Origin of the sequence: Hwangdonia sp. (assembly GCF_048381975.1) — a bacterium.
Lineage (GTDB): Bacteria > Bacteroidota > Bacteroidia > Flavobacteriales > Flavobacteriaceae > Hwangdonia > Hwangdonia seohaensis.
This window is the reverse complement of the sequence record NZ_JBLWYT010000008.1, coordinates 57,672-115,342: the sequence shown is the minus strand read 5'-3', so window position 1 is coordinate 115,342 and position 57,671 is coordinate 57,672. Positions and strand designations below refer to the sequence as shown.

Here is a 57,671-nt window from a genome sequence, read left to right as displayed (position 1 = left end):
CGACAGCATAAAAGCCGACAACAGGCATTTTGATGTTACCACGCTTATCGAAACCCCATCAAAAAATATGCTTTGGGACGATTGGTCTATGGCGTTTTACAATTTTTCGGGCACTGCCGAACAGAATAATTACAGCAGAATGCTTTTAGAAACCTATTTTGAAAATGCAAACCTGAAAAGCAAATCGTCGGAGGTGTTTTTAACCCTTAAAACGAACATTTTTGAATTGATTAGCAACACCTAAATATAGCTGTGTTTTGAAGACTTTTATTCCTAAATAATGTCCTATCTTTTTTGGCTGTTTGAAAGAGCACTGAATATAGCTTAGCGGTAGAAATGGTTTAGTTCCTGTTGTAAAATTCCAAGTTAAAAACTTTGTGCTTTCTGCAAGGACTCTTCCAGCATACCACATTTTTTATGGTTGGAAGTGCATAATCCAGGTTGTTAAGATTAACGAAATAATTAATAGGAAACTAGAAATAAATGAAATTCAACCAGTGTCGGTTTGTACTGAAGAAACAAAAGTGGACACCACTAACAAAACAAGAATTTTAATATTCAATCTGGTAATAATTTTGAGAAGAAACCGATTTACTATCAGCTTTGATGAAAATGTTTGGGAAATCTATTTTAATAATCTAATCCTAAATCTTTATAAACTGAAGCCGGATAATGCCAATCATTTCTTTTTGTTTTATCAACACTTGAATCATATTGATTTGGCCAATAATCTAAAGCATATTTAATTATCTTCATTCGAAACGAAACGTGCATAGCGTTAGCTCCTTTAAGAATTGGCGGGCAAAGTGTGTTATCTATACTTCTTACTTTATTTAGGTTGACAACAACTATAGGCAAATCAAGATTTTGACATTGTTCAATTTCCCAACGAACGTATCTGAATAAATTTTTAGTACTACTTCCGACCAATACAACAACTTGTTTAGCACTTTTTATTCGTTCCAAGAGGCGTTGTTTTATATAAGTTTCGTTTGCCGCTTGTCCTGTAAGGGGTTTTAAGTCGTGAGCATTGAAAAAATTGAAATCAATATTGTCTAATGCATTCCATCCTTTCATACGAGCGTAAGCCCACATATCATTATCACCATCGAAAATAACATACGTTTTATTTCTGTATCCCATATTTGTTTCGTTTAAATTCTTGGCAACGTTTTAGGATGTAAATCCGTTTTAACACTTCGATAAAAGCAGTACAAGTGATTTATATCTACCGATTGACGAATATAGAATTTTCTTACCAAAATACCAATACGTATTCCTACGTATTTTTACCTAAAACAAGCCCGTAATTTCGCCCTCATCGTTAATATCGATGTTTTCAGACGCCGGATGTGCCGGTAACCCGGGCATGCGCATAATATCGCCCGTAATCGGGATTAAAAAACCGGCACCTGCGGCGATTTCAATTTCCCTAACGGTAATGATAAAATCCTTTGGTCGCCCTAATAACTTGGGGTTGTCGGATAAAGACTTTTGGGTTTTGGCGATACAAATAGGTAAATGGTCTAAGCCTAAATGGGTTATTTTCCTTAAATGGGCTTTGGCTTTTGCGGTGTAATCTACATATTCGGCGCCATAAATTTCGGTGGCTATGGTTTCAATTTTATCGGTAACACTGGATTCCCAATGGTACAAGGGCGTAAAGTTTGAGGTTTTGGCTTCTACCACATCAATAACACATTGTGCCAACTCCAAAGCGCCCCCGCCGCCTTTTGCCCAAACATCGGCCAAGGCCACTTTAATGCCTTTGGTGGCCGCAAAATCTTTTATCAATTGGATTTCGGCATCACTATCCGAGGTAAACTTATTGATGGCAATAACGGGCGATACCTTGAATTTGGAAATGTTTTCGAGGTGTTTTTCCAAGTTGGGCAGTCCGTTTTTAAGCGCATCGAGATCGGGCGTGGTCAACGATTTTAAATCGGCACCGCCATGGTATTTTAATGCGCGAATGGTGGTGGTAAGCACTACGGCCTTGGGTTTAAGTCCGGCACTTTGGCATTTGATATCGAAGAATTTTTCGGCACCTAAATCGAAACCAAAACCGGCTTCGGTTACCGTATAATCGGAATGCGACATACCCATTAACGTGCCAATTACGGTGTTGGTGCCTTGCGCGATATTGGCAAAAGGCCCCCCGTGAATGATGGCTGGATTGCCCTCGATGGTTTGCACCAAATTGGGTTTTATGGCATCTTTTAGTAAGGTGGCCATAGCACCTTCGGCTTTTAAATCTTTGGCATAAATGGGTTCTTTATTAAAGGTAAAGCCTATAAAAATGTTTCCTAAGCGTTTTTTGAGGTCGGTTAAATTTTCAGCTAAACACAGGATGGCCATAATTTCGGAAGCCGCCGTAATATCGAAACCGGTTTCACGAGGTATGCCTGATGCAGTACCGCCCAAACCAACAATGGTGTGCCTTAAGGCGCGGTCGTTCATATCGATAACGCGTTTCCACCCAATGGTTCTGGGGTCTATCAATAACGAGTTTGTTTTGCTTTGAATGTTATTATCGATTAGGGCAGATAGTAAATTGTGGGCTTTTTCGATAGCGGAAAAATCGCCCGTAAAATGCAGATTGATATCCTCCATGGGCAACACCTGTGAGTATCCGCCGCCCGTGGCACCACCTTTGATGCCAAAAATAGGCCCTAAAGAGGGTTCTCTTAAAACCACCGTAGTTTTTTTGTTTAAACGATTTAAACCTTCAGATAAACCAATGGATATGGTTGTTTTTCCTTCGCCCGCCGGTGTGGGCGAAATGGCCGAAACCAGTATTAAATTGCTTTTATCGGCCTGTTGTTTGTTTATGGCTTTTAAGGGTAATTTTGCTTTATACTTGCCATACATTTCAATGTGTTCGGGGTCGACTCCAAATTTTTCGGCAATGGACGTGATGGGTTTAAGGGTGATGGTTTTGGCAATCTGTAAATCGTTCATAAAGCGTAAATTTTAATTATCGAAAATTCTAATATCAAGGTAAAAGTATAATTTTTAGACACTATATTTTGTGATATTTGTCATATAAATATAACCTGAATTATCGATATATCGGTATATAAAAAAAGCTTCAAGTACAATATTGAAGCTTTTCTAGATTTTTACGGAATTTAGTGTTTTATGCTTTGGGGGTTTTCATAGCGTGTAAAAATACTGTTCGCTAGCAATTTCCCCATCCTTTACTTCATAAACACAAAGCTCTTCCATCTGTTGTCTACCACCTTCTTTGAATGTACAATCAAATGTCATTTTTGCTGTAAAAAAGTTTCCAGCAACTACAGGTTCTGAAACTGAACTTGAATGTAAATCGTCAACACTGTCCAGCCACTGTTTGCTTTTGTTCCAAACATTTTGTTTTCCAGTAATAACTTCCCCCGGCATCCCAGGCATTTCTTTGCTCACAACATGGTCGGCGTACAATTCCTCAATACATTCCATGTTTTTACCTTCGCGACACATTTGTACCCACTTGTTCGCTACGTCTTGTGTGTTCATTTTTATATTTTTTTTGGTTCATGTTTTAAAGTTAGTTAAATATTTGAACCCATTTATAAAAAATACATTGTGATGTTATTGGAGCGCTTGTTTGTAAACCCGTAAACAGCGTTCGCGTGCTGCTTTGTGCTCTACGATTTCCTTGGGGTAGGTGAGCTCCTGAAAATCGGGCACCCAGGTTTTAATGTATTCCAAGTTTTTATCAAATTTTTTAATTTGAGTGGTCGGATTAAAAATCCTGAAATATGGGGCTGCATCAACGCCACAACCGGCAACCCATTGCCAGTTGCCAATGTTGCTTGCCATGTCGTAATCGTGTAGTTTTTCGGCAAAATAGGCTTCGCCCCAGCGCCAATCGATTAATAAATGCTTACATAAAAAACTACCTACCAACATACGTACCCGGTTGTGCATAAACCCCGTTTTATTTAATTGCCGCATACCGGCATCTACCAAGGGATAGCCCGTTTTGCCTTCGCACCAGGCTTTAAATTCGTTTTCGTTATTGCGCCACACCATGCGGTCGTATTTGGGTTTGAAACTCTGGGTTTGCGTCTGCGGAAAGTGCCAAAGGATTTGCATGAAAAACTCGCGCCAAATCAATTCTTGCCAAAAAACCTCATGGGGCTCCGCTATGGCTTTTTGCATCATTTTGCGGATGCTTACCGTACCAAACCGCAAATGAGGGCCTAGGCGTGAGGTGCTATCTTGCGCGGGGAAGTTACGTGTGGCCTCGTAGTTTTGTATTAATTTTGGAGTGACTTGATAGGGTTCTATGTGCTGATTTGAAGCTTTAAAAACCATATCGGATAAACTTAAATTTGGCAGTGATTTTTCTTTAATCACATGATCCAATAATTTTTCCGAATCGAAAGGTTTTATGTCGCTATCCGTAAAGGTTGCTTTCCAACGTTTCATATAGGGCGTGTAAACCAGATAGGGTGTGCCATCGCTTTTTACAACATCGTTTTTTTCAAAAACAACCTGATCTTTAAAGGTTTTAAACGCTATGTTGTTATCGTTTAAAAAGTCTTTAATTTTTTTATCGCGAGTTTTGGCGTAAGGTTCGTAATCGTGGTTGGTAAAAACCGTTTTGATGTTGTAATCGGCAATAATTCTTTTAAAAACTTCAATCGGTTTACCGTGATACATTGCTATACCGCTGTCATGCTCATTTTTTAACTTGCTGTTTAAAGTTTGGAGGGTGTTGTGAATAAAGGTAACGCGGGCATCGTTTTCAGGTAATTTTTCTAATATTTCAGAATCGAAAATAAAAATAGGGAGCACTTGGTGTTGCCCTTTTAAAGCTTCAAATAACCCGTGATTGTCGTCAAGCCTTAAGTCGCGGCGAAACCAGAATATGTTTATGGTATCTTTCATTTTAATACGTGCCGAATAATTCTTCTAATTTTTTGGTTCTGTAATTAAAAATTTCTTCCAGTTTAGGCTTAACTAAAAAGGGATGAATCCACTGCCCGATTATCCCGAAAGGCAATTTATAATCGATAATGTCTTCCATTTCTACACCACCGTCAATTTTTTTTATAAAATGTTTGTGATGCCACAGGGCATAAGGACCAAAACGCTGTTCGTCAACAAAATACTGTTTGTTAACGCTATGGGTGATTTCGGTTACCCATTTGGTTTTTATCCCCAATACGGGTGTTACCATATATTGAATAATCTGACCCGCAAACATAGGTCTATCAGCTCCGGATAGGATGTTAAACCCCATATAATCTGGTGTAATCGTTTTTAAGTTTTTAGGGTTCGATAGAAAACCCCAAGCTTCATCAACGGTTATGGGTAAATTCTGTTTTTTGTGGAGTCTGTAAATTTTCATCTTATTAATTGTAAAAGAGAATATAGGCGTTAAGCGATGTGGCTATGCAAAGCCAAATAAGATAGGGGAGTATTAAAGCACTTTTTACTTTCATTTTTTTTCTGAATGAAACTAAAAATAGTGCGACCAAAAATGTTAATGCAAGAATAACTCCTAAGCCCAAACCAACTAAATGTAGATTGAAAAAGATATAATTCCAAATAACATTTAAAACAAACTGTAAACTGAAAAGCAGGAGGACTTTTGGTGTTCCCAACAGTTTGTATAGGTATGCCATATAGATGGAAAAACAAACCATAATGGTGGTCCAAGCAGCCCCAAACACCCAACCTGGTGGTGTCCAAGGCGCCTTGTTTAGGTTAATGTACCAATGGCTTTGTGGACCATTGTCCATAAGCCAGCTCCCAATGGCCAAAGCACCAAAATTGATAATTAAAAAAACGATAATGTATTTAAATAGTTTCATGTTTTAAAATTTCAATTTGTTTGGCAATAGCTTCGGCTTCTTCGTATGTTTTATCGCTTTCCGAACGGTTTATACTGGATAGCCTATGCCATTCTTTCATGAGATTTTCATACTTTTTTTGAAGTTTTTGGACCTCGGTTTTCTTTTTAAATAATCCGAACATAGCTTTATTTTAAGTGTTTTGTGATTTTTAAACTTAGCGGACTTGTGTTTGAAAAATAGTAATCCACTAAATTGCCGTCGCTGTCGATTAAATATTTTTGAAAATTCCACTTTACAGAAGAATTTTTGCGTCCGTTGTTCTCTTTTTGAGTTAGCCAAGTATAAAGCGGGTGCTGGTTATTGCCTTTTACATCAATTTTTTCGGTGATTAAAAACCTAACGCCATAATTTTTTTCGCAAAACGATTTTATGCTTTCGGCATTTCCAGGCTCTTGACTCCCAAACTGGTTACAAGGCACGCCAATAACCTGTAGTTTGTTTTTATAGGCTTCATGCAGCTCCTGTAAGGCTTTGTATTGCGGTGTAAATCCACATTGCGAAGCCACATTTACAAAAAGAATGTGTTTTCCTTTAAATTCTGAAAGTTTTAAAGGTTTGCCTTCAAGTGAATTTATTTCAATATCATAAATAGAATCGATGATCATTTTTTTATCCTTGTTTTCGTTTGAAAAAAAAGTAGCCATAAAAGTTTTTAGTAAATTCATATTTTAAAACTTACAATGCCACAGTCCATTTGGAAAATTTGTCCAGACATTGAGGCAGCTTTATCCGACATTAAAAAGGTTGCCATATCTGCTACCTCCTCAGGGTTTAAAAATTTTTTAAGTGGATGCCTTTCGGTTATGTTTTCAATCATTTTATCATTTCGCAATAGTTTTGAAGCCAATTGCGTGTTGGTAACGGTAGGTGCAATGGCGTTAATGCGTATGGTTGGAGCAAGTTCTGCACCCAACGATTTTACCAAACCTTCAACGCCGGATTTTGAAGTTGCAATACTAGCGTGGAATGGCATGCCAAGTTTAGCGGCCACAGTGCTAAAAAGTAAAATAGAAGGCTTGTGGCCTTTTTTTAGGATGGGTAAATAATGCTGAATAGCTTTTACGGCACCTAAAACGTTAATTTCAAAATCGTTTTTAAAATCGGTGATGCTTAATCTGGAAATGGGTTTCAAATTGATGCTACCTGGGCAATATATAAGTCCGTCGGCATGTTGAATTTCTGGTAAATTTTCTGTGGTAACGTCGCAGGAATAGTGTGTTAAATTAGCATGTTTGAAGCTTGGTGCGGTTCTGCTGATGTTTGCGACTTTGTGGGAATTGACTAATGTATTTATAATGGCATTTCCAATGCCCTTACTACCACCTATAACAATTATTGTTTTCATATATGGTTTCAGGGCATTTTTTGTTTTAAGGCCTGCCCTTTAGTCTTTTTTCTATTTTTTGTTTAATAACCGTTAGGCGTTTCATTAAATCCATTATTTCAGGATCTTTATTTTCTTTATAAATGGCATTTAAACTCAATATTAAATCTTTTACTTCTCTAGACGATTCGATACGCTCACTGGTTGTTTTAAAAGTGTGTTTACGTTGTTCGAACTCTAAAGCTTTATCAATAATCTCCATATTTTTTAATATTTTATCTTGAATTATATTGGTGTGAATCTATGTTAGATATTTCACAATTCGACAATATAATAAAATCTGCGTCATTTATGTTTTATAGAGAGAAATATTATATAAAATTTAATATATTTTGTTTAAAACGGTTTTTAAAATCGCTATTATTTGAAAAATTAAGCTGTTAATGGCGCTCCCTTCAAGCGTTTTTCTACTTTACGTTTAATAGCCGTTAAACGCTTCATTATATCCATAATTTTTTCGTCTTTCTTAATTTTATATACTTGGTTTAAATCCAAAATTAACGCTTTGGCTTCCCTCGAAATTTTTACTCTATCTGATGTTGAAAGCGATCTCATTTTTCGTTGTTCAAACTCTAGTGCTCTATTGATTAATTCCATAATTCTTGTCTTTAAATTGTTTAAATATTGAAAATGGTATGTTTTGTAACATACATTTTAAACTTGATGATACAAATATAAAAAATGTTTAATATGTTATGTTAAAACTTAAACAAAAATATTTATCGAACTATAAGGAAAACTTATTGTGTTTTGGAGAGCTTAGTTATCATGCCTTTAAAAATGAATCCGTGGAACGGCAATACGCTGTACCAATACAGTCGACCCCAGAGCCCACGCGGTCTAAACGTAGCGGTTTGTTTTAAAACACCCTCTTCAATCTTAAATTCCAACCAAGCTTCACCAGGTAATCGCATTTCTGCGTAAAGCAACAGTTTTTGTTGGGTTTTATCGGCAAAAATGACCCGCCAAAAATCCAAAGCATCGCCAGCATTGAGTTCGGTTGGGTTTGTACGGCCTCTACGTAAACCAATACCGCCAACAGCTTTATCGATATAACCACGAATGCGCCATAAAAAAGATCCGTAATACCATCCGTTTTTACCGCCTATGGCCCAAATTTTATCAATGGTTTTATTGGGATTTTGCACAGGTCGTTCTTTATAATCTTTAAAACAGCCGTATTTGGGTACATTAACATATTTATGCAAATTGTTGGGCAATCGGCCACTGCTAACCATGGAATCCTTCCAACTGGAAATGATGCTATTTTGCTCAATTTTTTCGAATGCCAGTGAAACCGCTTGCTTGTAAGTTAACGGGCTAACCTTTAAAATTTCATTAATATTACTGGGTTTGCCAATAATTTGAACACCCATGCTATCAACCAACGATGTGGCTAATTTATACGAGGTTGAAGTGACAAAATACAGCCAATAGGAGGATAGTTTTGGTGTCATTACCGGTACCGTTAAAATATAACGTTTTAGGTTACGAACTTCTGCGAATTGAAGCAATAACTGCTTATATGTTAATACTTCGGGGCCAAAAACATCATAGGTTTTATTGTAAAGTTTGTTATGGCCCGCAGCACCGCTTAAAAAGGTTAGCACATCTCGAACCGCCAAAGGTTGTGTTTTGGTATTTAGCCATTTTGGAGCAATCATAAAAGGAAGTTTCTCAACTAAATCGCGAATGATTTCGAAAGAAGAACTGCCCGAACCAACAATGATACCTGCCTTAAAAATGGTTGTGGCGTAGTGGTTTGATTCGAGAATTTTTTCTACGTTTTGTCTGGAGCGCAAATGTTTGGAGAGTTCTTCTTCATTTGTTATACCACTTAAATAAATCACCTGTTTTACTTTTGTGGTTTCAAGACAGGTTTTAAAGTTTTTTGCGCATTTTTCTTCCAACGATTCAAAGTCTTTGGAAGAATTGGACATCGAATGGATTAAATAATAAGCCACATCGATGTCTTTGGGTATATTTTTAAGTGTTTCGGGCTTTAAAAAATCGGCTTCAATAATTTCTATTTGCGATTCGTTTTTATAGCTTTCATCAGCACGAAGTTTGTCTCTTACACAACAGATTACCTGATGCTTATTTTGAATTAATAAAGGTATTAGCCGTTTGCCAATGTAACCTGTTGCTCCTGTAACGAGAATTTTCATTTGTTTTTATTTTGATGCAAATTCCTCGGGTTAAAATAGAAATCAGCAGAATGGTATTATGGTAACTGGTTGTTCGTTTTTTAAGTTGAATATTAAATTATTGAGGCTAAAAAAACTTGTTTTGATATCAAATGACATGTTTTTTATACAATACCCATTGATTTAGAAACTAAACGTTTCAAATTCAGCAAATGATTGATAGCAAATATATAAAATGTTTAACAAAATACACACAATGTTAAACAGAATATTTTTGTCTTATAAAATAAACCTGTCCGGACATGTAATGCTCTTGCATACTTAAAACTGAGCTAAATGATTAATCGAACATCCCCTAATTCTTCAACGCGGTATGCGAATTGTTCGTCAGGTGATCCTATAAACATAAAATTTATAGGGATGTTCCAACGTTTGGATAGCTCTTGAATTTTTTCCGGACCAAAAATCCCCTTTTCTTCAATTAATTCAATATTTATCAAGGGGTATGCACGATCTAAAACCCGTACATCATTTCTTAGGTTTGGAGCTATATGATTGTCTTCATTCAAAACGGCAACAATTTTTAATCGTTTTGTGTTTTCATTGGCAGAGATATATTGCAATACTTTATTTAAAGTGGCTACATCGTCATGATTTGTAAAAAATACAAATTGTTGATTGTTAATTTTATGAATAGCTTTTTTTATTTTGAAACTCAGGCTTTTGAATATGGCTAGTTTTTCAGACGTTAAGTAATCAATAAATAATAACAGCCCTTTTAACACGGTTGTTCTATAAAGCATAAAACCTACAACCAGTAAGGTAGGAATCAAATAATCTAAAAATATGATTAAATAGTCCGGGTTTAGAATCATATTTCCCAATAACGCAATGGCTACGCCCGCAATGGCTATGACGATTGAAATCCAACCTGCACGTTCCGGCCTTGGCAAGTTGTTTCTGTTTACCTTAAGCAACACATTTCCTATAGCAAATAAAATCATGACACTTAAAAACGCCATAGTATAAACACCGGCCAATGCCTTTAAATCTCCAAGCGTGATAATTAAAATAGAACTGCACAACAAAAAGAAGGTGATATAAATTAAAAAAGAACTTCCTTTTTTGTTCTTTTTCAATAAAAAACTTGGTAAAATCCTATCTAGTGCCATACGTTCTACCAATCCGCCTATACCCACATACGAGGTCAATACAGCGCCGCTTAGTACCAAAGCTGCATCAACGGACACTAAATATAAAAGCCATTGCCCACCTGTTAAGTTGCCCATAAAAGACAATAAGGTTTCTTCATTTGCATTTATCGTAGCTATAGGAATTATTGATAAAGCTAAAAATGCCAACAAAGGGTTAAAAACGGTTATTACAATCCACATATTTCTTAATGTTTTTGGAAACACTCCTTTTTTTTGATCTTCAACATAATTGGCAGAACTTTCAAAACCACTTATGCCTAACATGGCTGCTGCAAAGCCAAAAAACAAAGCCATTGTAATACTGCCTTTTAAAGGCGCTTTAAAGTTTGAATAAAGCACATCAAAGCCATGGTTGATAAGAAAGTATATGCTGAACAAACAAAGTGTAACCAATGAACAGAGGTGAAAAACAAAAATTACTATAGCAACTTTTGATGATTCTCCAATACCTGAAATTGCCAAGGCCATAAATACGGCCAATAAAAGTATGGTGGTATACAATATAGGAATCCCGCCCCATAAACCATGAGTATATTTTACGGCTTCACTAGCCGAAATTACAGCCGTAGCCATGTAGGATAACACAGTTAATGCGGCAGCAAATGAAGCTGTTGATTTTTTTGTAGTATTTAATAAAGCGTTATATGCACCACCATTTAGCGGTAATGCGCCAACAACTTCACCATAAATTTTTCTAAATAAAAAAAGGACGATGGAAACCATAAGTAGCGAAATCCACGCATATTGTCCAGCATAAACAATAGCTAAAGCCGAAACATATAAACAGGATGAACTAATATCATTGCCGCAAATTGCAGTAGCCGCAAGTTGATTAAGCTTTTTTTTCATCTGTTTTTGAGTTTATCTTATACTAAAGGTAATTAGATAATTGCTCTTTTATAAAATTAAAACCAAAAATTTTGAAGTTAATTCAAATAACAAATACCTGTTTTGTAAATATACAAGCAGTATTAATCAAGCAGTAAATGCATGTTGAAATGCTGACATCACCGCGATTAGTTAAGAATACATTCATGTTTTTTTAAGCTTTTGTTAACAATAAAAGCATTTGTATTGCGTAATTTTATAGGATTATAAATGACTACTTAAATAACTAATAAAAACTAAAAATGAAAAAACTACTATTAATTTTAATGGCATTTACCCTGGCTTATTCGGTAAATGCGCAAATTGAAACACCACAACCAAGTCCATCATCAAAGGTGGAACAAATGGTTGGATTAACGACTGTAAACCTAGACTACTCTCGCCCTGGCGTTAAAGGAAGAACCGTTTTTGGAGATTTAGTGCCTTACGGAAAAGTGTGGAGAACGGGTGCCAATGCCAGAACGAAAATAACCTTTAGCGAAGATGTTGCTGTAGATGGGCAAGCACTTAAAGCGGGATCGTATGCGATTTTTACAATTCCTCAAGCAGATTCTTGGGACGTTGTTTTTTATACCGATTATAACGGAGGCGGTGCACCTGCTGAATTAGATGAAAGTAAGGTTGCAGCCAGAGTAAGTGCTGAAGTACACCCCATTCCTTTTAATGTTGAAACCTTTACTATGGATATCAATAACATCACCAATAGTAGTGCAACTTTAGAATTTATTTGGGAAAAAACCTATGTAGCTGTTCCATTTACGGTGCCAACCGATAAAGCTGTTTCTGCGGCTATTGAAAAAACTTTAAACGGCCCGGGTTTTAACGATTATTATGCTGCGGCAACCTATTATTTAAGTGAAGGAAAAGATATTGCTAAGGCCAAAGAGTGGATTGATAAAGCCATGAGTATGACCGATGATCCTCGTTTTTGGCAGCTAAGGCAAAAATCTTTAATTTACGCTAAAGCAGGTGATAGAGCGGGCGCTATCGCAGCGGCTAAAAAATCTTTAGCTGCGGCAGAAAAAGCCGGAAATGCCGATTACGTAAAAATGAATAAAGACTCGCTTGCCGAATGGGGCGCGATGTAAATTAGGCTTCTTAGAGTCTTAGGCTTTCTATAAAAATTAAATAGCGCAACTTTAAACCGTTGCGCTTTTTTTATCGAAATTGTATCGAGTAGTTGGGCGTTTTAGCACGCTTTCCGCTGTATCTTTTTTAGGTCATAGCGATGAGGAACGACGTGGCCATCTGTTAAATTTTTAGCTCATACAAAGTACTTTTCACGTCTTTAAAAAAGGATGTCGCTGCAATCGTTAACGCGTGTGCTTGCCCAGGTTCTTTTTAGTTTTGTTAGTCGTTGTCTTCCAAAAAGAAAATGTCTTCCACGGGTTTTTTAAAAAGCTTTGCTATTTTAAGCGATAACACGGTTGATGGTACATATTTATTCTTTTCCATGGCGTTTATGGTTTGTCTGCTCACGCCAATTTTTTTTGCCAGATCCGCTTGGGTTAAATCGTGTATGGCACGTTGTACTTTTATATTATTCTTCATGGCTCCTCGATTTTAGTTTTAAAAAGTTGAAGCGGATAATAAAAAACAATAAAGGCGTAAACATATTGTAAACCAAGACATGAAAAAAAGTAAGATCATAAATAAAAACAATGGTTAATAACAAAATAAAATAATTAAAAATAATAGCCCATACCAAAGAGTCTTTTCTGAGCTTGTATATAAATTCATCTTCAACCTTTTCTTTTGAAAAACCAATAATCAAACCTCCTATTATAATGGCAACGGAGGCCAATTCACCGGATATGCCAGTTTCAATAATCTTAAAGTATTCCATTTCTGAAGACCCTAAAAAGCCTTCATTAAAAATAGATAATACTTTTGCTTTTAATGGTTCGTATTCGTAATTGGAGAATACAATAATAAGTCCTGAAATAATTCCCCCTATAAAAAGAATCCAACCTAGGGGTTTTAATTTGTTTGGTAATAAATAATTTGTTTTCATAACTGTTCGTTTTAATTTGATTTATATGATTGATAAATCAAAAGTAAAACAAACTTTACATATAGACAAATGAAATTAACTTAAAGTAATAATAACTAGTCTTTTTAGTTGTTAGTAATGAAGATTTATTAGGTTTCTTACGTCATCTAAAGTTTTAATAAGCTGTTTGCTAAAGGCAAAAGTCATGATGTCGCTTTCGGTTTTTTGTGCTCTGAGTAGATTGTTAAAATGTTCAATTTCGTAGTTATAGCCAATGGTTTTGCAATTAAAATCGATAGTTTTTTCTTTGCCGTTTAAATCGGTTATGCTCACTGTAGTTGGACCATGGAACCGGGTATTGATTTTAATCATTCCGTTTTCACAATAAAAATTAGCTTCAGTGGGTGTGTCCTCTAAAAATGAGCTTTTTAAAATGGCCGTAACATTTTTATCGTAATTAAATTCAATGTCGCAACTAGAGTCAACTTCCGTGTCGGCAAATGTAGCTTCAGCTTTTATGTGTTTTGGTTTTCCTAAAGTAGATAGCGCTGCAAAAATAGGGTAGATGCCAATGTCCAATAAACTGCCGCCGCCCAAAGATTTGTCCCAAACACGAGTGGTTTTACTGTGATTGGATTTAAACCCAAAATCGGCTTCCAACTTTAAAACGTCACCATATGTTTTGTTTGCTATTTCCTTTAATACTAATTGATAATGCGGTAAAAAATAAGTCCAAAGCGCCTCCATTAAAAGTACCTTTTTTTCTTTGGCTTTCGCTATCATTTGTTCCACTTCCTCGACATGCATCGCTAAAGGTTTTTCGCATAACACAGCAATGCCGTTTTCTAGACAAAGTAGCGTGTTTTCTTTATGAAAAACGTGTGGTGTTGCTATATAAACAGCATCAATATTTGGGTTTTTTGCCAAAGCTTCGTAGCTGCCATAGGCTATATTCGCTTTGTGTTTTTGAGCAAATTCGGTTGCTTTGTCCAACGATCGTGATGCAACGGCGTAAAGTTTAGCATTTTCAACCGTTAACAAATCCTGGACAAATTTATTGGCGATATTGCCTAAGCCTATAATACCCCAATTTATGGTTTTATTTGGAGTTGATTCTCTCATTGTTCTTTTGTAAAAGTTGGATTGAAAATGCAATTAAAACCACTAAAACACAACCGAATAAGTTGAGCCATAAATAAGGCATCCAATCGAGCCACCATCCAATTATAACGATAGCTTGTGTAATTAATGCGGCCATAAAAACAGCATTGGCTTTAATGAATTTAAAGAAAAACGCCAACAGGAAAATACCCAAAACATTACCGTAAAATATAGACCCGATAATGTTTACGAGCTGTATTAAATTTTCGGCTAGATTTGCAAAACAAGCAATTATTATGGCTATTATTCCCCAAAGTAAGGTGAACAGTTTTGTAACTTTAACCATGTGTTTTTCATCCTTTTCTTCTTTTAGGTTTCTGCCGTATAAATCGATGGACGTAATGGTTGCCAAAGCGTTTATCTCGGATGCGGTCGATGACATGGCAGCAGAAAGTATAACCGCCAACAATAAGCCTATCAAACCTTTAGGCAAGTATTTTAAGATAAAAGTGATGAACATGTAATCCCTGTCGTTGGTTTGGGTGTCTTTTGCAGATTCGTTATACCAAGCCCTTAATTCTTCTTTTTTCTCTTTGTAAGCCTCGCTGCTTTTGTTGTTTTCCAGGGCTAATAATTCGGTATTTAACTTGTCGTATTTATTGGCATAAGCGGTATCAATGGCTCGTTTTATCAAATATTTTGACTCCAAACGATGTGTTTTTTCAATGCTATCCATTACGAATAAATCTTGTCGTAATTCATCATCATCATGTTCTGAAAGCTGAATGCTTAACGCTTTCTTTTCATCGAAAAGTGTATTTTGCCTTTGCTGAAGATTTTGATATTGCTGCGCATATTCCGAAGTTAAAACCTTTTCAGTCGACGAATCAATAAAATTTAATGGCGCAGGGTTAAATTGATAAAACACAAAAACCATAACGCCCACCAACAAAATAAAGAATTGCATCGGCACTTTTAACAGGCCGTTAAAAATCAATCCCATTTGCATTTCTTTCATCGATTTAGCCGAAAGATAGCGTTGCACCTGACTTTGGTCTGTTCCAAAATACGCCAAAGCCAAAAATGTTCCGCCGATTAATCCGGACCAAACGGTGTATCGATTTTCTAAATCGAACGAAAAATCCAAAACGTCCATTCGTCCGCTTGCCCCGGCAATATCGAGTGCTTTGGTGAACGAAACGTCTTCTGGAATTAAGTTTAAAATAATAAACAATGCGGCAAGCATGCCCGCAAAAATGACAAACATTTGCTGCTTTTGGGTAACCGTAACCGCTTTTGTGCCACCGGAAACCGTGTAAATAATAACCAGAACGCCAATGGCGATATTAAGATAGGTGATATTCCAGCCCAAGACCACCGACAAAATAATGGCAGGTGCAAAAATGGTAATTCCTGCAGCTAAACCACGTTGGATTAAAAACAGAATAGCGGTGAGGCTTCGGGTTTTTAAATCGAATCTGTTTTCTAAAAACTCGTAAGCGGTGTATACTTTTAAGCGATGGTACAGCGGAATAAAAACCAAACAAATTATAACCATGGCAATAGGCAAACCGAAGTAAAATTGCACGAAGCCCATACCGTCTGAAAACGCTTGACCCGTTGTAGATAAAAAGGTAATAGCGCTGGCCTGAGTTGCCATTACCGATAAACCAATGGTCCACCATTTTGTTGTACTGCCGCCTTTTATATAATCATGTGCACTTTTTCTGCCCCTTGTTTTCCATGTGCCATAACCTACAATAGTAAATAGTGTAACAGCTAAAACAACCCAATCAATCCAATTTAATGTTTGCATATTAAAACGCTTGCATGATTAAATAAAACACTAAAATGTAAATGGCATTGGCAATTAAAACTATAGAATAAAGCTTGAGCCAAGGTTGTTTTTCCGGTTTGTCTTCTGTCATATTTAATCGTTTAGTTTAGCTTCTAGTTTTAAATCTTCTTTACCGATGGAAAGCATATTGGCGAATAATCGGTAAGCTCCGGAAACCCCTTCTGGGAATTCCCTAAAAAAGCTTAATCCTGTGTATATATAATGGCCTTTTCCGTATTTGGCAACCAATAAGCTGCCATCTTTTGGTGATTCATTTTTATCGTTCATGGAAAGAATTGGCGTAAATTCGTTAGCCCAATCATCAGGAAAATACAAACCGCGCTCTTGGGTCCAGCCTTCAAAATCTTTTTGTGTGATTTTATTGGGATAATTAAGAATAGGGTGCTCGGGATTTAAAAAACGGACTTCGGCATTTTCATTCGTAACGCGGTCCCGTGATAACTTTAAATTGTAAGGCGCTAAATGGTTAACTTTTATTCCGCGACTGGTGTTGTATTGTACAATCATATTGCCACCATTTTTAACAAAATCGAATAGTTGTTGTTGTTTAAATTGTATATCATCAAGTACATTATAAGCCCTGATACCAAACACTATAGCATCAAATCTACTGAGCATTTCGGCATTGATATCCTCTGGTTTTATAGTTAACACATTGTATCCAATTTGCTGTAAACTTTCGGGAACCACATCGCCGGCACCTTGAATATATCCAATATTTTCACCTTTCTTTTTGATATCCAAGCGTACAATTTTGCTTTCGCTGGGTAATAAAACGGTTTGAAAGGGAATATGGTCGTAATCTATTTCAATAAGTTCTTTGGTGTATAAATTATCGTTGATTGTAACTATTGGGCTCATGTAGCCTTCGCTCTCGTTTTTAGGCGGAATAACGGTAAACACAAGAGTTTGTTCTTCGCCTTTATGCTTAATGTTAACTTTTTGATTTTTAGGATAAACACTCCAATCGTTTGGATGACAAACTTCAACAGATCCTTCAAGGTTGTCTCTTCCCGCTTTAACAACCACGGCTATGTCGCGTTGTTTGTCATTGTCTAAAATGATAACTTTTTCGGTGATTTTGGCCGATGCTTCAGGAATGACTTCAAAAGGTTTGTATAATTCGCCTTTTTCCGGTTTTGAGTAACGGTGAACTATGGGTTTTGTGATGGTTAAAGGAACGTTATTGATTAAAAGATTGAAGTCGATATTGTAAAACCGAGGTGTTTCGGGCAGGCCTATTAATTTGCTGTCGTTAACTTTATACATGCCCAAAGTGCCCTTTTCACTTAGCCAATATGGTGTGGTGGGACTTTCATCTTTATCGATTTTTATAACTTCTTTAAAATTGTATTTCACATTGTTTTTTAATGCGATGTTTTTTGAAATATTCAAATCACCTGAATTGTTCAAACTCACCAAATTTATGGAGAGATTACTGCGGTTTAACACCTCAATGTCCACATTTATTTTTTCGTTTGGGGTAGCCCAATTGGTATCGGCAGAAACTTCTAAATACAAACCTGCACACATTTCAATTATGGCTTTTAACTCTTTTGATTTTTGGGTTTTCCAATGGGTGTTTTCAATGTTTTGAAGCATTTTAAAAGCTTCAAGCAATTGCGGAATGTGTTGTGATGGATTGTTAAAATTGAAGCTTTTTTCAACTTCATATAAAATATCACCGATGGCTTTTCCGCCTTTTACACGATTCCATGAGGTATCAATACCAGCAAAAATATTGTCGTCATCGGTTAATGGGTCGCCTTTTAAAAGTTCGATATATTCCTCTTGCGAGCCACGTTGTGATAAGCGTCCGAAACCTTGGCATAAATGTTGGCTACTTGCCAAAGCGGCAACTTCGTTATTTGATAACCCTTTAAGCGGATAATAGGTGCCCACATCAACGCTAATCATATTGCTTTTATCAATTTTATCGAACGCTTCCCTACTGCCATAACGCCACCAGCTTGTGTTGTAAAACAAACGTTTCGGTTGCCAGACGCTAGCGGCTTTTAGTAAATCAGAAAAAGCGGATTTATCGTTTGCGAGATCGAAAGCTTCCAAACTTAATAGGGCAGAACTGGTATGGTGCCCGTGTGTTGTACCCGGAGTCCGGTGGTCGAACCTGTTAATAATGATGTCTGGTTTAAATTGACGAATGGCCAAAACCACATCGCTTAAAACCTCGTTTTTATCCCACATGGATAAAGTTTCTTCCGGGTCTTTGGAGTAGCCAAAATCGTTTGCTCTGGTAAAAAATTGTTCGCCGCCATCAATTCGTCTTGCTGCCAATAATTCCTGGGTTCGTATAACGCCTAAAAGCTCTCTAAGTTCTGGGCCAATAAGGTTTTGCCCGCCATCGCCACGTGTTAACGATAAATAGCCTGTTCGCGCTTTTACATGGTTAGACATGTATGAAATGAGGCGTGTATTTTCATCATCCGGATGTGCCGCTACATATAAAACAGAGCCTAAAAAATTGAGTTTTTGAATAGATTGGTATATCTCTGAAGAGGAAGGGGTTTTGGGTTTTTGAGCATGTAAAAACGTGCAGGAAATAAATATTATAAATATAGAAATTAGGTTTTTTCGCATGATTATTTTGTTAGCTAAAAACCAAATATAACAAAGTATAACAGCCGAAGTGTAGCTTTTAATGTTTCTTTAACTTAAATTTATTACAACCACTTTTTCCGTTTGAAGTAAAAAAGCATCCCGATAAAAAGCACAATCATGACGCCCCACAAAATAAAATAGGCGTATTTGTATTGCAGTTCCGGAATGTACTCGAAATTCATCCCGTAAATTCCGGCAATAAAGGTAAGCGGAATAAAAATGGACGCCATTATGGTAAGCACTTTCATCACTTCGTTCATTTTATTGCTAATGGAAGTCATGTACATATCCATTAAACTCCAAATCATTTCGCGATAAATATCAATGTTTTCAGACACATGAATTAAATGGTCGTAAATATCTCTATAATAGGTGATTGTCTTTTTGTGAATAAGTGGACTTTCATTTTTTTCGATGCGACTTATAACTTCGCGCAGCGGAAAAATAGCCCGACGAACTTTTAGTATTTCACGTTTTAAATCCTGGATTTTTTGACTGATTTCACCGTCGACATCACCAGCAAAAATTGCAGTTTCAAAATCTTCAATTTTATCGCCTAAAATTTCTATAACACTAAAATAATGGTCTACAATAGCATCGATGAGTACGTAAAGTAAATAGTCTGATTTTAAGGTGCGCACACGACCTTTGGCATGTCTTAGGCGGTCTCTTACGGCATCAAAAACATCACCTTCGGATTCTTGGAAGGATAGCACATAGTTTTTTCCTAGAATAAAACTTACTTGCTCTGAAACTATGTGTTGGTTGTCGTCGTAATAAAGCATTTTCAAAACGATAAAAATATAGTCTACATGGTCATCAATTTTTGGTCGTTGGGCTACATTTACGATATCTTCTAAAATCAAAGGGTGAATATTGTAGTGATTACCCAAAGCTTCAATTTCGGTAACATGGTTTAAACCGTTTAAGTTTATCCAAGTTACGGAGTCGGTATCTTTATATTCAAAACTTTCTTGAATGGTAGGCAGTTCTTTTTCAACACAAAAATCTTTCGTGTAATCAAAGGTTTCTATAAAGAGCTTTTTTTTTGAACGCTCGCCAGTATAAATAAGGCTGCCGGGGATTTGGCCTATTTTCTTTTTAGATCGGTATACTCTTTTTTTTGACATTATTAAAAATATACTTTAAATATAGGGATTTTTACACAGCATCCACACCATCATCTTCATCAAGATTGTCAATAGCATCTTTTTGAATAAGCGTTACGGCTTTTTGAAGCATAAGATTATTGGGATAGGTTACCAAATCGCCATCATCCAAACGCAAATGCAGTTGAAACGCTCTGATGTCTTCAATAATGGCTTTAATGGGAAAATCTTTGTCATGAATTTCTATTTTATCGCCAACTTTGTACGGAAAGTTGAAAAACATAATAATACCAGAGGTTACGTTGCTTAATATAGACCATATCGCGAAAAGGGCAATACCAATAATGGCAAATACCGATGAAAAAATAAGTGCTAAATCTTCAAATTTAGCCCCAAAAACAAAAGATTCTATTAGTATGGCCACTAAAATTAGCGCCACCGTAATATATCGGCGTATAAGCCTAATTCGTGCTTCGTTAATACCGTTTTTTCTGGCAACTTTAGTTATGGTGAAATGCGAGATGGCTCTAATAATCAGTAGCGATAAAATAAAAATACCTGTTGTTATTAGTTGGCCTTGCAGTATCTCAGAAATCATTTTTTTGTTTGTTAGGGTTTAATAATTGGCAAATATACATTACAAATTAATACCACTTTAATTTAATTGAAGCGTATCTCTAAGTACTTCATCTTTATTGCTGTTTTTACCCCAATAGGCCGATTTTATGGTGTTTAGTTTTGTGGCTTTTGTTGTTAAGGTTTTTGCGTTTTTACCAAATCCGCTTTTAAAGGTTTCTTCCCAACCTAAAATATCGTGCGGGAAATTTGGATTAAATTGAATGGTTAATGTTCTATCTAATTCAGGGTATTCAATTGAATAGGTGTTGTTTGTTAAACTGACTTGGGCATTGTACGCTTTTAAGTCAACATGTTTTAATCGGCTATATTCAAGCGAGGGTATAATTTGCAAATTGCCAACGGGTAACGATTTTGGATCGATGCGCAACTGCGTCCAAAGTTCGTTTTCTAAAATAGATTTTACAAGTTTGAAATTTTTATCGCCTTCACTTTCAAAATACGAATATGATGCCACTTCAAATTTATCTTTATTGTTTAATTGGGCGTAAACCTGCCCGCACCATTCTTGAATAGAACTGGTTATTTTTATGGCATGTTGGTTATTTGAAACCGGATAAAACGTGCTTTGCATGATGGAATACGGATACAAGCCCGTGTTGAATTTTTTTGTCGCGTTTAACTTTAAAACCGAAATATTATTTGGATTTTGGTTATCGGCTTTTACTTGTTTATTGGGTAAAAAATCTTCGGTAACGTAAATTAAAACCGCTTTTCCTTCGCGTATTTCGCCGTAGCGTGCTTGCTCTAATTTGTACGAGGTAATTTCTGCTTTACCGGCGTACCAATAATCTTTAAACGCTTGCGATGGCCCTTTAGCTGTTGATGTTTTAGCAGAACTATTTGATTCCAAACTAGAAGCTAAATCGTGTGTTTCACTTTTTTTATTGCAAGATGTTATTAACAGAAACAACCCAATAACTGGCCAAATAAGAATTTTGCCTTTAATAATCTTTTTCATCTGATGGAATTTTTTGAAGTCTAAATTTACAAATTTATGAAGCGTCTGCCATATCATTTAACGTTTTATAAACGGCGTGGACCGGCAATCCCATAACATTAAAATACGAGCCTTCAATTTTTGTAACACCTATTTGACCAATCCAATCCTGTATGCCATAAGCACCGGCTTTATCAAAAGGCTTGTAGTTTTTTATGTAGTATAAAATCTCGTTGTCGGTTAGGTTTTTAAACGATACTTTGGTAATGTTGTGTATGGTTTTTTCATAATTTAAACTTGTAAAACAAACCGAAGTAATCACCTCGTGTGTAGCATTGCTCAAAGCTTTTAAAATAGAAAACGCTTCGTCTTCGTTTCGGGGTTTGCCCAAAGCTTCGTTATTATGCCAAACAATGGTATCGCTGGTAATGAGGATGTCGTTAGGCTTTAATTCTTTCTTAAAAGGAAGTGCTTTAAGTTGCGCTAAATAGTTACTGATTTCAAAATGTGTAAGTCGTGGTGGGTATTCTTCTTTTATGGGTTTTAATCGAATCTCGAAATCCAACCCCAAACCTTTAAAAAACGCTTGCCGCCTAGGTGAAGCGGATGCTAAAATGATATGGTGATTTTTTAGTTTTTGGTTTAGCATTCTATAGTATTGAAAAATTTCCTTTTTAGTATAGTCTTTCTAATATTTTTTTGACGATTAAAGTATCATTTTTTTTAGCCAAGAAAAAGTGTGTTGGGTTTAAAGCACCAGTTATAGCCAATATTCCATATTCTGAATTAAACATTATTGGTTCTATTCCATCAATGATTGGTTCTGCCATTCTATAATCATCAAACCATACTTCAGGGTTTTCCAAATATTGCAATGAATTCTCTTTAAATATTTTATATTCTTCGGAATTTAAAAATAGTGATTCTGTTTTTAGTTTATAATAAATTTCAAAATTTCTAGTAGAATCACTTTCACTTTTATACTTATAATGAATTAGTGTATCAGTTATAGTTTTTACAAGCTTAAATTCAGTTCGCATTTTAATTGAATCTAAAGTAGAACTATATAAATATCTTGATTCTATAATAGTGCTTTTCTTCTTTTTAGAATTTGAACAGCTCAATGAAACTAAAAGAACGATTAGTAATGTTAGATTTTTTTTCAAAATATTTTATGCTAATTAAACTTATATAAAAGTAAGGAAAGCATCCCTAACAACATCACCAATTTTAAAAGGTTGCTGATTTTGTGATAGTCTTTTTTGGTTTTTGCGTTAAATGACTTGATGCTGATATAAAACAAAGGGCCAATAATAAACACTAAAAAATACACAACAGCTATTTGGTTTTTGTACAACGAATTGATGGTGTAATACGATACCGCAAATAGCGGAATAAGCGTTAAAACAAAAAGGATGTTGCCCGCGCGTTCTCGCCCGATAACAATTGGTAGCGTGCGCATACCAGCTTTATAATCGCCGTCAATATCTTCAATATCTTTCGCGATTTCACGAATAAGATTTATAGCGAAAGCAAACAACGCATAATCTAAAATGATTTTGAAAAAGGTAAAAAGAGTTTGTCGGTTTTCGGTTGTTATTACCGGCAGTAATTCAAAAATACCCACAACAACTAGGCTTAATGCCACCAATAAGGAAATGATAATGTTTCCAATTAAAAGCGTTTGTTTTAAATAGGACGCATACACATAAAGTAAGGCCGAAATAATAACAAATATTGAAAAAAATGCACTCTTGCCAACAGATTGCGACAGGTAATACCCCAAGCCAACACCAATAACGTTTAAAGCAATAAAAAGATTATAAGCCGTTTTTTCTGAAATGGATTTGCCAACAATCAGCTTATCGGGTTTGTTAACAAAATCGGTTTCAACATCGTAAATGTCGTTAATCACGTTACCCGCGGCGGCAATGCAAATGGTTGCTAACACCAAAATTGAAATTTGCAAGGTGGTTAATCCAAAATCGACGCCAAAAGGTTCTAAAAAAGCGTATTTAATTAATAGCTGCACTAGGGCAATTAGTAATAAGTTTTTCCAACGGATGAGGTTTAAAAGATTCAATATTGATATTATAAATAAGGGTTGGTTCGGTTGTTAATTGAATATAAAAGATACTCGCGAAAGGTAACAATAATGATAAAAAGAACTAAAATGGTTAATACTATTGCCTGAAGGGATTTTCGTTTTTCTTCTTTTCTGATTTTGTTTTTAATGACTTCCCTTTCGGCTTTTGATAGTTTTTTATGAGAAAAATTTAGCTGATAATGATTATGGGTGGCTTCATCAAGTTTTTCTTTTAATGCAGAAAACGCTTTATTCGAGGTTTGATTAAACACACTGCGGCTGTTTCCAAAACCTATATATCCAAAACCTACGCTATGTCTTCTTTTGTTTCTAGCCAATGTTTAATCGTATTTCGCACTAAAATTTCCGTTCCATTTGCCTTGTACTTTTAGCACCTGTTCAATCACATCGCGAACCGCACCTTTGCCACCTTTTTTATGAGAAATGTATTTTGAAATATTTTTTATTTCTGGAACGGCATCTTGCGGACAACAGGGCAAACCGATAATTTTCATAACCGGAAAATCTGGAATATCATCGCCCATATACAACACGTTTTCCGATTTAATACCCTTTTTTTCAAAGTAATCGTTAAGCTGTTCAATTTTATTGTGCGCCCCTAAATAAATGTCTTTTATGCCCAAACCTTTTAAACGAATACGTACCCCTTCATTTGAGCCTCCCGAAATAATGCATACGTTAAACCCAGCATCAACTGCGGTTTTAAGTCCGTAACCATCTTTTATGTTCATTTTTCTAAGCATCTCGCCGGTGGTGGTTACGGTTACAGATCCATCGGTTAAAACCCCATCAACATCAAAAATAAAAGTGGTGATGTGCTCTAAATATTCTTTATAACTTTTTTCTTCCATTATGCGTGTTTTTTTCAAAATTGGTTGCTGAGCCTGTAGAAGTCCCATGTGTGTGCTGTATTGATTTGGTGAGCAGTTTGTAAATGTCTTTATGTTGCTCGTTTTTTAAAATTTTCAAATGTTTTTTTATGGTTTTTTTGTCGTGGCGTTTTGCGGGACCCGTTTGTGCCATGTACGGCGACAATTCCTGAACTTTCTTAGCGGTTTCAAGAATTAACGGTTTTAGCAAATCGAATTCGGCACCTTCACTTTCGGTAATTTCGTGCCCAATTCTATATAATTGATTTGTAAAATTATTGACAAAAACGGCCGCTAAATGCAGCACACGACGTTGGTCGCTGTTTACTTTTTTGGTTGGGCTTCCTATTGAAATGGCCAATGCTTTTAAAATATGATAATCCTTTTTATCGATGGTTTCAATACAAATCGGCACGTTTTTAAAATCCATTTCGGCATCTTTACTAAAGGTTTGCAGCGGATAAAACACACCGCGTTTGTGCTTTTTATCAATATCGTAAACACCAACGCCGCCCGAGGTGTGTGCAACCAATTTGTTTTCAAACGGAAGTTGTTCAGACAATTCTGCAATGGCATCGTCGCTAACGGCTATAATGTAAACATCGGCATCGTTTAAAAGTGCTAAATCATCAATAATTTCAACTTTATTTTTATAGGGCTTAATGGTTTTTAAGCTTCTGTTATACCATTGGTTTACAACAATATTTTCAGCTTTTGCGAAAGCTTTAAATAGGTGAGTGGCTACATTACCGGCGCCAAGAATAACTACTGAAATCATACTGCTAAAATAGAAATATTTAGATATAAACTTTGCGTTCTTTTATATATAATTTGTTTGATTTTTCTAAATGTTTAATCGCTCTAATTACGGTTTCAACCCGTAAACCCGTGAGTTCGGAAATTTGTTGGCGTGTTAGCTTAACCTCGTAAATTTCATTTGAAGACGTGTTTTCCTTAAAGTGGTTAAGCAAAGTTAAAATGCGGTGTTCTGGCGGGTAAACCGAGATTTCCTTCATTATTTTAGCCTTGTAAACCATGCGCTTACAGAGTAGCTTTGTGAATGTTAAATGAATGTCTGGGTGTGTTTTCAACAATTCGAAAAAAGTGGCTTTTGGCAATTTATAAATAACACAGTCTGATACACAAAACGCCGTAGCAGGATATTTGTAGTTGCCAAACAAAGGCGGCTCGCCAAACGAACTGCCATTACTAAAATAACCCTGTACAAATTCTTTACCACCTTCGGTAATATTGTACATTTTTATATCACCTTTTTTAATTTGATAATAAAATCTGGCCGTTTCGCCCTCATTAAAAACAATACTGTTTTTGGTATATGTTTTTTTAAGCGTTTTGTAATTATTAAGAATTTTTAAAGGAATCATATGGTTATGATTTGAATCATAAAAAAACAAAGATATGTTATAGAACTTTGAAGTATTCAAATAAAAAAATATATCATGAATTTTTATAAAAAATCTCTAAACAATTTCAACGAGAATTATATACTCTATATTCCATTAAGCATCATATTTCAAAGTTGTGTGGGCTCAATAGCGGCTATGTATATTTTAATTAATAGTAAGATTTCAGAATTTTATTTATTGGAATTAACCCTGTGCGTTGTTGTTTCAATGACATATAACGCGGCAATTATGGCACATTTAAAACTTAAATGGACATTTAATTTGTTAATTTTATCACTTATTGTTAATATAATTTTAATCGCATTAAACGTAATGCGCTTACAATAAGTTGGTTATGGGTAAAAAAGATATCGAAACTAGGGCCGATGTGTTCTTATTGGTTTCATCATTCTATAAAAAAGTTAGAAAAGATGCTGTTTTAGGACCGTTTTTTAACGACGTGATTAAAGATTGGGACGAACATTTAGATAAACTCACCACCTTTTGGGAGTCGAGTTTATTTATGACCAGAAGGTTGGAAAAGAAATACAAAGGCAATCCTTTGGAAGCCCACGTAAAAGTTGATAGAGCGAATAATAACAGCATTTCAGAACTGCATTTCGGACTTTGGTTAAACTTGTGGTTTCAAACGATTGACGAACTTTTTGAAGGCGATTATGCAGAAAACGCCAAACGTCGCGCCCGAAAAATGGGCACGTTTTTATACTTAAAAATCTTTGAAGCGAGGCAATCTAAGTAATTGGTTTCGGCTCGGTCTAAACAGGAAATGGATTTTAACAAATTCAGGTTTAAACTTTCAAGTTTTAACATATCAAAATCAACTTAAATCATTAAATTTGCACGACCTAAAAAAAGGTAGTTATTATGCAAAATAAACTCGCCAAAATTCTTTTCTCAACTCGACTTACTGCTGTTTTATTTTTAGCCTTTGCGGCTGCCATGGCAATTGGAACATTTTTAGATGCTGGACAAGACACATCGCCAACACCTTACACCCGGAATTTAATTTACAACACCTGGTGGTTTGAAGCCATTATGGTGTTTTTTGTAATTAATTTTACAGGAAATATTTTCCGTTTCAGACTGTATAAAAAAGAAAAATGGGCAACTTTAATATTGCACTTATCATTCATTTTTATATTGTTGGGCGCATTCATTACACGTTACGTGAGTTTTGAAGGTATGATGGCCATTAGGGAAGGCGCCACCGAAAACACTTTTTTATCTCAAAAAACATACATTACTACATACATTGATGGCGATTTTGTGGTTAATGGGCAAAATCAAAGACGCGTTTTGGAATCTGAAGTCGATTTTTCCAAACGAATGGAAAACAAGTTTAGGGTAACTACCGATTACAATAACCAGCCCGTAACTATTGAGTTGGAAAAATTTATCGCTGGTGCTGAAGAGGATATTATTCCTGATGAAAACGGAGAGGAATATTTAAAACTGGTTGAAGCTGGTGGGAACGGTTCCCATAATCACTTTTTAAAAGTTGGGGAAGTTGCAAATGTGCACAACATATTAATTGCCCTTAACAAACCTACCAGTGGTGCTATAAATATAACCTCAACTGAAGATGGTTTAACTATTCAATCACCTTTTGAGGGCAGTTATTTAACCATGGCAACTCAAGCCGAGGGCGAAGTGATAAAAGATAGTATTCAACCTTTAGTGTTGCGGTCGCTTTATAAAATCGGTAACATGCAAATGGTATTTCCAAAACCCGTTATAAAAGGTGTTTTTGATGTGGTTCAAAAATCGGAAATACTTAAAAACGACAGTGATGGTGTGGTGCTAAAAGTTACGGCAAATAACGAAACCAAAACCGTTGGGTTAATAGGTGGAAAGGGTACTAACAGCGCCTTTAAACAAATACAGGTTGGTGGTTTGGATTTTGCTTTTAAATACGGATCGAAAGTATTGGAACTGCCATTTCATATAAAATTAAACGATTTTGAAGCCGAACGTTACCCGGGAACAGATAATGGCTATTCTGCTTTTTCCAGTCAAGTAACGGTTATAGACGAAGGGCAAGACGATTTTGATTATAAAATATATATGAACCATATTTTAGACCATCGCGGGTATCGATTCTTTCAATCTAGTTTTGATCCCGATGAAAAGGGAACAATCTTATCGGTAAACCATGATTATTGGGGAACTTTGCTTACTTACTTTGGTTATTTTATGCTCTATTTTGGTATGTTGGCCATTTTGTTTGTTAAAGGGTCGCGTTTTGGCGATTTAAAAAAGCAACTCAATAAAGTAAAAGCTAAAAAAGCAAAAGCGCTTTCAATAGTATTGTTGTGTTTTGGGTTGAACGCGTTTTCGCAGCAGCACTCTGAAAACGATGGCCACGATCATTCCAAACCTGCAAAAGCCCAAATAGATTCTATTTTAAAAGCGAACATCACACCTAAGGCTCAAGCCGATGAATTTGGGCATTTAGTGATTCAAGACCTTAGCGGACGTATGATGCCCGTTAATACATACGCCTCGGAAATGCTTCGTAAATTAAGTAAAAACGATACTTACGAAGGTTTTGATGCCAACCAAGTATTGTTGTCCATTCAAGAAAGTCCGTTGCTTTGGTACAACGTACCAATCATTTATATAAAACCTAAAAAAGGCGATTCCATTAGGAGTTTATTAGGTATTCAAAAGGAAGAAAAATATGCAACACTAGCCGATTTTTTCACAATGAGAGGCGAGTATAAATTAGCGCCTTATCTTGAAGAAGCCTACAAAGCTCCGGTGCCAAATGGCTATCAAAAAGAATTTAAGGAAACCGACCAACGTGTTAGTTTATTGTATAATGCCGTTGAAGGGATGTCGTTGAAAATATTTCCTATTCCAAATGATTATAATAACAAATGGATTTCGGCTTACGATTACAGAACTGATAAAGAAGTAAAAGATAAAATTGAAGATTCGCTTTACGGAAATTTTATTAAAAACGGCTTTAGAGCCTATTTGTTTACGCTCAATAAATCGAAACAATCCGGTGATTTCTCTGAAGCTTCAAAACTTTTAGAAGCCTTTAAAAAGACACAGCACCAATATGGCGCTGATGTTATGCTGAGCGATAAAAAGATAAACACCGAGGTTTTATACAATAAATACGATATTTTTAAGAAGCTATACAGTTGGTACATGTACGCGGGAACGCTACTGTTTATAGTATTGATTGTTCAAATATTTAAAGAAAAGAGCAAGGGGATAAACATAACCATAAACACCTTAAAATTTGTAATTCTCGGTTTGTTTTTATTGCATACAGCAGGTTTGATTGCGCGTTGGTACATCTCTGGGCATGCGCCGTGGAGTGATGCTTACGAGTCTATGATTTACGTGGCTTGGGCAACCATGTTTTTTGGTTTGGCCTTTGGTAGAAAAAGTGATTTAACCATAGCCGCAACAGCTTTTGTAACAGCTATGATTTTAATGATTGCGCATTGGAATTGGATGGATCCAGCCATTGCCAATTTACAACCGGTTCTTAATAGTTATTGGTTGATGATTCATGTTTCTATTATTGTTGGAAGCTATGGGCCCTTTGCATTGGGGATGATTTTAGGTGTGGTATCATTATTATTGATGATTTTCACCACCAAAGAAAACAAAACCAAAATGGATTTAAACATTAAAGAGCTTACCATAATTAACGAAATGGCTTTAACCGTAGGTTTGGTAATGCTAACTATTGGCAACTTTTTAGGCGGTATGTGGGCTAACGAAAGCTGGGGGCGCTATTGGGGTTGGGACCCAAAGGAAACATGGGCGCTTATTAGCATTATGGTTTATGCTTTTGTAATACACATGCGATTGATTCCTGGGTTGCGCGGACGCTGGTTTTTTAACTTAATGTCTATCGTGGCGTTTTCCAGTATTTTAATGACTTACTTTGGAGTGAATTTCTATTTGGCAGGATTGCATTCTTACGCGAGTGGCGACCAAATAGTAAGTGTTAAGTTTATATTAATAGCTTGTGCTATTGTGGCTGTTTTAGGGTTTTTTGCTTATCGCGGCTATGCGAAGCATTATAAGAAATAAATTCCTGCGAAAGCAGGAATCTGTTTGTTTGAAATGTTTTGGCATCCGTTCAACTTCTTAGTGTAGAATTTTAAGCTTGTTTTTTAAAATTTACAAGTTGATTTTCCTTTTTGTTATGGGTTTCTTTTAAACGCTAAACTTAGCGGATTTGAAAGTTTAATACTGCTAGATTACGGTATATTGCGGATTTGCCCGCGTTAGGGATTGAGGCATTTGTTGGAGCTCGCCGACGCAGGAGGAAGCGACTGCCGAAAGCCCGACCCCTCGGGGTAACGCCCTAATTATTAATTTCCTATTAATCTTAAAACAAAACCGTAGCCAAGTCCGAATAAAATGGCGAGTCCAAAACTTAACAAACTGCCTATGAGTATGTATTCGGTTAGTTTTCGGTCTTTAGCTTTTGATAGATCGCCAAAGCGAAACACCGATTTTGCGGCCAGTAAAAAGCCAATGCCTTCCCAGTGTTGTGTGACGATAAAGGCGAAAACAAACAGGCGTTCCAGCATGCCAATGTATGCACCGGCGTTTTCTAAGGATTCTTCGTTGCTATCTTCTTTTAAATACCATTTTGATATGATGGTTCTCATAATTATGGACGATACCACGGTTACGCCCAACAAACTTGTTATTAGCAATAAAAAGGCGGGATGGTAAAATGCGTCTATGGTAAATTGATAAGGCTCGTAAATGCTAACTACCAAGGCGATTATTATGAAATGGGCGAGTTGGTCTAGGCCAAAAAGCAACCTGTTATTGAGTATTTGTTTTAGGTGAAGCTTTATGACATCGATAAGATAATGTGAGATTAGAATAATTAAAATACCCAACCAATAACTAAAATTGGCTTGCAATACTAAAATTAAAGCGCCCAAATGCACTAAAATATGCCAGTACAGGAATTTGGATTTGTGTTTGTGTGTTTCTTTATGGGTTACCCATTTTTGGGGCTGCAATAAAAAATCGCCTATAAAGTGCGCCAATATTAGTTTTATAAATAGTGCTAACATAAGTGTTGTATTTGGGATTTGTAATAGTGCAATAGCTTAGAGATTTCATCGTAACCTGCGCGTTTAAGGCCTTGGCTAATATTGCCTTGGGTTCTGTCTAAAATTTCTGCCAATTGATTTTGGTTTAAGTCTGGGTTTTCTAAAGTGGTTTTTACAAGAATTGCCGAGGTGCTTGTCCAATTATTTATAATTAATTGCGCAAGCTCTAGCATGATGTTTATGGTGGTGTCAAACTCATCAAAAGGTGATTTTATTGCGAGCGTTGTTTTTTTAAGTGATTCAAAACACTCACCGGAGTTTACAAAAGCACTGCCGTTAGATTCCGTAATTTTATCAGATTTATAGGTTTTGTCACCAATGCCAATGGCTAATCTTACATCAATATTTTCAAATTGTTTTATGGTTGCTTTAATTAAAACACAAGCTTTTAATGCGTTTTTTGGATCGATTTCTAATTGAAAACTGTCGCCCCTGTATATTTCCCATGTTAAAGGCGAATTGCCATAATTATTCAAAATAGTTTTAAGTGCCTGTAACCACAATTTTGGAGAGCTCTTTTTTGAATTTATAATATCGCCTGTTATTATACTTGTCATAGGTTTAGTAAAATATATAATTCAAATGTATACATTTTTATTCAAGAAAACAAAATTATTAGCTATTAAACTAATAATTGAAAATATTAGCCTTAAGACTAATAATATGAAATATCATTTGTTTTGCAGATAATCCAAAACATCTACTTTAAAGAAGGCATTGCTATATGCATACACGAAACAAAAATATGATTTGCTTTTTTTCGAACTCAGTTTAAAACAAATACCTTTGCACAATAATTTTTAAAAAGAATAAAATGAAGTTATTTAAGGAATTTAAAGAGTTTGCCGTAAAGGGGAACATGATGGATATGGCCATAGGTATTATAATTGGTGCCGCTTTTAATAAAGTGGTTGACGTATTGGTGAAAAAGGTGTTTTTGCCACCATTATCCTTATTGACCGATGGTGTAAATTTTCATGAAAAACGCATTATACTTCGAGATGCGGTTGAAAAAGCAGACGGCACGATTCTTAAAAACGAAGTGGCCATAGGTTACGGTGCTTTGGGCGAGGCTTTTATCGATTTTATTATTATAGGATTTACGGTATTTATTGTGGTTAAGTTTATGAATAGATTGCGCAATAAAGCACACGATGCAAAAGATAAAACCGTAACAACGCCCAAAGACATTGAGTTGCTATCAAAACTTACCGATTTAATGGAAGAACAGAATACGTTGTTAAAATCGAAAAAGTAAACATGGCAAAAACAGGACGTGATAAAAACACTAAAAATAAGGCGAAACATTCTAAGTTAATGGCTCAGAAAAAGAATAAGAAGAAAGCCGAAGAAGCTTTGCGAAAAGAGAGATTAAAAGCTATTGTTAAAAAGGCTAATGAAAACCCTAAATAACAACTGTTGTTAAGGTCTTTTTACGAAAAGTCATTTTTACGTTAATTCCAAACCAAAAGCGATACAAACTCTCGATTTGTTAAGCAAGCTAATCTTAAAATACTATATATATGTTTATCTTTGATACTTTATATAGATTAGAGTAATTTTTTAAGAATAAATTTTAAATCAACGTATTATTTAAATTAAAATCCATGAGAACATTTGTATTATTATTTTGGCTTTTCTTAAGCGGCCTCGTAGTTCAAGGGCAAGAATTAATGACTCCAGAGCGCCTGTGGCAGGTAGAACGCCTAAGTGTTTTAGGTTTAAACGGTCAAGGTGATGAATTGTTTTATCGCGTAAGCACCCCAAATATGGCAACCAATGGGTTCGATTATAGCTATTATAAAATAGCCATAAAAGGGGGAGAGGCTGAAAAAATAACTAAAGAAGATGTTGCTGTTGCAGATAAAAACACATCGCCCGATGGTCAATATCACATGTTTGATAAACCGGTTGCAATCGAAGCGATACACAGTAAGGATGTGTATCAATCTTTACCAAAGTCCGATGCCTACATTTTTACCGATTTGGATAACAGACATTGGGATACTTGGAACGACGGAAATTACAATCACGTATTCTACAAAGAAAAAAACGCATCTGATGAGCAGGCTATCGATATTATGCCCAACGAACCTTATTACAGTCCGCAACGTCCTTTTGGAGGCGACGAGGATTATATTTGGGCTCCGGACAGCAAAAGCATTTATTACGTGAGTAAAAAATTAAAAGGAAAAGCCTACGCTACAAGTACGAATACCGATATTTATAAATACGACTTAGCTACGAAAACAACCACCAATATCACGGAAAAAAATCTTGGATACGATGTAAGTCCGAATTTCTCAAGTTTAGGCGCATTAGCGTGGTTGCAAATGAAAACGGAAGGCTACGAAAGCGACAAAAACGATATTGTAGTTTTAGAAAACGGCGTTGAGCAAAACCTAACGGCACAGTGGGATGGCACGGTAAGAAGCTATAAGTGGAGTAACGATGGTAAACACATTTATTTTACCGCTCCGGTAGATGGTACCATCCAATTATTTGTGGTTAATTATCCGGGTAAAAAACGCATCGCACCAACGGTAAAGCAATTGTCTGAAGGTCGTTTTGATGTGACTGGCATTATTTCTGAAACCAAGAACGAACTTTTAGTGACACGCACCGATATGAATCATGCCGCTGAGGTTTTTAGTTTTGATTTGAAGAAGAAAACTTTCAATCAAATTACAAATGTTAATACCGATTTTTACAGTAAAATCGATATGCCAAAAATCGAAAAGCGCTATGTCACCACAACCGATAATAAGCAAATGTTGGTTTGGGTTATTTTACCTTCAAATTTTGATGCTTCAAAAAAATACCCAACTTTATTATATGCACAAGGTGGTCCACAATCGCCTTTGTCGCAGTTCTATTCTTACCGTTGGAATTTTCAACTTATGGCTTCACAAGGCTATATTATTGTTGCTCCAAACCGCCGGGGCATGCCAGGGCATGGCGTAGAGTGGAATGCAGCAATTAGCAAAGATTGGGGCGGACAGGTAATTGACGATTATTTAAGTGCCATTGATGATCTTGCCAAGGAACCTTATATTGATAACGACAGACTAGGCGCCATTGGCGCCAGTTTTGGTGGGTATTCTGTGTTTTATTTAGCCGGCATGCACAACAAACGCTTTAAAACCTTTATTTCGCACGATGGGGTTTTCGATAACCGAACCATGTACGGCACAACCGAGGAACTGTTTTTTGTAAATCACGATTGGGGAGGCAGTTATTGGGACAAAGACAATGCAGTAGCCCAAAAGGCTTATAATGAATTTAATCCCATTAATATGGTCTCAAAATGGGACACACCTATATTGATTATTCAAGGAGGTAAAGATTACCGCGTGCCTATCGAGCAAGGTTTAGCCGCATTTCAAGCGGCACAATTGATGGATATAAAAAGTAAATTACTTTATTTTCCTGATGAAAATCACTGGATTCTTAATCCACAGAATGCCATTGTTTGGCAAACAGAATTCTTTAAGTGGTTGAAGGAAACATTATAAATTTAAAAGAGGCCGTCTAAAAAGTCTTTTGAATTAAATTTGTCAGGTTGAGCTTGTCGAAACCGATCTTGATTATCAAAAAGTAAAATATTTCGATAAGTTCAATATGACATAGAATTTGACATTTTAGATAGCCTCATGTTTTTAACACCAAAGTGATTTTTTGCTCGACAGAAATTAAAATATACTTTTTATTTCTGAAAACCGAATCTCGTTGAAATCGCTAATCACCTTATTAGCGGTTGAATAATCTTGATTTTTAGAATGTTTACTGTCATATCCAACACAAAAAATATGGGCAGCATTGGCGGCTTTTATCCCATTGGTAGAATCTTCGATAACCATACAATTCTCGCGTTCAAAACCCGAAGCTTTAGCGGCATTAATAAAAATTTCAGGGTGTGGTTTTGAGGCTTTTAAATCGGCACCACTAAGTTTATCTATAAAATAAGGATCCAGGTTAAACCGTGTAAAAATCCTATTGATATTAGGCATCGATGCCGAAGAGGCCAATACTAATTTTAAGCCATTTTCATGGTAATCTTTAATCAATTCCAAAACACCTTCAATCAATTGAAAGCTATCATCATTATCAAATAAGTATTTAAAGTGCCTTCGTTTGATGGCAACTAATTCTTCCGGACTTTCATTAAGATTAAAAGTATCGCGCAACGTTTGGCAAATAGGTAAGGTGGCTTGACCGGTAAACGATTGGTAAAGCGTATCAGATACCTCAATATTTACATCATTAAACATGTTTTGATAGGCCTTGTGGTGCAAGGGCTCGCTATCAACAATTACACCGTCCATATCAAAAATAACAGCTTTTAACATATCGAAAAAATTTTGGCGAAGATATGCCATATAGCACAAATTCCCTAGGTGCATTTTGTAGTTTTAAATTAATTTATAATATTTGCGGTCTTATGATTGCATAATTTGACTTCCGATCTGTACCGAGATTCACTCGAACCAAAAAATCACTAAGCGCAAATAGCTGTGTTTAGTTAAGTCTATATTTTATATTTTTTCAAAATGCAATCCAATAAAATTTCACTAAAACAATTCATCCAATATTTTAAAATAGCCGTTACGGGCAAAGACCAGGAATTTACTTCTGGCAGTATACGTAAGGCGGTTTTTATGCTGTCTATTCCCATGATTTTGGAAATGCTCATGGAATCCATTTTTGCGATAGTCGATATTATGTACGTATCGCAAGTAAGTGTAAATGCCGTGGCAACCATAGGTTTAACCGAGTCTGTTATTACTTTGGTTTACGCCGTTGCCATAGGTTTAAGTATGGCGGCAACGGCAGTTGTGGCGAGACGTGTTGGCGAAACCGATATAAAAGGCGCATCTAACGCGGCCGTTCAAGTTATATTTTTGGGTGTATTTGTGGCCGCCATTATTAGCGTAATCGGCATCATTTACCCTAAAGAAATATTGAGCTTAATGGGAGCAGAACCCGACCTTATTGCCGAAGGTTATGGCTATACCCAAGTGCTTTTGGGCGGTAATGTAACCATTATGTTGCTGTTTTTAATCAACGCTATTTTTAGGGGTGCGGGCGATGCATCGGTAGCGATGTGGACGCTTATTTTATCAAACGGATTGAATATTATTTTAGACCCGATATTTATTTTTGGATTCGGGCCCGTACCGGCTTACGGTGTTGAAGGTGCCGCTATTGCCACAACCATTGGTCGTGGTACCGCAGTGGTTTTTCAATTGGTTATTTTGTTTTACGGTTACAGTAAAATTAAAATCGGGGTTAAAGATTTAATCCTTCGCGCTGGTGTGATGCTGAATTTAATAAAGGTATCATTGGGCGGTATTGGTCAGTTTTTAATCGGCACATCGTCCTGGGTGTTTTTAATGAGGATTATGAGTGAATTTGGCAGCGAAGTTTTAGCGGGTTACACCATTGCCATTCGTGTTATGATGTTTACATTAATGCCAGCATGGGGCATGAGTAATGCTGCTGCCACTTTGGTAGGGCAAAATTTAGGGGCCAAACAACCGGAACGTGCCGAACAATCCGTTTGGAAAACAGGAAAATATTCCGCTATTTTTATGGGTATTGTATCTGTAATTTATTTGGTGTTTGCGCCAGAGATTATTGTGCTGTTTAATGCCACGCCAGATGTTGTAAAATATGGTAGTTTATGCTTGCGTGTTATAGCTGCCGGTTATATTTTTTACGGTTACGGCATGGTGGTTATCAACGCATTTAATGGTGCGGGCGACACTAAAACGCCTACCTATATTAACTTTGTGTGCTTCTGGTTGTTGCAATTGCCGTTTGCTTATGTTATTGCAATTACACTAGATTTTGGACCTGCAGGCGTGTTTTGGGCAATCACTTTGGCTGAGGTTTTAATAGCCATTATTGCTATTATTTGGTTTAAAAAAGGGCATTGGAAAAGGGTAGAGGTGTAAGGGTTACAACCAACCACTTATAACATTACCTTTTTGTATTGGGATAAGTGACCGAATTTTTTTTCCAGAAAGGCGAACATATAACAGCTCATTATTAGCATATTTAACCACATATATTTTAGATGGTTTGATGCCTGTAGTAATCTTAGATACATCTGCCCATTCCGATACCGCATCTTTATATTTTAATACTTTATAAGGGCCTAGTGATATATTGGTTCGAATCAAATTAAATAGTGGTGAATACGCAGATTTTAAATTGTCTTTACTGGCTTCATCAGGATAATCAAAGTAATCAGTGAGGACACTATCTACATCAGTGCTATCTAATGAAGTGTGAAAAGCATTAATTTGATCGGCTTTATTAGAACAAGAAACCATAAGCAGTATTATTGTTAATTTTATTATATCCTTGATGTGTCTCATTTTTACTCTAATTTAAAAGTCGTTTTAGTTTTGTTATTATCTCAAATCTTCACCTAAATTACCGGGACTTGATGCTGTACCTGAGAAAGTGGTATCTTCAAATGGAGGTGTATAGGTCCAAGTGGCTTGCGTATCCGGAACATCTATCCCAGCGGCCTTGGCTGTTTGAATTGCGAAATCGGCACAATTATAATCGTTTGCATGATACTTCTTTTTGCTTGTGCGTATAGACTCCATGTAGTCTTTGGCCTTGATGAAATTTTCCTGTATGACTTCATAGGTTTTTGATACTTCGTAATTATTATCGACTATTCTATGAGTATCATCAGAGATATGACCACCAACTTCAAGAGTATGACGTCCTGGAGTGACCTCTGGATAAAAGCCCAGAGTTATGGCATTTTTCACACCATTGGCATCTTCGGTTTCAAGCTTCACGAATGCATGTCCGGTATCTAATCCACCAAGCCCAAACTCATACATACTTCTATTACCACCTCCTCCTGGTTGGTCTACATAGATTGTAATAGTATATTTTACAATTTCTACGGTAGTTTCGTCTTCGCCTTCTTCTTCACCTTCACCTTCGTCATCAACTCTAATATTTTCCATTATTATTTCAATATCTTCAGCCTCAATAGGTCTTTTAAAAAAACCTTTTGTTTTCTTACACCCATTAATGCTTACCATTAGAATTAAGAGTAACCAAACGACTCTAAAACGATTGGAAAAATTCATTAGCTTCTAGTTAAGATATTATTCATTACTCAGTTGATTAATACTTTAAAGTTAACTAATTTTTTAAAACTTAGTTCTTTCAGTTTTTAAAAGTTATCTCCAAACGCTTTTAGCTTGGTTTTGTTTTGTAAATTAGAAATCAAAAATATAATGACCCTGGGCAAATCCAAAAAAGGGTATTAATACCATTCTAACACATACAGTAAGAAGTGTCTTACAACCAATTTAAAGGTTCTGTCTCTACATTTTATATGAGTTAGTCTTACGAAGTTTACGGTTACGGCATGGTGGTTATCAACGCATTTAATGGAGCGGGCGATACTAAAACGCCTACTTATATTAACTTTGTGTGCTTTTGGTTGTTGCAATTTCCGTTTGCTTATGTTATGGCAATTACGCTAGATTTGGGACCTGCAGGCGTGTTTTGGGCAATCACTTTGGCTGAGGTTTTAATAGCTATTATTGCTATTATTTGGTTTAAAAAAGGGCATTGGAAAAAGGTAGATGTGTAAAATAGAAATTGTAAAATGAAAATAGGAAAGCCATTTAATACACTTAATAAATCTGAGTATATTCATTATCTGGATAATTATAAAAAATATTCCGATTTTAATACCTTGGGATTGTATCGATCGCTTTGCGAAAACGAAAAACTTAATACTAATGATAGGATAGAAATTAGAGATTATGCCAATCAGTTTTTTGGAAAGACATTTCAGTTTTATCAATTAAAAGACCCTTTAACATATTTTAGTTTAATTACTTTAGGCAAGGAAATGACGGTTGCTGACGAGGGTAAAATTTGGGAAGACATAAAGAAAAACCAGCAAAATATTTTATCTGAAAAAAGAATTAATCACAGGAATTTTGGGGATTATTCAAAGCACAATTGTGGTTATGATGACTGTCGTTATAACGGATTAATGATCAAACAAGGTTCTGCACTAACCGAAAAATCGATACATTTTAATTCTGATAAAAATAGTTTTGAAGCAAAAAACAAATCTGAAAGGATTAAAAAACAAAGAAAAAATAGTTCAAAAATAATTAAAGACGAGTTAGACGATTTAAATTTATAATTATCAAAGCAAATCCAAAGTTCCATCCAAAGAATAAACACAAATCGGGATACGATTTAGAAGCTTTATGCGAATCACACTCAGCATTAAAAGCGTTTGTATTTGTAAATAAACACGAAACCAAAACCATAGATTTTGCAAATCCCAAAGCAGTAAAAGCATTAAATACGGCTTTATTGAAACACCATTACAATATTATTTTTTGGGATTTTCCAGACACCAATTTATGTCCGCCAATTCCCGGTCGTGTGGATTATATTCACCATTTATCCGATTTGCTTAAAGCTTCAAACATAAATGAGGACATTAGTGTTTTGGATATTGGTACCGGTGCCACGGCCATTTATCCTATTTTGGGCGTTGCCGAATATAACTGGCATTTTGTCGCCACAGATATTGATAAATCCTCAATTAAAACGGCTCAAAAAATTATAGATAAAAACGAATTAAACCATAAAATTCAGTTTCGACATCAAACTAATACTTCGAAAATATTTAATGGAATTGTTAATAAAGACGATAGGTTTTCAGCGTCAATATGCAATCCGCCTTTTTATAAATCGGAAGCCGAAGCTTTAGAAGCCACAACAAGAAAACTTAAAGGATTAAATAGAGCAGAAGAAACGATTGTTAGAAATTTTGCTGGCACACATAACGAACTTTGGTACAGCGGCGGCGAAAAAGCGTTTATCCACAATTATTTATATGAAAGTTCTTTATTTAAAACGCAATGTACATGGTTTACCACGTTAGTATCTAAAAAAGATTTAGTAAAAGGAATGTACGCCTCTTTAAAAAAATTAGGAGCAACCGATATTAAAACCATTAGTATGGGACAGGGCCATAAAATTTCCAGAATTGTGGCTTGGACTTTTAAAAAATAGGTAATATGGCGCGGTGTTTTTAGGCCGTGGCAAGCTGCTCAAGATTAGCTTTTGTTCTTCCTAAAATCTGTTTTAAAAAACATGCCAACTTGTATCCTGTGTAAGTTTGCTTTGCTGGACGTGTTTCTATTCATATAACCCAACTGTATGTTCTGGGATTTTGAAAAGTTAAAACCTAATCCCGTATAAAATCTGTTTTCTGGCGTGTTGCTAAACTTGGGCGTGAGTAAAAGTTCGTTGGATATACGAACAAATACAGACTTGTTTAAGTCGAATTTAGTACCGAGCCTGTAGCGCAACCTTGCTGCTTTTGGTTTAGAATTGTGTTTTCTGAAGAAACGATGCTCGACTCGTAGTCTATGATCTAGTGGAATTTTACTTAATTTATGTTTAAATGTAATTTGTTCGGTTATGCGGCTTTCGTAAGTATGAGGTGAACTCATGTTTATGTTGCCATCAAAATCCGAATAGCCCAAATACATGGTTGCCGTTAATTTGGGGGTAAAATGATAATTGTAACCTAACTTGAACAAAAGGAAATTGAAATTATCATTAAGCTCATAAAGCCATAATTGGGTATAGGTATCGATACTTGCTTTATCTGAAATTTTGTGATTGCTTCCTAACTCGTACCAAGTTCCTAGTTTATCTTCTGGATTTATTTGGGCATAACTAAAGTTGAAAACCATTAAAAGGCTTAATAAAAGTAATAGTTTTTTCATTTTTCAAATTTAAAATTTTATGATGTATTGGCAAGTAAAAGGAGCTCAAAAAAAGAGCTCCTTTTATGCTTAAATAAGAACCTATTAAAAGTGTTCGTTTAATTGGTGATGTTGATCAATTAGCGGTCCACCTTCAATAATTTGATCAGAGGCTTGTGCAGCAAATTTCTCAAAGTTTAAATGGAATGAGTGTGCTAAATGAATAGCTTTGCCCACATAAGCGCCTTTTTGTAACCATGTGTTCATCGGGTCTAAAATCTCTGATGGTACACCTGGGCAATATTTTGGCATGTGTAAGCCAAAAATAAAGTTTTGGTCGTAATCTACATTATCTAATTCTCCGTTAAGAATAGCCGTAATCATAGCTCTTGTATATTTTAATTTTATACGAGAACCAACACCATAAGGTCCCGCGCTCCATCCTGTATTGATTAACCAAACATTAACCCCGGCTTCTGTCATTTTTTTACTTAGCATTTCGCCGTAAACAGTGGGATGTAATGGCATAAATGGTTCGCCAAAACAAGCTGAGAACGATGGAACGGGTTCTGTAATGCCAGCCTCGGTTCCTGCCACTTTTGCGGTGTATCCAGAAATAAAGTGGTAAGCCGCTTGACCTGGAGTTAATTTAGATACCGGAGGCAGTACGCCAAAAGCATCACAGGTTAAAAAGAAGATGTTTTTTGGGTTGTTCGCGTAAAGCGTTTCCTGAATATTATCGATGTGATAAATGGGGTAGCTTACACGCGTGTTTTGTGTGATGCTACTATCTTCATAATCAGGTTCGCCATTATCTTTAAATATCACGTTTTCAAGTAAAGCACCTGGTTTAACGGCTCTAAAAATGTCTGGTTCTTTTTCTTCGGTAAGGTCGATTACCTTGGCATAACATCCGCCTTCAAAATTAAAGATGGTATTGTCTTTTGTCCAACCGTGCTCATCGTCACCAATTAATTTACGTTCCGGATCAGCCGATAAAGTGGTTTTTCCTGTGCCTGACAATCCGAAGAAAATAGCGGTGTCTCCCTTTTTACCTACGTTTGCAGAACAGTGCATTGGCAGTACGTTGTGTTCGGTTGGTAAAATTAAATTTAATGCAGAGAAAATACCTTTTTTCATTTCGCCTGTATAGGCAGATCCACCAACTAAAGCTATTTTTTGTGTAAAGTTTAGTATTGAAAAGTTACCTTGACGGATACCAAAAGCTTTGGGGTCTGGGCACACATAACCCGGTGCACAAAGAATCAACCAATCTTCTTCAAAGTTTTCCAGCTCTTTTAAACTGGGTCTTAAAAACATATTGTACACAAATAGGTTAGACCACGGTAATTCGGTTACCGTTCTAATATTGGTTCTAAACTCTGGCTCTGCACATACGTAACCATCTCTGGCGTAAATTTCTTTTCCGGATAGGTATTTGATTATTTCGTTTTTAAGCTTGTCGAAATTTTCAGGAGATACTGGTTTATTGGTTTTTCCCCACCATACTTTATCTTCTGTATAATCGTCTTTTACTAAAAAACGATCTTGAGGCGACCGACCGGTAAATTTACCAGTATTTATAGCAAGTGTTCCGTTTGCTGTTTCTTTCCCCATACCTTTTTCAACAGTAATTTTTTGAAGTTCTTCTGGTGATAAGTTCCAGTTTACTGTTACATCTTTTAGGCCGTACCTTTCTAGGTTTTTGTCGTTTTGAACTGTTCCTGCTGTTTTCATTTTTAATCGATTTAAAGGTTCCTACTAATAATTTATTTATTTTAAAATGGCCAAATAATTGGCACGAGTATCATCGATATTATAAAGAACACCAAAAGTAATGGGGCACCAACTTTCAGGTAATTCATAAATTTATAGCCACCTGCTGTCATTACCATAGCGTTTGTTGTGGTACCAATTGGTGTTAAAAACGCTGTTGATGCACTTATGGCAACCACAATCATAAACGGTTCTGGCGATAGGTTTAAAGAGCTAGCTGCTAAAATGGCTATAGGCGCCATTAATACAGCTGTTGCTGAGTTGTTTATAACTTGACTAAACGTGGTGGTTAGTAAAAACACACCGCCTAACAGTAGTACCGGATGAATTGCGCCTAAATAATCTACCAGTCCATTGGCAATAATTTGCGCGGTTCCTGTTTTTTGCAATGCGATGCCCATGGGTATCATGGCCGCAATCATTACAACGCTTGTCCAACTAATGCCTTTATAGGCTTTGGTTATTGGAACGCATCCCGTTAGTAAAATAATACCTGCAGAAATTAATGCTGCAATGGAGCCCGGTACAATTTTAAATACCATAAACACAATCATAAGTGTTAATGAGCCTAGAGCGATATAGGATTTTGTGCTTAAACGTTCCACGTTTTTTGCCATACCTTCCGGACTACCGATAATAACTAGGTTTTCGTGTTGTTTTTTTAAATCGTCAATATGTTCCCAAGTGCCTCGTATTAAAAAGGCGTCACCAGCTTTTACGGTAATTTCTTTTTCCTCTAAAGGCTTGTTGTTTCTTGATGCTGCCAAAAGCTGAATACCGTAGCGTTTAAAATAATCGCCTAATTTATATTGTCTACCTACGAGTATGGAATTTGGGTTTACAATCACTTCGGTCATGCCCACCTCTTGATTAATAAGGTTGTTTTTCAATTCGTCGGTAATAGGTTCTAGCGGTAAAAGCCCTAACCTGAAAGTAATCATCAGCTTATTAATAGCTTCGGTTTCGCCTTTTACGGTAATAATATCGTGATAGCGTAATTCGGTCTCGGTATCTGGAAACTCTTCAAATTGAGGAATCCCTTTTAATACATTTGGGTGTCTTCTTTTTAATCGAATAACAGACACGTTATAATCTTTTTCTAAATGCCAATCTTCTAATTTTGTGTTTATAAGTGGCGATAAAGAGCGTATACGCAAGCGGTAATAGCCGCTATCTATTTTATAAGCTTCAATCCAATTGTGTAAAGTAGATTCAATATTTACGGGTTTGTTGTTTGTTTTGTTTTTGGGTAAAAGTTTGTAGCCTATGTATCTAAAGTACACCAATGCTATTAAAAGTAGCGGTAAGCCGATTAAAGCAAATTCAAAGAATGAAAACCCTTCAAAACCAGCTTCTATTAAGGCGTTACTGGCAATAATGTTTGGAGGTGTTCCGGTTAAGGTTAACAACCCGCCCGTGTTCGACCCAAAAGCAACGGGCATTAACATTTTTGAGGGTAGGGTACCAATGCTCCAAGCCGATGAAATGGTTAAAGGCATTAAAGTAGCCACGGTACCCGTGTTGCTAACAAACCCCGATAACACACCAGCCCCAAGCGTTACAATAACGAGTAATTTAGGAACACTTTTTCCTGCCCACTCCACAAACTTTTTACCGGCCATGGCCGTCCAACCGGTTTGTGCAATACCTTCGCCAATTATAAATAATGCCGCAATCATAATAACCGTTGGGTTACTAAACCCGCTTAGGGTTTCGGTAGCATCTAAAATGCCAGTTAAAAACAAACTTATCATGGATATTAGAGCGACGATATCTGGAGTAAATTTGCCCCAAACAAAAAGTGCGATGGTAATGGTTAATATGATGAGCATTAAATAGATCATACGATGTAATTCTTTTTTGGTTTTGGTACGTTTCCTCGTGCCTTAATGATTGTAGTATAAAATTACGGTAGATATACGTTTAGAATTATGACTAATGTCATGCTTTTGCCAGAGTGGTTATTTTTCAATTATTGTTATATTTATCAAACAAAAGCCATGAATAGTGTTTACGAAGACGTTTTCGTAATAGTGGGTTTTGTGGATTTGCTAATTTTTATTGAATAATTAGATTTAATTATTTAAAAAAATGAATAAAAATTGAGAAAATAACAATCTTAAAAAGCTATTTTTGACTTTTTAAGATTAATAAATTTAACGATGAAATTAGATATTTTAGCCATTGGTGCGCATCCGGATGATGTTGAATTGGGTTGCGGTGCTACTCTGGCAAAAGAAATTGCCCTCGGTAAAAAGGTGGGTATTTTAGACCTCACAAAAGGCGAATTGGGAACCCGTGGAACGGCAGAAACAAGAGCGACCGAAGCTAAAAATGCTGCTGAAATTTTGGGTATTTCCGTAAGGGAAAACCTTGGGTTTGCGGATGGTTTTTTTGTAAATGATAAACAGCATCAGCTTGAAATTATTAAAATGATTCGTAAATACAAGCCAGAACTTGTGATATGCAATGCGATTGATGATAGGCACATTGACCACGGTAAAGGCAGTAAATTAGTAAGCGATGCTTGTTTTTTAAGCGGTTTGATAAAAATTGAGACTACCGTTGATGGCAATGTACAAAGTCCGTGGCGACCAAAACAAGTGTATCATTATATACAATGGAAAAATTTAGAACCTGATTTGGTTGTTGATGTCTCTAATTATATGGAGGTAAAAATGAAAGCGGTTATGGCCTATAAAACACAGTTTTATGATGCCTCGAGCAAAGAACCTGAAACACCAATATCCAGTAAAAACTTTACCGATAGTATTAATTACAGGGCCAAGGATTTAGGGCGTTTGGTTGGCGTTGAATATGCCGAAGGCTTTACCGTGGATAGGTACATTGCCGTGGATAGTTTGTTTGATTTGAAATGAAAATTATTCTTAAAAAAACACAGAAATACTTTGCAGTAAATACTAAATAATATACATTTGCAAACGCATTACAAAATGCACATTATAGGGTAGCTTTATTTATTAATAAAAGCTTTCCTTTTACAAAACTTTTTTAAAGTTTTAAAATAAAACACTTGGCGCTGTTCTTTCTTTTGGTTGGAGCGCTCCTTTTGTAAAAACTTTTTTAAAGTTTTATATAAAAAACACATGGTGGTTGTAGCTCAGTTGGTTAGAGCATTGGTTTGTGGTACCAAGGGTCGCCGGTTCGAATCCGGTCTTCCACCCAAAAAGCAAAAGCCTTTCAAGATATTGAAAGGCTTTTTTTGTGGGTTTAAATTTGTTTGTTTTAAATCAATTTAATGTTTTTAGTAGTTTAGTTTATAGCCATGTTATTTTCAAACCTGTTTTACGCTTTATTTCTTTCAAGCTTTCCGGTGTCTCAAATCCTAAAACTGCATTTTGTCCGCCAGTATCAAAGTATGTATATCTTCCCTTTGACTTATTTTTTTTGGTTAATTCAACAATTTTTGAAAACAAATCAACGTCAACCCAATCATTATCAATCTTTAAATCCCATTTATAATCTTTTCCAGAGACGGTAAATGAAATCCAAGCTTTTTCTTCTTCTATATCAACATAATCTTTGATATTTTCAAAAATTAATTCACCTCTAGTAATTCGTTCGAGGTTTTTAATGATATCAACATACGAACCATGATCTTCAATAGCTTCAGTATCAAAATCCCAACATCTATTAGTTAAAGGTTTCCATGGCTCCCTTTCTATTGTTTGACCAAGAGTCATATACATTAAGGAAAAGGGTTCGTCAATAAAATCTTGTTTATCCCATCTTTCCAGATCTGATTTGTTTGTTTCTTCGTTTAATTTGAAACCTAAATCTTTAAAAATTTGAAATTGTTCTTCAAAAGGAGGATTTTTTGGTGCTGAATTATTCTTACAACCTAAAAGAGCTAAGATTCCCATAAATAATATTCTTTTCATTATTATATAATAGCTGGGTTATTTAATATACTAAGATTCAGCAATTACGATGCTTTTAAATCCACCTTTACCCGTTCATCCCGATTAGCCAGTTCCCAAGCGGTATAGAAAATAAGTTGGGTGCGCGTTTCTAAAAATTCGTAGTTTATTTTATCTGGTGTGTCCGAAGGGCGGTGGTAATCGGCATGTGTACCATTAAAATAAAAGATAACGGGCACATTGTTTTTTGCAAAATTGTAATGGTCAGATCGGTAATAAAAACGGTTGGGGTCGTTTTCATCGTTATACGTATAGTCTAATTCCAGGTTTACATATTTTTTGTTAACGGCTTCCGAAACCTCGTGCAATTCTTGGCTCAGTTTGTCCGAACCAATCAAGTACAGATAATTATCTCCGTTTTCGTGTTTTGGGTCTACGCGCCCAATCATATCTATATTTAAATTAGCTACGGTATTTGCTAAGGGAAAAACAGGGTCGACATCGGTATAATAACGCGAACCGAACAAGCCAATTTCTTCACCGGTTACATGTAAAAAAAGAATAGAACGCTTGGGCCCGTTACCATCTTTTTCGGCTATTTTAAAAGCTTCGGCAATTTCTAAAATGGCGACGGTACCAGAACCGTCGTCGTCTGCTCCGTTATTTATCGCGCCATCGGACGATATACCAATATGATCCAAATGAGCCGATATTACAATAACTTCGTCCGGTTTTTCAGAGCCTTTTATAAAAGCCAATACATTTTCAGAAGCTTTGGCTCTACCGTTAAAATAGGATTCCGGAATGTCTTGAAAATAATCACCGTCTGCTATTGGCGATGGAATCTTATTGTCCACATAGTGTTTTTTAATAAATTCGATAGCTTTTTTTTGCCCGGGCTCACCGGTTTCCCTGCCCTCAAATTCATCTGAGGCATAGGTGTAAAGCATTTCTTTTAACTCACTTTGGGTAATGGTTTTTGCATAGTCCGTAACGTCTTTTTTTTCTTTTTTGTTGTGAGAACTGCTACAAGAAGCTAATAAAATAGCTGCGCACAAAAGGAATCCTAATTTTTTCATGTTTAATAATTATGTATAAATTTTCGTGTAAATATATTACAAATAAAAGAGAATAAATATAATGGGTAATTATACTTATTTTAAGAAAACACTGTCTTCGTCATTGGTAATGCGATGCTCTTGATTGGCCAGTTGCCAAGCCGTTGCGAAAATGAGTTTGGTACGTGTTTCCAGCAAGCTGTAATCTATTTTTTCGGGTGTATCGGTAACTTCGTGGTAATCGTCGTGTTCGCCGTTAAAATAGAAAATAACGGGAATATCGTGCTTTGCAAAACTGTAATGGTCCGATCGTTTGTAGTAATTGTTTCTTTGGCCTTCAACATTATATTTATAATCTAGGTTCATGTTAAAATAAGAGTCATTCACTTTTTCTGAGGTATAATGCAACTCTTTGCTCAATCTGTCCGAACCAATTAAATAGATATAGTTTTTATTGATTAAATGCGCATCGTCAACTCGACCAATCATATCGATATTGAGGTTTGCAACGGTGTTTTCCAAAGGGAATACGGGATTTTGTGTGTAAAATTCGGAGCCTCTTTTGCCTATTTCTTCGGCTGTAAAATGAATAAACAACAAGCTTCTTTTGGGCACATTGCCATCTTTTTTTGCTAAATTAAATGCTTGGGCAATTTCCATGATAGCCACATTTCCAGAGCCGTCATCGTCCGCACCATTATATATTTCACCGTTTTCTGAAACGCCTAAATGATCGAGATGCGCAGAAATAATGATGACTTCTTCGGATTTTTCCGAACCTTTAACGTAAGCCATAACATTTTCTGAAGCTTTAATTTCATTGGACAAAAAACTAGATGGGATTGTTTGATAATAGTTAGAGCCGCCCAATGGAGACCCTATATTTTCATTTTGATAATAGGATTTAAGAAATTGAGCCGCTTTTTTCTGGCCTGCTTCACCCACTTTTCGGCCTTTAAATTCATCCGAAGCAAATTTATATAAATGGGTGCTCAGCTCTTTTTTTGTTATCGTATTCGCATAATTTACGGCAAGCGTACTATCTGCCAGCTTAATACTGCTTTTAAGGTTTTCAATTTTTGTGGAGTATTTAGTCGTAGCACAGGTCCCAACAAGGGTAAACGTAATAAGTATGCAAAAAGCTTTCATGTGTGTAAATTACTTCTTTAATAATCACATGTAACTTGCATTTAATCCTTCTCTTGGGGCGAGAAAATTTTTAGTATGCTCGTTTCATTTTTTAAAATTGGTTGCAAATATATAATAAAAGAAGTAATTGTTTATTCTTCAATGTTGATATCTTCAATTTCAATGTCATCAATATCCAATTCATTCAGCTCTTCAATAGCTTCTTCTTCAGACTTTATTTCCTTGTTCTCTAAAGTCTCTGTATTGGTCACTTCATTGGTGTTGTACAGCGATTTATAAGTAGTAATTGCCAGCGCTATTATGGTAAGTAAAAAAGTGAATTGGATAATTTTTTTTACTTCGCCTGTTTTTTTTGAAAGATAAAATGCAATTAATCCACAAACCAGAGCGATAATAGATGGTATTATGGCCAAATTTGAAAGTGGTAAAACAGCTAGTATAACGGCTAAAACCGAAGCTATAATAGCTAAAATTGTAAGAATGTTTTTCATATGATTAATGTTTTAAACCCGTTGCGGATGTTATTTTTAATTCGCCATTCCCCACGGGGATTTTAAATTTTCCGTAAACGGGAATTTTATTTTCATCGGCTGTAAGCCATAAAAAGTTGCTGTTTTTTCCTTTTAAAACATCTGTTTCACTAGAGCCAATGGCTATCTTGTAACAGGTTTTATTTCCAATGGCGGTTGATATGGTTTCTTTCCCCAAATAGGTTATTTGTCCTTTAAATTCTGCTCTGTCAAAAATAACAGTTAGCGATTTGCTGGTTCCAACCGGCATGTTTTTATAATCGAATAACCGTACTTTGTACAGTGCGGTAACAATATCAATTGTTCCCGAATTTATGGCAATATCTTTATTTTCTTCGTAGTCGTTTTTCTTTTTTAATTGCGATTTAACCGTATTGTTTTTGTGGCTAAACGTATATTTCATGAACTTGTAGTAGTTGCCTTCGTTAATATCGCGTTTGTATAAATATGGCGTTAATGTTGTAGGGCTAACATAGCTTTCGTATAAATCTCTAATCTTAAAAAAATTGTCCCATTTGCTATAAGTTGCCGCTGTGCATTTTAATCTGAGCAAGGTTGCTTTTGCAGTTTTAACACTGTTGGTTTCCATGGTAACCTCGGCTATATCGGTTAAAATACCCGACATATTATAGGTTGCGGTAAATGTGATTTTTTCGCCGGCTGCTATGGCATTGTTCTGTGCGTTTAAGCTGAAAGATAGAAGATATAAAACGAAGAAAAATCTATGAATCATAAATAAAATTTTAATGCCTATAACGTTTTATGTAGCATTTATTATGCCGAAAAATACAATGCTTTATAATATTATGCTAATTTTTTTATGGGATAAAAACGTAACATACTATACAACTGATAATTGTCATAGTTTTAATTTTATACCCATCCTATATTTACATTGTAATCCATTTTATATTCTTATGAAAACCATATTATTGCCTACAGATTTTTCTAAAAATTCAATAAATGCCATTGATTATGCCGTTGCATTGTTTAAAGATATTGAGTGTAGTTTTTACTTGCTGAACGTCCAAAAGGCATCCGCTTTTATTTCGGATGATATGATGGTGGTGTCCTCATCAGCAACCATTTATAAAACCTTGATAGATGCTGCCAAAAAATCTATTTCAAATATAATTTCCGATATCGAAAAAAAACACCATAATAAAAAGCATCAGTTTCACTCTGTGGTAGATTATGACAATTTTATCGATGCCATAAATCAGGTCTCCAAAGCATATGACGTCGATTTAATAGTTATGGGCACCAAAGGTGCTTCGGGATTGGAAAAAATAATTTTTGGCAGCAACACGGTTCGGGTTATACAGCGTTGCAACATGCCCGTGCTTGCTGTTCCGGACGGATGTAAATTTAAAGGCATAAATAAAATTGCCTTTGCCACCACAAATTTAAAGCTCTTTAATAAAAGCGAATTTAAACCATTAAAAGAGATATTAGCATTAGAAAACTCAAAATTGGATATTCTTCACCTTGCCGATCAAGACCATTTGGCTTATAATGCCAGTGATAATATGGGTTTCTTTAATGCCGATTTTAAAAATGCCAAACACGAATTTATCGATACTTCAACCAGCGAAATGTATAATACCGTACATAAGTATATTACGGACAATCATATTAAAATACTGGCCATGATGAATAAAAAACACTCCTTCTTAGAGCGTTTATTTACAAGACACAATGTTGAAACATTCGCCTTTAATATCGATGTTCCGTTTTTGGTAATGCAGTATACATAGCCTAGTTTTCTTAAATCTAACTGGAGGTTCTTTTAAAATTGGTTTGCGTCCAATACTAATACTTGGTGCCAAAATAATTTAATAAGAAGTTGTAACATTTCTTTAATTCGCACGTCAAATAAGTATCAATCAATAATCAATCATCATGCGACAAGACAATCAACTTTTGGTCATTACACACTTAAGCCAATTAATTGTGTGTATTACAGGATTCGGCAGTTTATTATTGCCCCTTGTATTTTGGCTTACACAAAAAGAAAAAGTGTATCAAATGGATGTCCACGGCAAAAACATTATAAACTTCCAGTTAAGTTTAATAATCTACGCCATTATATGCGTCCCGTTAATATTATTATTCGGTTTAGGCTTATTGGGTCTAATCGTTTTAGGAATTATTTCCGTTGTTTTCCCCATAATAAATGCCATAAAAGCGAGCAACGGCGAAACACCAAATTACCCTTTATCTCTTAATTTTATTAGTTAGTTTAGTTAGTACGAGATAAGTTAAAATGCTTGCCAATTGGCAAGCATTTTTTATTTGCACAACATATCGTTTTAATTAATTCTGCTGTATTTGTCAGAATGGTGTCAATAATTTGGGCGTTACCCCAAAAGGGGTCAGGCTTTACGCTGCAAGTCCTCGCTCGTGCCTCGCTGTGGGCTTTCCACTGCAATCCTTAACGCGGGCCTGTTTGCAAGCTTATATTTATAACCCAAAAAACATAATGTTTTTAAAAAGGTCGGTTTTAAAGGTTGCCGTGCAATAAACCATGAGCTTCACGTAAATCGGCTAAGTATTCAATTTTACGTATTTTTTAATAATATCCAACAAAAGATCTATCTGTTCAAGATGGGTTCTAAACTGCACAACGGCTACCCGAATCCAAAAAACATGATGTATGTTAGTCGACGACAAGAATATACGACCATCCTCCTGTATGGCTTCTAGCAATGCTCTGTTAAATTCATCGGCGTTTTTATCTTTGGGAACATACCTAAAAATAGCCACCGAAAGTTCCGGTTCTGGCCCAACTTCAAACCCTGCTATCTTTTGTATTTCCTCATAAAAATATCGGGTTAAGTATAGTTTTTCTTCTAAGGCGGCTCTAAAAGGCTTTAAACCAAATAACTTTAAGGGCAACCAAACCCGCATCCCTCGAAAGTGCTTCGTTTGTTCTGCCGATATGTCTGCTGGCGAAATTTCATCCTCTTTACCAATCACATCTTGCATATAATCGGCCAAACAATGGTAGGCTTTTAATAAATGTTCTTTATTTTTTATAAGTACGGCACCCGTTCCATAAGGTAAAAAAAGCGTTTTGTGCGGGTCCAAGGTAATGGAATCCGCTTCTTCAATACCTTTAAATTTCGAGTCCAGTTTATGCACCAATTTAAAGAAACCGCCGTAAGCTGCATCTACATGAAACCATAATTTATGCTTTTTGGCAATAGCAGCAATGCGTTTTAAGGGGTCAACGGTTCCCGTATTGGTTGTTCCAAAAGAGGTGTTGATATAAAAGGGAATCAAACCATTTTTTTTATCCGCAATAATCGCTTTCTCTAAATGACTTGGCGACAGCTTTAGGTTTTCGTCCAAAGGAATATATCGCAACTGCGCTTCAGACAGTCCCGAAATCCGGATGGCCTTTAATATCGAATGATGCGCTTGTTCTGTAAGATAGATAACAGAGCGTTCAAAATCCCGAGCTTTAAGCTTATGGACTTCCCGCGCCGTTACCAAGGCCATTAAATTGGCAATGGACCCGCCGGAGGTTAAATTGCCAATGGCATGTTCAGGATAACCCATTAAACCACACATCCATTTGATAAGCATATTTTCTAACCTAACCGCTCCTGGCGCAGCATAAAATACGCCGGCATAACGGTTGCTAACTGCTGCCATAAAATCTCCGAGTGCCGAAGGGTAAAGGCCTCCACCGGGGATATAACCCATGTGTCCGCCCGAAGCAGGATTTATACCCACGCCGTCAATGTTTTTTGTTGTGCTATCCAATAAGGGTGCTAATGCAGTCGCTTGTTCTTCAATGTCCAAATGGTATATCGCTTTACCGTTTTCTTCAGACTGGATAAAAGCTTTGGAAGTATCTAAATTGTTTAAAAAAGTATTGGCATAATCTAAAACCTCAGAATTCCATTTTGCTCTCTGACTTGCTTTCGGGTCTAAAAGCCGCGACAATTTTTCTAACTCCCTAATTTTGTCAATCATAAATAGATAAATGTTCTGATTATTATTTTTTGTTACTTAAGCTAACCTTTAAATATAAGAATTTGTTTTTACACTGAACCAATCCCGAAAGCTTTGGTAATCTCAATCCTTAACGCGGGTTTATTTTATAAACTGAAAGTCGATTTGTTTTTGGAGCGGTTCGTTCAAGAATGCGTACATGACTTGTTTCGCGGTTAAGTGCGTAGTTTAGCAAATAAAACCCGAATAGGAAATCCGAGAGGATTTTGGTAAGTAGGCTAGAATTAACGATGAATTATATATAGTGTTAGTGGTTCGTTGTGTTTTGGCTGCTATCTTTTGGCGCAATTTCACATTAAAATTATCTAATTTTTTTGCTCAATTTTTCCATTTTGTTAGATAATTCAAACAAATCGGTAAGCAACGTATGAACAGCATCCTCACTCAAAACACCTCGTTTAAGGTCTTGTGGGACTTCCTTTCTTTTATCTGCCATAACGTCTTTCATATATTGAGATTCATAATATTTTTTTAATGTGTTTAAATTTTTTAAAGAATCTACAAGTTCATTCATTGCTTTATCCCATTTTTCAACTACTATAGTGAGTTCGTCTAAAATGTTTTCCATTTTAGTAATACGTTCAATTATATTATTCATTAGTAGATGTTTTTTATTTTCATTTCACAAATCTATAATTTTTGATTTGTTAAGTTATTGAATAGGACGGTTTTATTGATAATGACCGCTAATGATTTGATATAAAATCGTTTTAATGTGTTATACCTAGTGTTAAACGAAATTATTGTTTTTTTCAGACAAAGTCAAAAGACAAAAAAAGCAGCAACCTATTTATAAAGATTACTGCTTTTGTATTATTAATATTACTGCATTCGCAGGGATGTGTTAATTATTAAGCATCACAGGCATCACCAACATCGTAATCTGTTCGCCTTCGTCTAAACCATCAATTGGGGTTAAAATACCAGCTCTATTAGGCATGCTCATTTCTAATTGTACTTCGTCAGAATTTAGGTTATTCAACATCTCAGTTAAAAAGCGCGAGTTAAATCCAATTTGCATATCATCACCTTGGTAATCGCAAGTTAAACGTTCTTCGGCCTTATTGCTGTAATCGATATCTTCTGCCGAAATATTAAGTTCTGCACCAGCAATTTTCAGGCGTATTTGGTGTGTTGTTTTGTTCGAGAAAATACTAACACGACGTACGGAATTTAAAAACTGTGTACGGTCTATAGAAAGTTTATTTGGGTTTTCTTTTGGGATTACCGCTTCGTAATTCGGGTATTTTCCATCGATTAAACGGCAAATAAGTTCAGAGTTTTCAAAAGTGAATTTGGCGTTACTTTCGTTATATTCAATGGTAACATCTTCTTCGCTCGCTGCCAAAATTCCTTTTAAAAGATTTAAAGGTTTTTTCGGCATAATAAATTCTGTGGCTTGATTTGCTTTTATGTCTTCTCGGGTATATTTTACCAATTTATGGGCATCAGTGGCCACAAAGGTTAAGCCTTCGGTTGAAAACTGAAAAAACACACCGCTCATTACGGGGCGTAAATCGTCGTTTCCAGCGGCGAAAATGGTTTTGCTTATTGCCGTAGCCAATACATCGCCCACAACAACGGTTTTACTAGGGTCTTCTAAGGCAACCGCTTTTGGGAATTCGTTTCCATCGGCGTATGCCAAAGCGTATTTACCATGGTTAGAGCTAATTTCTATGGTATTGTTCTCTTCAACAACAAAGGTTAGTGGTTGCTCAGGAAATGTTTTTAAAGTATCGAGTAACAATCGCGCAGGTATGGCAACGCTTCCTTTACTATCGCTTTCAACATCTAATGATGAAGCCATAGTAGTTTCTAAATCGCTGGCCGAAACCGTTAGTTTTGTGTGGTCTAATTCAAATAAAAAATTATCTAAAATAGGTAAGGTGTTCGAGCTATTAATAACGCCACCTAAAACCTGTAATTGTTTTAATAAATAGGTACTTGATACAATAAATTTCATGGATTTAATTTTGAATAAATGCTACTTACAAATATATTCGATACGAATTAATATAGGAAACAAACTTATTAACATTTAAGCGGCATAATTTTTCTTTCTAAGGTAGTTGAAGGCAAAACCAAACAGAGCCAATAATCCCAATGGTAACGCAATATTAACGAGTTGCCATGTGGTTTTTTGAGACGCAATTTTTTGCTGATCTAAAAATGCCACGGCAATTTCTTTGGACCGAATGTTTATAAGTCCGTTATCATCTAGCAAATAATTAACGGCGTTCAGTAAAAATTCCTTGTTGCCGTAGGTTTGTCCCGTCCATCTGTCAAAGCCCAATTCTTGTGGTGCATTTTTAACCACATCGTTTTTAATCACATCGCCATCGGCAATAACGATCATTTTTGTTGAAACGCTTTTGTTATTTTCTTTTGAAAGATTAAAAGGTTTTATACGGTTATCATACACACTTGTAAATTCGCCTTCTAACAATACGGCGAGCGTTTGATGGCCCTTGTTGAATGATGCGGGGTTTTGCTCTTGGGTAACCACATCTAAACTAATTACTTTTGGCGTGCCTTCTAATTTGGTTAATGGTGCACTTTCTAAAAGAATGGTTTTTTTGACACTGTTTTTTAAGGTATCGATTTGATTGGCGAAATCGAATTTTACCAGATTCAAATTATTAACAATAGGGTGCTTGCTTCTTGAAGATGCCAATGGAGAATACGGCCATCTCAAATTTTGAAACTGCGAATCGCTGCCTTCGCCAATGGCCAGCGTAATAGGGGCGGAGTAGAGGGTACTTACCATTACAGGATTAATGCGAACGCCGTATTTAAAAAAGAAATCGTTTAAATTCAAATCCCTTGAAACCGCCACGTTCGAGCCCGAAGCATTGTACAAACTATCTTTTTCCATCGCCACATTATCGATAAGCCAAAGGCTTTTGCCGCCATTCATGGTAAACTGGTCTAAAACCAATTTTTCGCTTTCGGTAAAAGCTTCGGTGGGTTTTGCGGAAATAATCAAATCGAATTTATTCAAATCGTCCAGTGTTTTTTGAGCATTTTTTGAAACGCTATCTAAAGTAAAGGGCGCGATAAAATAATACTCGTTAATTTTTTTAATAAAATCTGCGATGTGTTTATCTTCCAACTGATTATTGCCTTTTAAAACTGCAATTTTTTTCTGTTTTGGGGTTGTTAATTTGCTAAATCCATCGGCAAAAGCATATTCTAAATGTTGTACCGAATTGGTGACCAAATCTTGCTGCGATGCCCCAATTTTGTTTTTTACCAACGGAATGGTAATGGTAACATCGTTATAACTTGCCAAGGCCCACGGAAAAATAATGGCCTGCGACGACCGGCCGCTTTCCTGCACACTTAATTGCATGGGTGTCAATCCGCGTTGTGTAAGTTGTTGGATGTTGCGTTCGCGAGTCGCTTCCTCTTCCAAAGGATTTATAAAGTTGAAATTGATGTTGCTGTTTTCAGCCGAAAACTCCTCAAGCAATTGTTTGGTTTCCCGTTGAAGGCGTTTAAATTCTGATGGGAAATCATCACCTTTTAAAAATACATCAACAATTAAGGGAGATTCTACGTTATTGATGATTTGTTTTGAGGCGTCGTTTAAAGTGTAGCGGTTGTCTTCGGTTAAATCGAAACGTTTATGAAAGGACGCAGAAAATATATTTACAACCAATAATCCAATCGGCAATGCCAAAAGCGGCAACAATTCCTTTTTCGAAAACGTTTTGGTTTTTATGCCTCTAACGGTTAGGGCGATAAAGAAAACGGCAACGCTTAAAAAGTATAGAATATTTTGGGTGTCCAGCACACCGCGGCTCATGCTTTTAAAATGATAGCTCATGCCCAACTGCTCGACAAATAGGTTGGAAGTGACATCCGAAATGCCTTCAAAACCAATATAAAACAAGAAACAAAGAAAAACGGCACTGATAAATGCCACAATTTGGTTGTCTGAAAGCGTTGAGCAAAACACTCCGATTGCGGTGTACGACGCTATTAAAAACAGCAAGCCAAAGTAAGACCCCAGGGTACTGCCCATATCTACATTCCCAGCAGGATTCCCTAACTGGTAAACGGTATAAACGTAAAGCAATGTGGGTAAAAGCGCGATTAATATCAACACAATGGCACCAAAATATTTACCCAAAACAATATTGGTATGCGAGATGGGTTTTGTTAAAAGTAGCTCTAAAGTACCTTGTTTTTTTTCGTCTGAA

General features: G+C 35.9%; 60 protein-coding genes, 1 tRNA gene and 1 pseudogene (2 of these 62 cut by a window edge). 16 read left to right on the top strand and 46 right to left on the bottom strand.

All coding sequences use genetic code 11. The annotated features are described in order from the left end of the window. Positions 1-244 carry the 3' portion of a BLUF domain-containing protein gene (locus tag ACN5J7_RS14305; RefSeq protein WP_418604429.1) on the top strand. It extends 185 nt beyond the left edge of the window, so only the last 244 of its 429 coding nucleotides appear in the window; the start codon falls outside the window, past its left edge; its stop codon occupies positions 242-244. On the opposite strand, the gene ACN5J7_RS14300 is transcribed toward ACN5J7_RS14305, so the two are convergent. The 14 genes from ACN5J7_RS14300 to ACN5J7_RS14235 form a co-directional block, all read right to left on the bottom strand. Next, a complete protein-coding gene (locus tag ACN5J7_RS14300; RefSeq protein WP_418604428.1) occupies positions 200-412 on the bottom strand; it encodes a hypothetical protein in 213 nt (70 codons plus the stop codon). The genes ACN5J7_RS14305 and ACN5J7_RS14300 overlap by 45 nt on opposite strands. 218 nt (positions 413-630) lie before the next feature. Next, complete coding sequence (locus ACN5J7_RS14295; RefSeq protein ID WP_418604427.1) at positions 631-1,143, bottom strand: TIR domain-containing protein; 513 nt, start codon at positions 1,141-1,143, stop codon at positions 631-633. Positions 1,144-1,293: 150 nt separating this feature from the next. Beyond that, on the bottom strand, positions 1,294-2,961 hold the full coding sequence (locus ACN5J7_RS14290) for a formate--tetrahydrofolate ligase (RefSeq protein WP_418604426.1): 1,668 nt from the start codon (positions 2,959-2,961) through the stop codon (positions 1,294-1,296). Between the two features lie 195 nt (positions 2,962-3,156). Beyond that, positions 3,157-3,516 carry a SnoaL-like domain-containing protein gene (locus ACN5J7_RS14285; protein ID WP_418604425.1) on the bottom strand — a complete coding sequence of 120 codons (360 nt, stop codon included), beginning with the start codon at positions 3,514-3,516 and terminating at the stop codon, positions 3,157-3,159. Between the two features lie 75 nt (positions 3,517-3,591). Beyond that, positions 3,592-4,896 carry a cryptochrome/photolyase family protein gene (locus ACN5J7_RS14280; RefSeq protein WP_418604424.1) on the bottom strand — a complete coding sequence of 435 codons (1,305 nt, stop codon included), beginning with the start codon at positions 4,894-4,896 and terminating at the stop codon, positions 3,592-3,594. Position 4,897: 1 nt separating this feature from the next. Continuing rightward, complete coding sequence (locus ACN5J7_RS14275; protein ID WP_418604423.1) at positions 4,898-5,359, bottom strand: SRPBCC family protein; 462 nt, start codon at positions 5,357-5,359, stop codon at positions 4,898-4,900. A gap of 4 nt (positions 5,360-5,363) precedes the next feature. Next, on the bottom strand, positions 5,364-5,825 hold the full coding sequence (locus ACN5J7_RS14270; protein ID WP_418604422.1) for a TspO/MBR family protein: 462 nt from the start codon (positions 5,823-5,825) through the stop codon (positions 5,364-5,366). Then, a complete protein-coding gene (locus ACN5J7_RS14265) occupies positions 5,812-5,988 on the bottom strand; it encodes a Lacal_2735 family protein (RefSeq protein ID WP_418604421.1) in 177 nt (58 codons plus the stop codon). Before ACN5J7_RS14265 ends, ACN5J7_RS14270 begins: the two co-directional genes overlap by 14 nt. Before the next feature lie 4 nt (positions 5,989-5,992). After that, positions 5,993-6,511 (bottom strand): glutathione peroxidase, encoded by a 519-nt coding sequence (locus ACN5J7_RS14260; RefSeq protein ID WP_418604443.1) that lies wholly within the window; start codon positions 6,509-6,511, stop codon positions 5,993-5,995. Positions 6,512-6,528: 17 nt separating this feature from the next. Further along, complete coding sequence (locus ACN5J7_RS14255; RefSeq protein ID WP_418604420.1) at positions 6,529-7,212, bottom strand: SDR family NAD(P)-dependent oxidoreductase; 684 nt, start codon at positions 7,210-7,212, stop codon at positions 6,529-6,531. A gap of 25 nt (positions 7,213-7,237) precedes the next feature. After that, positions 7,238-7,453 (bottom strand): hypothetical protein, encoded by a 216-nt coding sequence (locus ACN5J7_RS14250; RefSeq protein WP_311938977.1) that lies wholly within the window; start codon positions 7,451-7,453, stop codon positions 7,238-7,240. 170 nt (positions 7,454-7,623) lie between these two features. After that, positions 7,624-7,848: a hypothetical protein gene (locus ACN5J7_RS14245; protein WP_418604419.1), complete on the bottom strand. Its 225-nt coding sequence runs from the start codon at positions 7,846-7,848 to the stop codon at positions 7,624-7,626. A gap of 143 nt (positions 7,849-7,991) precedes the next feature. Continuing rightward, positions 7,992-9,419, bottom strand: a complete 1,428-nt coding sequence (locus ACN5J7_RS14240) for an SDR family oxidoreductase (protein ID WP_418604418.1) — start codon at positions 9,417-9,419, stop codon at positions 7,992-7,994. Between the two features lie 311 nt (positions 9,420-9,730). Beyond that, positions 9,731-11,461 carry an APC family permease gene (locus ACN5J7_RS14235; protein WP_418604417.1) on the bottom strand — a complete coding sequence of 577 codons (1,731 nt, stop codon included), beginning with the start codon at positions 11,459-11,461 and terminating at the stop codon, positions 9,731-9,733. Between the two features lie 281 nt (positions 11,462-11,742). Here ACN5J7_RS14235 and ACN5J7_RS14230 point away from each other — a divergent pair, with 281 nt between their 5' ends. Continuing rightward, positions 11,743-12,588 (top strand): DUF2911 domain-containing protein, encoded by an 846-nt coding sequence (locus tag ACN5J7_RS14230; RefSeq protein ID WP_418604416.1) that lies wholly within the window; start codon positions 11,743-11,745, stop codon positions 12,586-12,588. 262 nt (positions 12,589-12,850) lie between these two features. Here ACN5J7_RS14230 and ACN5J7_RS14225 read toward each other — a convergent pair whose 3' ends face one another. From ACN5J7_RS14225 to ACN5J7_RS14155, 15 genes are all read right to left on the bottom strand, one after another. Next, complete coding sequence (locus ACN5J7_RS14225; RefSeq protein WP_311938970.1) at positions 12,851-13,051, bottom strand: helix-turn-helix transcriptional regulator; 201 nt, start codon at positions 13,049-13,051, stop codon at positions 12,851-12,853. Continuing rightward, positions 13,041-13,514 carry a hypothetical protein gene (locus ACN5J7_RS14220; RefSeq protein ID WP_418604415.1) on the bottom strand — a complete coding sequence of 158 codons (474 nt, stop codon included), beginning with the start codon at positions 13,512-13,514 and terminating at the stop codon, positions 13,041-13,043. Before ACN5J7_RS14220 ends, ACN5J7_RS14225 begins: the two co-directional genes overlap by 11 nt. 111 nt (positions 13,515-13,625) lie before the next feature. Next, positions 13,626-14,615, bottom strand: a complete 990-nt coding sequence (locus ACN5J7_RS14215) for a Gfo/Idh/MocA family oxidoreductase (RefSeq protein ID WP_311938966.1) — start codon at positions 14,613-14,615, stop codon at positions 13,626-13,628. Then, positions 14,593-16,410 carry a sodium:solute symporter gene (locus ACN5J7_RS14210; protein ID WP_418604414.1) on the bottom strand — a complete coding sequence of 606 codons (1,818 nt, stop codon included), beginning with the start codon at positions 16,408-16,410 and terminating at the stop codon, positions 14,593-14,595. The genes ACN5J7_RS14215 and ACN5J7_RS14210 overlap by 23 nt, the downstream gene beginning before the upstream one ends. Positions 16,411-16,524: 114 nt before the next feature. Beyond that, positions 16,525-19,050, bottom strand: coding sequence for a PIG-L family deacetylase (locus tag ACN5J7_RS14205; protein ID WP_418604413.1), 2,526 nt, complete (start codon positions 19,048-19,050; stop codon positions 16,525-16,527). An 83-nt stretch (positions 19,051-19,133) separates the two neighbouring features. After that, positions 19,134-20,201 (bottom strand): magnesium/cobalt transporter CorA, encoded by a 1,068-nt coding sequence (gene corA / locus ACN5J7_RS14200; RefSeq protein WP_418604412.1) that lies wholly within the window; start codon positions 20,199-20,201, stop codon positions 19,134-19,136. A gap of 31 nt (positions 20,202-20,232) precedes the next feature. Continuing rightward, positions 20,233-20,778: a mechanosensitive ion channel domain-containing protein gene (locus ACN5J7_RS14195; RefSeq protein WP_418604411.1), complete on the bottom strand. Its 546-nt coding sequence runs from the start codon at positions 20,776-20,778 to the stop codon at positions 20,233-20,235. Positions 20,779-20,835: 57 nt separating this feature from the next. Then, positions 20,836-21,777, bottom strand: coding sequence for a septum formation inhibitor Maf (locus ACN5J7_RS14190; RefSeq protein WP_418604410.1), 942 nt, complete (start codon positions 21,775-21,777; stop codon positions 20,836-20,838). Between the two features lie 34 nt (positions 21,778-21,811). Continuing rightward, positions 21,812-22,405, bottom strand: a complete 594-nt coding sequence (locus ACN5J7_RS14185; protein WP_418604409.1) for a Maf-like protein — start codon at positions 22,403-22,405, stop codon at positions 21,812-21,814. A 25-nt stretch (positions 22,406-22,430) separates the two neighbouring features. Further along, the gene (locus ACN5J7_RS14180) at positions 22,431-22,922 is read right to left on the bottom strand and encodes a hypothetical protein (protein WP_418604408.1); all 492 of its coding nucleotides are present in this window, start codon (positions 22,920-22,922) and stop codon (positions 22,431-22,433) included. Between the two features lie 11 nt (positions 22,923-22,933). Further along, positions 22,934-23,839, bottom strand: coding sequence for a geranylgeranylglycerol-phosphate geranylgeranyltransferase (locus ACN5J7_RS14175; protein WP_418604407.1), 906 nt, complete (start codon positions 23,837-23,839; stop codon positions 22,934-22,936). An 8-nt stretch (positions 23,840-23,847) separates the two neighbouring features. Continuing rightward, positions 23,848-24,180 carry a hypothetical protein gene (locus ACN5J7_RS14170; protein WP_418604406.1) on the bottom strand — a complete coding sequence of 111 codons (333 nt, stop codon included), beginning with the start codon at positions 24,178-24,180 and terminating at the stop codon, positions 23,848-23,850. Between the two features lie 3 nt (positions 24,181-24,183). Next, complete coding sequence (locus tag ACN5J7_RS14165; protein WP_418604405.1) at positions 24,184-24,714, bottom strand: KdsC family phosphatase; 531 nt, start codon at positions 24,712-24,714, stop codon at positions 24,184-24,186. After that, positions 24,695-25,510 carry a Rossmann-like and DUF2520 domain-containing protein gene (locus ACN5J7_RS14160; protein ID WP_418604404.1) on the bottom strand — a complete coding sequence of 272 codons (816 nt, stop codon included), beginning with the start codon at positions 25,508-25,510 and terminating at the stop codon, positions 24,695-24,697. The genes ACN5J7_RS14165 and ACN5J7_RS14160 overlap by 20 nt, the downstream gene beginning before the upstream one ends. A gap of 19 nt (positions 25,511-25,529) precedes the next feature. Next, the gene (locus ACN5J7_RS14155; protein ID WP_418604403.1) at positions 25,530-26,117 is read right to left on the bottom strand and encodes a Crp/Fnr family transcriptional regulator; all 588 of its coding nucleotides are present in this window, start codon (positions 26,115-26,117) and stop codon (positions 25,530-25,532) included. 75 nt (positions 26,118-26,192) lie between these two features. Between ACN5J7_RS14155 and ACN5J7_RS14150 the strand changes: the two genes are divergently transcribed. The 3 genes from ACN5J7_RS14150 (at position 26,193) to ccsA (ending at position 30,218) form a co-directional block, all read left to right on the top strand. Further along, entirely contained in the window at positions 26,193-26,486 is a 294-nt protein-coding gene (locus ACN5J7_RS14150; protein ID WP_418604402.1) for a hypothetical protein, read from the top strand. 7 nt (positions 26,487-26,493) lie between these two features. Then, entirely contained in the window at positions 26,494-26,898 is a 405-nt protein-coding gene (locus tag ACN5J7_RS14145) for a group III truncated hemoglobin (RefSeq protein ID WP_418604401.1), read from the top strand. A gap of 125 nt (positions 26,899-27,023) precedes the next feature. Continuing rightward, positions 27,024-30,218 carry a cytochrome c biogenesis protein CcsA gene (ccsA, locus tag ACN5J7_RS14140; RefSeq protein ID WP_418604400.1) on the top strand — a complete coding sequence of 1,065 codons (3,195 nt, stop codon included), beginning with the start codon at positions 27,024-27,026 and terminating at the stop codon, positions 30,216-30,218. Positions 30,219-30,502: 284 nt separating this feature from the next. On the opposite strand, the gene ACN5J7_RS14135 is transcribed toward ccsA, so the two are convergent. Together ACN5J7_RS14135 and ACN5J7_RS14130 are read right to left on the bottom strand one after the other, a co-directional pair. Continuing rightward, positions 30,503-31,225, bottom strand: a complete 723-nt coding sequence (locus ACN5J7_RS14135; protein ID WP_418604399.1) for a DUF3307 domain-containing protein — start codon at positions 31,223-31,225, stop codon at positions 30,503-30,505. Beyond that, positions 31,219-31,821: a SatD family protein gene (locus tag ACN5J7_RS14130; RefSeq protein ID WP_418604398.1), complete on the bottom strand. Its 603-nt coding sequence runs from the start codon at positions 31,819-31,821 to the stop codon at positions 31,219-31,221. The genes ACN5J7_RS14135 and ACN5J7_RS14130 overlap by 7 nt, the downstream gene beginning before the upstream one ends. Positions 31,822-32,078: 257 nt before the next feature. On the opposite strand from ACN5J7_RS14130, the gene mscL reads away from it, so the two are divergent. The 3 genes from mscL to ACN5J7_RS14115 all read left to right on the top strand — a co-directional run bounded on the left by mscL (position 32,079) and on the right by ACN5J7_RS14115 (position 34,779). Then, positions 32,079-32,522, top strand: a complete 444-nt coding sequence (gene mscL, locus ACN5J7_RS14125) for a large conductance mechanosensitive channel protein MscL (protein WP_311938932.1) — start codon at positions 32,079-32,081, stop codon at positions 32,520-32,522. A 2-nt stretch (positions 32,523-32,524) separates the two neighbouring features. Then, positions 32,525-32,677: a hypothetical protein gene (locus ACN5J7_RS14120; protein ID WP_311938930.1), complete on the top strand. Its 153-nt coding sequence runs from the start codon at positions 32,525-32,527 to the stop codon at positions 32,675-32,677. 194 nt (positions 32,678-32,871) lie between these two features. Beyond that, positions 32,872-34,779, top strand: coding sequence for a S9 family peptidase (locus ACN5J7_RS14115; RefSeq protein ID WP_418604397.1), 1,908 nt, complete (start codon positions 32,872-32,874; stop codon positions 34,777-34,779). Positions 34,780-34,956: 177 nt separating this feature from the next. Here the strand turns inward: ACN5J7_RS14115 and ACN5J7_RS14110 are convergent, their stop codons facing one another. Further along, entirely contained in the window at positions 34,957-35,613 is a 657-nt protein-coding gene (locus ACN5J7_RS14110) for an HAD family hydrolase (protein WP_418604396.1), read from the bottom strand. 201 nt (positions 35,614-35,814) lie between these two features. Here ACN5J7_RS14110 and ACN5J7_RS14105 point away from each other — a divergent pair, with 201 nt between their 5' ends. After that, positions 35,815-37,221 (top strand): MATE family efflux transporter, encoded by a 1,407-nt coding sequence (locus ACN5J7_RS14105; protein ID WP_418604395.1) that lies wholly within the window; start codon positions 35,815-35,817, stop codon positions 37,219-37,221. A 3-nt stretch (positions 37,222-37,224) separates the two neighbouring features. Here the strand turns inward: ACN5J7_RS14105 and ACN5J7_RS14100 are convergent, their stop codons facing one another. Further along, positions 37,225-37,647, bottom strand: coding sequence for a hypothetical protein (locus tag ACN5J7_RS14100; RefSeq protein WP_418604394.1), 423 nt, complete (start codon positions 37,645-37,647; stop codon positions 37,225-37,227). Positions 37,648-37,683: 36 nt separating this feature from the next. After that, positions 37,684-38,385 carry a hypothetical protein gene (locus tag ACN5J7_RS14095; RefSeq protein WP_418604393.1) on the bottom strand — a complete coding sequence of 234 codons (702 nt, stop codon included), beginning with the start codon at positions 38,383-38,385 and terminating at the stop codon, positions 37,684-37,686. A 281-nt stretch (positions 38,386-38,666) separates the two neighbouring features. Here ACN5J7_RS14095 and ACN5J7_RS14090 point away from each other — a divergent pair. The 3 genes and pseudogenes from ACN5J7_RS14090 to rlmF form a co-directional block, all read left to right on the top strand. Then, a pseudogene (locus ACN5J7_RS14090) lies at positions 38,667-38,897 on the top strand (MATE family efflux transporter); the annotation flags it as partial. Between the two features lie 15 nt (positions 38,898-38,912). Then, positions 38,913-39,464, top strand: coding sequence for a hypothetical protein (locus ACN5J7_RS14085; RefSeq protein ID WP_418604392.1), 552 nt, complete (start codon positions 38,913-38,915; stop codon positions 39,462-39,464). Beyond that, on the top strand, positions 39,461-40,348 hold the full coding sequence (gene rlmF, locus ACN5J7_RS14080; RefSeq protein WP_418604442.1) for a 23S rRNA (adenine(1618)-N(6))-methyltransferase RlmF: 888 nt from the start codon (positions 39,461-39,463) through the stop codon (positions 40,346-40,348). Before ACN5J7_RS14085 ends, rlmF begins: the two co-directional genes overlap by 4 nt. 44 nt (positions 40,349-40,392) lie before the next feature. Here the strand turns inward: rlmF and ACN5J7_RS14075 are convergent, their stop codons facing one another. The 3 genes from ACN5J7_RS14075 to ACN5J7_RS14065 form a co-directional block, all read right to left on the bottom strand. After that, positions 40,393-41,070: a DUF2490 domain-containing protein gene (locus tag ACN5J7_RS14075; RefSeq protein WP_418604391.1), complete on the bottom strand. Its 678-nt coding sequence runs from the start codon at positions 41,068-41,070 to the stop codon at positions 40,393-40,395. 84 nt (positions 41,071-41,154) lie between these two features. After that, positions 41,155-42,786: a phosphoenolpyruvate carboxykinase (ATP) gene (gene pckA / locus ACN5J7_RS14070; RefSeq protein WP_311938921.1), complete on the bottom strand. Its 1,632-nt coding sequence runs from the start codon at positions 42,784-42,786 to the stop codon at positions 41,155-41,157. A gap of 41 nt (positions 42,787-42,827) precedes the next feature. Continuing rightward, positions 42,828-44,669 carry an SLC13 family permease gene (locus ACN5J7_RS14065; RefSeq protein ID WP_418604390.1) on the bottom strand — a complete coding sequence of 614 codons (1,842 nt, stop codon included), beginning with the start codon at positions 44,667-44,669 and terminating at the stop codon, positions 42,828-42,830. A 318-nt stretch (positions 44,670-44,987) separates the two neighbouring features. Here ACN5J7_RS14065 and bshB1 point away from each other — a divergent pair, with 318 nt between their 5' ends. Continuing rightward, positions 44,988-45,704: a bacillithiol biosynthesis deacetylase BshB1 gene (gene bshB1 / locus ACN5J7_RS14060; RefSeq protein ID WP_418604389.1), complete on the top strand. Its 717-nt coding sequence runs from the start codon at positions 44,988-44,990 to the stop codon at positions 45,702-45,704. A gap of 230 nt (positions 45,705-45,934) precedes the next feature. Next, a tRNA-His gene (locus tag ACN5J7_RS14055) sits at positions 45,935-46,010 on the top strand. A 93-nt stretch (positions 46,011-46,103) separates the two neighbouring features. On the opposite strand, the gene ACN5J7_RS14050 is transcribed toward ACN5J7_RS14055, so the two are convergent. From ACN5J7_RS14050 to ACN5J7_RS14030, 5 genes are all read right to left on the bottom strand, one after another. Then, positions 46,104-46,727: a hypothetical protein gene (locus tag ACN5J7_RS14050; protein ID WP_418604388.1), complete on the bottom strand. Its 624-nt coding sequence runs from the start codon at positions 46,725-46,727 to the stop codon at positions 46,104-46,106. A gap of 44 nt (positions 46,728-46,771) precedes the next feature. Then, positions 46,772-47,785: a M28 family metallopeptidase gene (locus ACN5J7_RS14045; protein ID WP_418604387.1), complete on the bottom strand. Its 1,014-nt coding sequence runs from the start codon at positions 47,783-47,785 to the stop codon at positions 46,772-46,774. Between the two features lie 75 nt (positions 47,786-47,860). Continuing rightward, a complete protein-coding gene (locus ACN5J7_RS14040; RefSeq protein ID WP_418604386.1) occupies positions 47,861-48,913 on the bottom strand; it encodes a M28 family peptidase in 1,053 nt (350 codons plus the stop codon). A 131-nt stretch (positions 48,914-49,044) separates the two neighbouring features. Beyond that, entirely contained in the window at positions 49,045-49,404 is a 360-nt protein-coding gene (locus ACN5J7_RS14035; RefSeq protein WP_311938909.1) for an FUSC family protein, read from the bottom strand. A 4-nt stretch (positions 49,405-49,408) separates the two neighbouring features. Continuing rightward, a complete protein-coding gene (locus ACN5J7_RS14030; RefSeq protein WP_418604385.1) occupies positions 49,409-50,176 on the bottom strand; it encodes a DUF3108 domain-containing protein in 768 nt (255 codons plus the stop codon). A 184-nt stretch (positions 50,177-50,360) separates the two neighbouring features. Here ACN5J7_RS14030 and ACN5J7_RS14025 point away from each other — a divergent pair, with 184 nt between their 5' ends. Further along, the gene (locus ACN5J7_RS14025) at positions 50,361-51,200 is read left to right on the top strand and encodes a universal stress protein (protein ID WP_418604384.1); all 840 of its coding nucleotides are present in this window, start codon (positions 50,361-50,363) and stop codon (positions 51,198-51,200) included. Between the two features lie 145 nt (positions 51,201-51,345). Next, a complete protein-coding gene (locus tag ACN5J7_RS14020; protein ID WP_418604383.1) occupies positions 51,346-51,684 on the top strand; it encodes a DUF4870 domain-containing protein in 339 nt (112 codons plus the stop codon). 306 nt (positions 51,685-51,990) lie between these two features. On the opposite strand, the gene ACN5J7_RS14015 is transcribed toward ACN5J7_RS14020, so the two are convergent. From ACN5J7_RS14015 to gldG, 4 genes are all read right to left on the bottom strand, one after another. Continuing rightward, a complete protein-coding gene (locus tag ACN5J7_RS14015; protein ID WP_418604382.1) occupies positions 51,991-53,427 on the bottom strand; it encodes a pyridoxal phosphate-dependent decarboxylase family protein in 1,437 nt (478 codons plus the stop codon). A 340-nt stretch (positions 53,428-53,767) separates the two neighbouring features. Next, complete coding sequence (locus ACN5J7_RS14010) at positions 53,768-54,064, bottom strand: DUF4298 domain-containing protein (RefSeq protein WP_418604381.1); 297 nt, start codon at positions 54,062-54,064, stop codon at positions 53,768-53,770. Between the two features lie 246 nt (positions 54,065-54,310). After that, positions 54,311-55,429, bottom strand: a complete 1,119-nt coding sequence (dnaN, locus tag ACN5J7_RS14005; protein ID WP_311938895.1) for a DNA polymerase III subunit beta — start codon at positions 55,427-55,429, stop codon at positions 54,311-54,313. A 75-nt stretch (positions 55,430-55,504) separates the two neighbouring features. Beyond that, positions 55,505-57,671: the 3' portion of a gliding motility-associated ABC transporter substrate-binding protein GldG gene (gldG, locus tag ACN5J7_RS14000; protein ID WP_418604380.1), read on the bottom strand. Its footprint extends 218 nt past the window's final position; only the last 2,167 of its 2,385 coding nucleotides appear in the window; its start codon lies beyond the right edge, outside the window; its stop codon occupies positions 55,505-55,507.

Coding starts and splice junctions, on each gene's coding strand:
- ACN5J7_RS14300 (WP_418604428.1), bottom strand. CDS start 412: ATGTGGTATGCTGGAAGAGTCCTTGCAGAAAGCACAAAGTTTTTAACT.
- ACN5J7_RS14295 (WP_418604427.1), bottom strand. CDS start 1,143: ATGGGATACAGAAATAAAACGTATGTTATTTTCGATGGTGATAATGAT.
- ACN5J7_RS14290 (WP_418604426.1), bottom strand. CDS start 2,961: ATGAACGATTTACAGATTGCCAAAACCATCACCCTTAAACCCATCACG.
- ACN5J7_RS14285 (WP_418604425.1), bottom strand. CDS start 3,516: ATGAACACACAAGACGTAGCGAACAAGTGGGTACAAATGTGTCGCGAA.
- ACN5J7_RS14280 (WP_418604424.1), bottom strand. CDS start 4,896: ATGAAAGATACCATAAACATATTCTGGTTTCGCCGCGACTTAAGGCTT.
- ACN5J7_RS14275 (WP_418604423.1), bottom strand. CDS start 5,359: ATGAAAATTTACAGACTCCACAAAAAACAGAATTTACCCATAACCGTT.
- ACN5J7_RS14270 (WP_418604422.1), bottom strand. CDS start 5,825: ATGAAACTATTTAAATACATTATCGTTTTTTTAATTATCAATTTTGGT.
- ACN5J7_RS14265 (WP_418604421.1), bottom strand. CDS start 5,988: ATGTTCGGATTATTTAAAAAGAAAACCGAGGTCCAAAAACTTCAAAAA.
- ACN5J7_RS14260 (WP_418604443.1), bottom strand. CDS start 6,511: ATGGCTACTTTTTTTTCAAACGAAAACAAGGATAAAAAAATGATCATC.
- ACN5J7_RS14255 (WP_418604420.1), bottom strand. CDS start 7,212: ATGAAAACAATAATTGTTATAGGTGGTAGTAAGGGCATTGGAAATGCC.
- ACN5J7_RS14250 (WP_311938977.1), bottom strand. CDS start 7,453: ATGGAGATTATTGATAAAGCTTTAGAGTTCGAACAACGTAAACACACT.
- ACN5J7_RS14245 (WP_418604419.1), bottom strand. CDS start 7,848: ATGGAATTAATCAATAGAGCACTAGAGTTTGAACAACGAAAAATGAGA.
- ACN5J7_RS14240 (WP_418604418.1), bottom strand. CDS start 9,419: ATGAAAATTCTCGTTACAGGAGCAACAGGTTACATTGGCAAACGGCTA.
- ACN5J7_RS14235 (WP_418604417.1), bottom strand. CDS start 11,461: ATGAAAAAAAAGCTTAATCAACTTGCGGCTACTGCAATTTGCGGCAAT.
- ACN5J7_RS14230 (WP_418604416.1), top strand. CDS start 11,743: ATGAAAAAACTACTATTAATTTTAATGGCATTTACCCTGGCTTATTCG.
- ACN5J7_RS14225 (WP_311938970.1), bottom strand. CDS start 13,051: ATGAAGAATAATATAAAAGTACAACGTGCCATACACGATTTAACCCAA.
- ACN5J7_RS14220 (WP_418604415.1), bottom strand. CDS start 13,514: ATGAAAACAAATTATTTATTACCAAACAAATTAAAACCCCTAGGTTGG.
- ACN5J7_RS14215 (WP_311938966.1), bottom strand. CDS start 14,615: ATGAGAGAATCAACTCCAAATAAAACCATAAATTGGGGTATTATAGGC.
- ACN5J7_RS14210 (WP_418604414.1), bottom strand. CDS start 16,410: ATGCAAACATTAAATTGGATTGATTGGGTTGTTTTAGCTGTTACACTA.
- ACN5J7_RS14205 (WP_418604413.1), bottom strand. CDS start 19,050: ATGCGAAAAAACCTAATTTCTATATTTATAATATTTATTTCCTGCACG.
- corA (WP_418604412.1), bottom strand. CDS start 20,201: ATGTCAAAAAAAAGAGTATACCGATCTAAAAAGAAAATAGGCCAAATC.
- ACN5J7_RS14195 (WP_418604411.1), bottom strand. CDS start 20,778: ATGATTTCTGAGATACTGCAAGGCCAACTAATAACAACAGGTATTTTT.
- ACN5J7_RS14190 (WP_418604410.1), bottom strand. CDS start 21,777: ATGAAAAAGATTATTAAAGGCAAAATTCTTATTTGGCCAGTTATTGGG.
- ACN5J7_RS14185 (WP_418604409.1), bottom strand. CDS start 22,405: ATGCTAAACCAAAAACTAAAAAATCACCATATCATTTTAGCATCCGCT.
- ACN5J7_RS14165 (WP_418604405.1), bottom strand. CDS start 24,714: ATGGAAGAAAAAAGTTATAAAGAATATTTAGAGCACATCACCACTTTT.
- ACN5J7_RS14160 (WP_418604404.1), bottom strand. CDS start 25,510: ATGATTTCAGTAGTTATTCTTGGCGCCGGTAATGTAGCCACTCACCTA.
- ACN5J7_RS14155 (WP_418604403.1), bottom strand. CDS start 26,117: ATGATTCCTTTAAAAATTCTTAATAATTACAAAACGCTTAAAAAAACA.
- ACN5J7_RS14150 (WP_418604402.1), top strand. CDS start 26,193: ATGAATTTTTATAAAAAATCTCTAAACAATTTCAACGAGAATTATATA.
- ACN5J7_RS14145 (WP_418604401.1), top strand. CDS start 26,494: ATGGGTAAAAAAGATATCGAAACTAGGGCCGATGTGTTCTTATTGGTT.
- ccsA (WP_418604400.1), top strand. CDS start 27,024: ATGCAAAATAAACTCGCCAAAATTCTTTTCTCAACTCGACTTACTGCT.
- ACN5J7_RS14135 (WP_418604399.1), bottom strand. CDS start 31,225: ATGTTAGCACTATTTATAAAACTAATATTGGCGCACTTTATAGGCGAT.
- ACN5J7_RS14130 (WP_418604398.1), bottom strand. CDS start 31,821: ATGACAAGTATAATAACAGGCGATATTATAAATTCAAAAAAGAGCTCT.
- mscL (WP_311938932.1), top strand. CDS start 32,079: ATGAAGTTATTTAAGGAATTTAAAGAGTTTGCCGTAAAGGGGAACATG.
- ACN5J7_RS14120 (WP_311938930.1), top strand. CDS start 32,525: ATGGCAAAAACAGGACGTGATAAAAACACTAAAAATAAGGCGAAACAT.
- ACN5J7_RS14115 (WP_418604397.1), top strand. CDS start 32,872: ATGAGAACATTTGTATTATTATTTTGGCTTTTCTTAAGCGGCCTCGTA.
- ACN5J7_RS14110 (WP_418604396.1), bottom strand. CDS start 35,613: ATGTTAAAAGCTGTTATTTTTGATATGGACGGTGTAATTGTTGATAGC.
- ACN5J7_RS14105 (WP_418604395.1), top strand. CDS start 35,815: ATGCAATCCAATAAAATTTCACTAAAACAATTCATCCAATATTTTAAA.
- ACN5J7_RS14100 (WP_418604394.1), bottom strand. CDS start 37,647: ATGAGACACATCAAGGATATAATAAAATTAACAATAATACTGCTTATG.
- ACN5J7_RS14095 (WP_418604393.1), bottom strand. CDS start 38,385: ATGAATTTTTCCAATCGTTTTAGAGTCGTTTGGTTACTCTTAATTCTA.
- ACN5J7_RS14085 (WP_418604392.1), top strand. CDS start 38,913: ATGAAAATAGGAAAGCCATTTAATACACTTAATAAATCTGAGTATATT.
- ACN5J7_RS14075 (WP_418604391.1), bottom strand. CDS start 41,070: ATGAAAAAACTATTACTTTTATTAAGCCTTTTAATGGTTTTCAACTTT.
- pckA (WP_311938921.1), bottom strand. CDS start 42,786: ATGAAAACAGCAGGAACAGTTCAAAACGACAAAAACCTAGAAAGGTAC.
- ACN5J7_RS14065 (WP_418604390.1), bottom strand. CDS start 44,669: ATGATCTATTTAATGCTCATCATATTAACCATTACCATCGCACTTTTT.
- bshB1 (WP_418604389.1), top strand. CDS start 44,988: ATGAAATTAGATATTTTAGCCATTGGTGCGCATCCGGATGATGTTGAA.
- ACN5J7_RS14050 (WP_418604388.1), bottom strand. CDS start 46,727: ATGAAAAGAATATTATTTATGGGAATCTTAGCTCTTTTAGGTTGTAAG.
- ACN5J7_RS14045 (WP_418604387.1), bottom strand. CDS start 47,785: ATGAAAAAATTAGGATTCCTTTTGTGCGCAGCTATTTTATTAGCTTCT.
- ACN5J7_RS14040 (WP_418604386.1), bottom strand. CDS start 48,913: ATGAAAGCTTTTTGCATACTTATTACGTTTACCCTTGTTGGGACCTGT.
- ACN5J7_RS14035 (WP_311938909.1), bottom strand. CDS start 49,404: ATGAAAAACATTCTTACAATTTTAGCTATTATAGCTTCGGTTTTAGCC.
- ACN5J7_RS14030 (WP_418604385.1), bottom strand. CDS start 50,176: ATGATTCATAGATTTTTCTTCGTTTTATATCTTCTATCTTTCAGCTTA.
- ACN5J7_RS14025 (WP_418604384.1), top strand. CDS start 50,361: ATGAAAACCATATTATTGCCTACAGATTTTTCTAAAAATTCAATAAAT.
- ACN5J7_RS14020 (WP_418604383.1), top strand. CDS start 51,346: ATGCGACAAGACAATCAACTTTTGGTCATTACACACTTAAGCCAATTA.
- ACN5J7_RS14015 (WP_418604382.1), bottom strand. CDS start 53,427: ATGATTGACAAAATTAGGGAGTTAGAAAAATTGTCGCGGCTTTTAGAC.
- ACN5J7_RS14010 (WP_418604381.1), bottom strand. CDS start 54,064: ATGAATAATATAATTGAACGTATTACTAAAATGGAAAACATTTTAGAC.
- dnaN (WP_311938895.1), bottom strand. CDS start 55,429: ATGAAATTTATTGTATCAAGTACCTATTTATTAAAACAATTACAGGTT.